Source organism: Comamonas brasiliensis, from assembly GCF_018292285.1.
GTDB classification, from domain to species: domain Bacteria; phylum Pseudomonadota; class Gammaproteobacteria; order Burkholderiales; family Burkholderiaceae_C; genus Comamonas; species Comamonas brasiliensis.
Genome location: NZ_JAANES010000007.1, coordinates 224015 through 281073, shown reverse-complemented (window position 1 = coordinate 281073; position 57059 = coordinate 224015). Strand labels below are relative to the sequence as shown.

General features: G+C 63.0%; 48 protein-coding genes, 1 pseudogene and 1 riboswitch (2 of these 50 running past the window's edge). Of the genes and pseudogenes, 22 read left to right on the top strand and 27 right to left on the bottom strand.

Translation table 11 applies throughout. The features are described 5' to 3' along the window. The 3 genes from DJFAAGMI_RS23795 to DJFAAGMI_RS23785 all read right to left on the bottom strand — a co-directional run. On the bottom strand, nt 1-1081 hold the 5' end (the start) of the coding sequence (locus tag DJFAAGMI_RS23795; protein WP_211459683.1) for a sensor domain-containing protein. It extends 1526 nt beyond the left edge of the window; only the first 1081 of its 2607 coding nucleotides appear in the window; the start codon lies at nt 1079-1081; its stop codon lies off the left edge, out of view. Between the two features lie 168 nt (nt 1082-1249). Then, a complete protein-coding gene (locus DJFAAGMI_RS23790) occupies nt 1250-2134 on the bottom strand; it encodes an EamA family transporter (RefSeq protein WP_419095628.1) in 885 nt (294 codons plus the stop codon). A 153-nt stretch (nt 2135-2287) separates the two neighbouring features. Next, nucleotides 2288-2842, bottom strand: coding sequence for a hypothetical protein (locus DJFAAGMI_RS23785; RefSeq protein WP_043004785.1), 555 nt, complete (start codon nt 2840-2842; stop codon nt 2288-2290). A 94-nt stretch (nt 2843-2936) separates the two neighbouring features. Between DJFAAGMI_RS23785 and DJFAAGMI_RS23780 the strand changes: the two genes are divergently transcribed. After that, on the top strand, nt 2937-3290 hold the full coding sequence (locus tag DJFAAGMI_RS23780) for a hypothetical protein (protein ID WP_043004784.1): 354 nt from the start codon (nt 2937-2939) through the stop codon (nt 3288-3290). A 57-nt stretch (nt 3291-3347) separates the two neighbouring features. Here DJFAAGMI_RS23780 and pmbA read toward each other — a convergent pair whose 3' ends face one another. Continuing rightward, the gene (pmbA, locus tag DJFAAGMI_RS23775) at nt 3348-4769 is read right to left on the bottom strand and encodes a metalloprotease PmbA (RefSeq protein WP_043004783.1); all 1422 of its coding nucleotides are present in this window, start codon (nt 4767-4769) and stop codon (nt 3348-3350) included. A 65-nt stretch (nt 4770-4834) separates the two neighbouring features. Between pmbA and yjgA the strand changes: the two genes are divergently transcribed. From yjgA to DJFAAGMI_RS23740, 7 genes are all read left to right on the top strand, one after another. Further along, on the top strand, nt 4835-5518 hold the full coding sequence (gene yjgA, locus DJFAAGMI_RS23770; protein WP_211459680.1) for a ribosome biogenesis factor YjgA: 684 nt from the start codon (nt 4835-4837) through the stop codon (nt 5516-5518). Beyond that, the gene (gene mog / locus DJFAAGMI_RS23765; RefSeq protein ID WP_211459678.1) at nt 5511-6122 is read left to right on the top strand and encodes a molybdopterin adenylyltransferase; all 612 of its coding nucleotides are present in this window, start codon (nt 5511-5513) and stop codon (nt 6120-6122) included. Before yjgA ends, mog begins: the two co-directional genes overlap by 8 nt. Before the next feature lie 362 nt (nt 6123-6484). Beyond that, on the top strand, nt 6485-7693 hold the full coding sequence (locus DJFAAGMI_RS23760; protein ID WP_003069356.1) for an ABC transporter substrate-binding protein: 1209 nt from the start codon (nt 6485-6487) through the stop codon (nt 7691-7693). A 514-nt stretch (nt 7694-8207) separates the two neighbouring features. Then, a complete protein-coding gene (locus tag DJFAAGMI_RS23755) occupies nt 8208-11072 on the top strand; it encodes an ImpA family metalloprotease (protein WP_249334757.1) in 2865 nt (954 codons plus the stop codon). Between the two features lie 174 nt (nt 11073-11246). After that, on the top strand, nt 11247-11813 hold the full coding sequence (locus DJFAAGMI_RS23750) for a hypothetical protein (RefSeq protein ID WP_211459676.1): 567 nt from the start codon (nt 11247-11249) through the stop codon (nt 11811-11813). 87 nt (nt 11814-11900) lie between these two features. Next, nucleotides 11901-12542: a DKNYY domain-containing protein gene (locus DJFAAGMI_RS23745; RefSeq protein WP_249334755.1), complete on the top strand. Its 642-nt coding sequence runs from the start codon at nt 11901-11903 to the stop codon at nt 12540-12542. Between the two features lie 73 nt (nt 12543-12615). Further along, the gene (locus DJFAAGMI_RS23740) at nt 12616-13065 is read left to right on the top strand and encodes a DUF7832 domain-containing protein (RefSeq protein WP_211459672.1); all 450 of its coding nucleotides are present in this window, start codon (nt 12616-12618) and stop codon (nt 13063-13065) included. A gap of 122 nt (nt 13066-13187) precedes the next feature. Here DJFAAGMI_RS23740 and thiC read toward each other — a convergent pair whose 3' ends face one another. Next, on the bottom strand, nt 13188-15122 hold the full coding sequence (thiC, locus tag DJFAAGMI_RS23735; RefSeq protein WP_211459670.1) for a phosphomethylpyrimidine synthase ThiC: 1935 nt from the start codon (nt 15120-15122) through the stop codon (nt 13188-13190). Between the two features lie 259 nt (nt 15123-15381). Then, nucleotides 15382-15499, bottom strand: a riboswitch (TPP riboswitch). Nucleotides 15500-15568: 69 nt separating this feature from the next. Continuing rightward, nucleotides 15569-16244 (bottom strand): annotated as a pseudogene (locus DJFAAGMI_RS23730) (nitroreductase). A 184-nt stretch (nt 16245-16428) separates the two neighbouring features. Here DJFAAGMI_RS23730 and DJFAAGMI_RS23725 point away from each other — a divergent pair. Further along, nucleotides 16429-17649 (top strand): ABC transporter substrate-binding protein, encoded by a 1221-nt coding sequence (locus DJFAAGMI_RS23725; RefSeq protein ID WP_211459668.1) that lies wholly within the window; start codon nt 16429-16431, stop codon nt 17647-17649. Between the two features lie 137 nt (nt 17650-17786). Here DJFAAGMI_RS23725 and DJFAAGMI_RS23720 read toward each other — a convergent pair whose 3' ends face one another. The 3 genes from DJFAAGMI_RS23720 to DJFAAGMI_RS23710 form a co-directional block, all read right to left on the bottom strand. Next, nucleotides 17787-18446 (bottom strand): nitroreductase, encoded by a 660-nt coding sequence (locus DJFAAGMI_RS23720; RefSeq protein WP_211459666.1) that lies wholly within the window; start codon nt 18444-18446, stop codon nt 17787-17789. 166 nt (nt 18447-18612) lie between these two features. After that, nucleotides 18613-19449, bottom strand: a complete 837-nt coding sequence (gene cysE, locus DJFAAGMI_RS23715) for a serine O-acetyltransferase (protein WP_043004771.1) — start codon at nt 19447-19449, stop codon at nt 18613-18615. A 37-nt stretch (nt 19450-19486) separates the two neighbouring features. After that, nucleotides 19487-20287 (bottom strand): RNA methyltransferase, encoded by an 801-nt coding sequence (locus DJFAAGMI_RS23710; RefSeq protein WP_211459664.1) that lies wholly within the window; start codon nt 20285-20287, stop codon nt 19487-19489. 257 nt (nt 20288-20544) lie between these two features. Between DJFAAGMI_RS23710 and DJFAAGMI_RS23705 the strand changes: the two genes are divergently transcribed. Next, the gene (locus DJFAAGMI_RS23705; RefSeq protein WP_003052937.1) at nt 20545-21465 is read left to right on the top strand and encodes an inositol monophosphatase family protein; all 921 of its coding nucleotides are present in this window, start codon (nt 20545-20547) and stop codon (nt 21463-21465) included. 197 nt (nt 21466-21662) lie between these two features. Further along, on the top strand, nt 21663-22736 hold the full coding sequence (locus DJFAAGMI_RS23700) for a sterol desaturase family protein (protein WP_211459662.1): 1074 nt from the start codon (nt 21663-21665) through the stop codon (nt 22734-22736). A gap of 155 nt (nt 22737-22891) precedes the next feature. Here the strand turns inward: DJFAAGMI_RS23700 and DJFAAGMI_RS23695 are convergent, their stop codons facing one another. The 8 genes from DJFAAGMI_RS23695 to DJFAAGMI_RS23660 form a co-directional block, all read right to left on the bottom strand. After that, the gene (locus DJFAAGMI_RS23695; protein WP_211459660.1) at nt 22892-23983 is read right to left on the bottom strand and encodes a porin; all 1092 of its coding nucleotides are present in this window, start codon (nt 23981-23983) and stop codon (nt 22892-22894) included. 299 nt (nt 23984-24282) lie between these two features. Further along, entirely contained in the window at nt 24283-25524 is a 1242-nt protein-coding gene (locus DJFAAGMI_RS23690) for an acetyl-CoA acetyltransferase (RefSeq protein ID WP_211459651.1), read from the bottom strand. 29 nt (nt 25525-25553) lie between these two features. After that, entirely contained in the window at nt 25554-26963 is a 1410-nt protein-coding gene (locus DJFAAGMI_RS23685; RefSeq protein ID WP_249334753.1) for a carotenoid oxygenase family protein, read from the bottom strand. 117 nt (nt 26964-27080) lie between these two features. Continuing rightward, nucleotides 27081-28091 (bottom strand): NAD(P)H-dependent flavin oxidoreductase, encoded by a 1011-nt coding sequence (locus tag DJFAAGMI_RS23680; RefSeq protein WP_211459647.1) that lies wholly within the window; start codon nt 28089-28091, stop codon nt 27081-27083. Nucleotides 28092-28102: 11 nt separating this feature from the next. Continuing rightward, complete coding sequence (locus DJFAAGMI_RS23675) at nt 28103-29107, bottom strand: Bug family tripartite tricarboxylate transporter substrate binding protein (protein ID WP_211459645.1); 1005 nt, start codon at nt 29105-29107, stop codon at nt 28103-28105. A 19-nt stretch (nt 29108-29126) separates the two neighbouring features. Then, a complete protein-coding gene (locus DJFAAGMI_RS23670) occupies nt 29127-29882 on the bottom strand; it encodes an alpha/beta fold hydrolase (RefSeq protein ID WP_211459643.1) in 756 nt (251 codons plus the stop codon). 67 nt (nt 29883-29949) lie between these two features. Further along, the gene (locus DJFAAGMI_RS23665) at nt 29950-31695 is read right to left on the bottom strand and encodes a class I adenylate-forming enzyme family protein (protein WP_211459641.1); all 1746 of its coding nucleotides are present in this window, start codon (nt 31693-31695) and stop codon (nt 29950-29952) included. A gap of 6 nt (nt 31696-31701) precedes the next feature. Further along, nucleotides 31702-33144: a carotenoid oxygenase family protein gene (locus DJFAAGMI_RS23660; RefSeq protein WP_211459639.1), complete on the bottom strand. Its 1443-nt coding sequence runs from the start codon at nt 33142-33144 to the stop codon at nt 31702-31704. 117 nt (nt 33145-33261) lie between these two features. Between DJFAAGMI_RS23660 and DJFAAGMI_RS23655 the strand changes: the two genes are divergently transcribed. Together DJFAAGMI_RS23655 and mutS are read left to right on the top strand one after the other, a co-directional pair. Further along, entirely contained in the window at nt 33262-34056 is a 795-nt protein-coding gene (locus DJFAAGMI_RS23655; RefSeq protein WP_211459637.1) for an IclR family transcriptional regulator, read from the top strand. 330 nt (nt 34057-34386) lie between these two features. Then, a complete protein-coding gene (mutS, locus tag DJFAAGMI_RS23650) occupies nt 34387-36978 on the top strand; it encodes a DNA mismatch repair protein MutS (RefSeq protein WP_211459756.1) in 2592 nt (863 codons plus the stop codon). Between the two features lie 62 nt (nt 36979-37040). Here mutS and DJFAAGMI_RS23645 read toward each other — a convergent pair whose 3' ends face one another. After that, entirely contained in the window at nt 37041-38966 is a 1926-nt protein-coding gene (locus tag DJFAAGMI_RS23645) for a methyl-accepting chemotaxis protein (RefSeq protein WP_211459635.1), read from the bottom strand. Nucleotides 38967-39238: 272 nt separating this feature from the next. On the opposite strand from DJFAAGMI_RS23645, the gene DJFAAGMI_RS23640 reads away from it, so the two are divergent. Further along, a complete protein-coding gene (locus DJFAAGMI_RS23640; protein WP_043004752.1) occupies nt 39239-40222 on the top strand; it encodes a proteasome-type protease in 984 nt (327 codons plus the stop codon). Between the two features lie 60 nt (nt 40223-40282). After that, complete coding sequence (locus DJFAAGMI_RS23635; protein WP_043004751.1) at nt 40283-41158, top strand: alpha/beta hydrolase; 876 nt, start codon at nt 40283-40285, stop codon at nt 41156-41158. 137 nt (nt 41159-41295) lie between these two features. On the opposite strand, the gene DJFAAGMI_RS23630 is transcribed toward DJFAAGMI_RS23635, so the two are convergent. Next, nucleotides 41296-42120, bottom strand: coding sequence for an undecaprenyl-diphosphate phosphatase (locus tag DJFAAGMI_RS23630; protein WP_211459633.1), 825 nt, complete (start codon nt 42118-42120; stop codon nt 41296-41298). 212 nt (nt 42121-42332) lie between these two features. Here DJFAAGMI_RS23630 and DJFAAGMI_RS23625 point away from each other — a divergent pair, with 212 nt between their 5' ends. Beyond that, complete coding sequence (locus DJFAAGMI_RS23625) at nt 42333-42611, top strand: PsiF family protein (RefSeq protein WP_003052901.1); 279 nt, start codon at nt 42333-42335, stop codon at nt 42609-42611. Nucleotides 42612-42683: 72 nt separating this feature from the next. Here DJFAAGMI_RS23625 and DJFAAGMI_RS23620 read toward each other — a convergent pair whose 3' ends face one another. Next, complete coding sequence (locus tag DJFAAGMI_RS23620; protein ID WP_211459631.1) at nt 42684-43943, bottom strand: PepSY-associated TM helix domain-containing protein; 1260 nt, start codon at nt 43941-43943, stop codon at nt 42684-42686. Further along, nucleotides 43943-46132, bottom strand: coding sequence for a TonB-dependent receptor (locus DJFAAGMI_RS23615; protein WP_211459629.1), 2190 nt, complete (start codon nt 46130-46132; stop codon nt 43943-43945). Before DJFAAGMI_RS23615 ends, DJFAAGMI_RS23620 begins: the two co-directional genes overlap by 1 nt. Before the next feature lie 272 nt (nt 46133-46404). Here DJFAAGMI_RS23615 and DJFAAGMI_RS23610 point away from each other — a divergent pair, with 272 nt between their 5' ends. From DJFAAGMI_RS23610 to DJFAAGMI_RS23595, 4 genes are read left to right on the top strand one after another with little or no spacing between them, the layout of a single operon-like run. Then, nucleotides 46405-46809, top strand: a complete 405-nt coding sequence (locus DJFAAGMI_RS23610) for a DUF2306 domain-containing protein (protein WP_211459627.1) — start codon at nt 46405-46407, stop codon at nt 46807-46809. Between the two features lie 36 nt (nt 46810-46845). Then, nucleotides 46846-47130 (top strand): 2TM domain-containing protein, encoded by a 285-nt coding sequence (locus DJFAAGMI_RS23605; RefSeq protein ID WP_211459625.1) that lies wholly within the window; start codon nt 46846-46848, stop codon nt 47128-47130. A gap of 24 nt (nt 47131-47154) precedes the next feature. Then, complete coding sequence (locus DJFAAGMI_RS23600; RefSeq protein ID WP_211459623.1) at nt 47155-48216, top strand: sensor histidine kinase; 1062 nt, start codon at nt 47155-47157, stop codon at nt 48214-48216. Then, nucleotides 48213-49028, top strand: a complete 816-nt coding sequence (locus tag DJFAAGMI_RS23595) for a LytR/AlgR family response regulator transcription factor (protein ID WP_211459621.1) — start codon at nt 48213-48215, stop codon at nt 49026-49028. The genes DJFAAGMI_RS23600 and DJFAAGMI_RS23595 overlap by 4 nt, the downstream gene beginning before the upstream one ends. On the opposite strand, the gene DJFAAGMI_RS23590 is transcribed toward DJFAAGMI_RS23595, so the two are convergent. Next, nucleotides 49015-49686 carry an ABC transporter ATP-binding protein gene (locus DJFAAGMI_RS23590; RefSeq protein ID WP_211459619.1) on the bottom strand — a complete coding sequence of 224 codons (672 nt, stop codon included), beginning with the start codon at nt 49684-49686 and terminating at the stop codon, nt 49015-49017. The genes DJFAAGMI_RS23595 and DJFAAGMI_RS23590 overlap by 14 nt on opposite strands. A 117-nt stretch (nt 49687-49803) precedes the next feature. On the opposite strand from DJFAAGMI_RS23590, the gene DJFAAGMI_RS23585 reads away from it, so the two are divergent. Continuing rightward, the gene (locus tag DJFAAGMI_RS23585; protein ID WP_211459617.1) at nt 49804-50169 is read left to right on the top strand and encodes a hypothetical protein; all 366 of its coding nucleotides are present in this window, start codon (nt 49804-49806) and stop codon (nt 50167-50169) included. An 85-nt stretch (nt 50170-50254) separates the two neighbouring features. After that, a complete protein-coding gene (locus DJFAAGMI_RS23580) occupies nt 50255-50773 on the top strand; it encodes an SRPBCC family protein (protein WP_211459615.1) in 519 nt (172 codons plus the stop codon). A 78-nt stretch (nt 50774-50851) separates the two neighbouring features. Here the strand turns inward: DJFAAGMI_RS23580 and DJFAAGMI_RS23575 are convergent, their stop codons facing one another. From DJFAAGMI_RS23575 to DJFAAGMI_RS23555, 5 genes are all read right to left on the bottom strand, one after another. After that, complete coding sequence (locus DJFAAGMI_RS23575; protein WP_211459613.1) at nt 50852-51148, bottom strand: hypothetical protein; 297 nt, start codon at nt 51146-51148, stop codon at nt 50852-50854. A 236-nt stretch (nt 51149-51384) separates the two neighbouring features. Further along, a complete protein-coding gene (locus DJFAAGMI_RS23570; RefSeq protein ID WP_003052881.1) occupies nt 51385-51708 on the bottom strand; it encodes a hypothetical protein in 324 nt (107 codons plus the stop codon). A gap of 63 nt (nt 51709-51771) precedes the next feature. Further along, nucleotides 51772-53349, bottom strand: coding sequence for an efflux transporter outer membrane subunit (locus DJFAAGMI_RS23565; RefSeq protein ID WP_211459611.1), 1578 nt, complete (start codon nt 53347-53349; stop codon nt 51772-51774). A 1-nt stretch (nt 53350) separates the two neighbouring features. Next, nucleotides 53351-56524 carry an efflux RND transporter permease subunit gene (locus tag DJFAAGMI_RS23560; RefSeq protein WP_211459609.1) on the bottom strand — a complete coding sequence of 1058 codons (3174 nt, stop codon included), beginning with the start codon at nt 56522-56524 and terminating at the stop codon, nt 53351-53353. Beyond that, nucleotides 56521-57059, bottom strand: partial view of an MdtB/MuxB family multidrug efflux RND transporter permease subunit gene (locus DJFAAGMI_RS23555; protein WP_211459607.1) — the 3' portion only. It continues 2662 nt past the right edge of the window; the window shows 539 of its 3201 coding nt (coding positions 2663-3201); its start codon lies beyond the right edge, outside the window; it ends in the stop codon at nt 56521-56523. The genes DJFAAGMI_RS23560 and DJFAAGMI_RS23555 overlap by 4 nt, the downstream gene beginning before the upstream one ends.

The window sequence follows — 57059 nt, the reverse complement described above, 5'->3', positions numbered from 1 at the left end:
GGTGGCTGAAATCCGCCCACAGCGGATCCTGCGCGATATCGTCCACCAGCACCGGCGCATTGCGCCATGCCGCGGTTCCGCAGGAGCCCACGTTCGGGCCTATGGCCAGTCCGTCTAGCAGCGCCGAATAGGACTGGGGCAGGCTTGGTCCGGCCAGCGGATGAAGCAGACCCTGGGCATCGACCTCGAGAATCGATGCCGTCACCTCGGGCGCGATTCTCTCGACTTCCAGGCACACCATCTCCAGCACCTCCGCCAGTGGCCGCTCGCGCGCCATGGCTTCCAGCACGCGGTGCTGCAAGGCCTCGTGCATCTTGGAGCGAGTGATGTCGGTCAGCATGGACACCGTGTACTGCCAGTGTCCGTCGGCGTCGAGGATGGGGTTGCTGATGACCTTGGCCCAGTAGCGCTGGCCGTGCTTGCCGACCACGATTTCCTCGCGCCCCACGGGCTGGCCGGCGCGCAAATCAGAACGGTAACGATCCACGAAAGTCTCGGACACCTGAGGCGCCAGCAGGGCAATCGGCGTGCGTCCCGCAACCTCCTCGGTGCGCCAGCCGAACATGCGCGTGAAGCCGCCGTTGACATGCACGATGCGCGAGGCTCCGTCGCTGATGACGACTGCCGTATCGGAGGCATCGGCCACCAGGGACAGGCGACGCAGATGCTCCTGCTGCGCCTGCTCCCGGGCACGCCGCTGGGTGACGTCGGTGGCGATCTTCAGGATATGCGTCACCCGCCCCTGGGCATCCATCACCGGTGAATAGGTCGCCTCCAGCCAGCAACTGCTGCCATCGCTGCGCAATCGCTCCACCACGCCGGAATAGGCATTGCCCGCGCACAGATGGGCCCAGATTTCCCGATATCTGGCACTACCTGCCAGATGCGCAGAGCAAAAGCTGCGATGCGCACGACCCAGACACTGCTCCCGCGTCAGGCCCATGAGCTGCAGATAGTTGTCATTGGCGCGGCAAAGCACCCCATCCAGGCCGAACTCGGCCATGGCCATGACCCGATCCAAAGCCTGCAACCGGGCCAGCTGCAGCTCTGGAGGCATCGCGCCAATATCTCCCTCACGCATCATTATTCCTTTGCATGTTCACATTCTGGGCCGGCTCGAATCCGGGATGGAAAGTCATGCTTTTATATGAATGCCAGCAATAATAATGACGAATACGAGATTCAATATTCGTGATTCAAGCCGAGTGATCAAAAAAACCGGGATCGACAACAGTCCCTGACCTGCAGCTCAACGCCGCCACCTGCCGCCAAACTGGTTGACCACCATGCCCAGCAGAACGCCCAGCGTACCCAGCCATTGCAGGCCGTTGGGCGACTCTCCCAGCAGCAGCATGGCCGACAGCAAACCGATCACCGGCACCAGCAGCGACAAAGGGGCCACGGTGCTGGCAGCGTAGCGCTGCAGCAGCCGGGTCCACAGGCCATAGCCCAGCAAGGTGGACAGAAAGGCCAGATAGGCGATCACCCCCAGCTCGCTCCAGCCTATGGAGCCCAGTTGCGAAGCCACAGAATCCGTGCCATCCACCCATACCGACAGCGCCAGCAGCGGCAGCATGGGGAAGACGCTGGTCCAGACGATGAAGGACACGGGCTCATAAGAGCCTTGCCGGGCTGCCACGCGCGTCAGCAGATTCGAGCCCGCCCACATGGCGGCGGCACCTACGGTCAGCACAAAGCCGACCAAGGTCATATCCGATGCCCCCTCACCATGGGCGGCGCCGATCAGCAGCAGCCCTGCGAGAGCGATGAGCAAGCCCAGCCATTGCCAGCGCTGCGGCTTTTCCTGCAGGAACGCAGCCGCCAGCAGCATGGTGATGAAGGCCTGGGTCTGCAGCACCACGGATGCCATGCCGGCAGGCATGCCCAGCTTCATGCCGGTGAATAGCAGGCCGAACTGCCCTACCCCCTGCACCAGCCCGTAGGCAGCCAGCAAGCCCCAGGAAAGATTCTTGGGCGGGCGCACGAACAGCAGAAACGGCAGCGATGCCGCGGCAAAGCGCAGCGCACACAGCAGCAGCGGCGAGAGCTTGGCCAGCCCCCACTTCATGACCACGAAATTAAGACCCCAGACCACGATGACGATGATGGCGCTGAGCCAGTCCGGACGGCTCATGCCGGAGGTGGGCGAGGATGCAGAACTCATGACACTGACGACTATTGTTGGATTTTCCCGATCAAGCCCCCTAGTATGACTTGCCATCCGTCAAGCTGCCGACGCAGAGGGCAAATCGGGCAAGGGGCCGGCTGCCAGCCGCAGGCAACGGCGTTACTTGAGCAGATAGCGATCCATCTTGATCGGCAGCATGAGCAAGGCCTTGAAGGCATACAGCACGATCAGGGTCCCGCTGAAGTCGCCCACAATCATCACCAGAAGCTGGTCCAGCTGGAATCCATCCCCTCTGACGACAGACCAGGCCTGATGCAGCAAGGCATTGCTCAGCCCATAGATCACACTGAGCCACAGCAGGCGCTGCGGCGTAAGGTGGCTGAGGGAGCGGCCGAGCCCCATCCATTTGCGGGCCGCGCAATAGGTGCCATAAGGGGCAAGCGTGGCCATGATGCCGCCCGCAAAAGCGCGCAAGCCATCATCCGGAAAGAAGTAAAAGTTGCAGACCAGCCATGACACGAGAAAAAGCCCGACCACGCCCGCTTCCGCAAAAAGCAGGGTACAAAGTAAACGCGCACCTGCAGGCAGGTAAATCCAGTTGACGCCTCTGACAAACTCCAATTCGGAGAAAATCCACTGATTCAAGGCCAGCATCGCCAAGAACAGCAAAGCCGTGATTACCGCCACCGAAAATTGCGTCCAAATGTTCTTCATGCGCTGCCGCCGACCCTGTTCACTGTCTGCGCAGTATTATGAGTGCCGTTTATTCGCTTTTCATTAGCGGCACGTCGTCTGTTTTTGCCTTCTCATGTCAAAGTCCCTGTCTGCCGATATCTATTTACGCTTTCTGCACCTGGCAGCGACCATCCGCAACCTGCCGATGCTGCCCGCACTGGACCCGCTGGAAGAGCGCCTGCTGGAGCAGATTGCCAATGCAGGCACGCGCCAGGAGCGTCTTTGCGTCCGGGACCTGATGGCTCAGCGTGAACTGGGATCTCCAGCCACGATTCACACCCGCCTGAAGTCCATGCGCCAAAAAGGCTGGATTTTGCTGGCCGACACCGAAGATGCCAGACGCAAGCAGATCGAGCTCAGTGCCGATGCCCACAAGCATTTCGAGAAGCTCTCGCACTGCATTGTTCAGGCCGCCGCCGAGAGCTGATGCAGACCTAAAAAAAGCAGCCACCGGCTGCTTTTTTCATGGAGTGATCTGCGGCGATCAGCTGCCCGCCACCTTCATGCGATTGACAAGGATGGAGCCCACGGTCTTGGCGCCGTAGTTATAGGCATCGGCTCCGATCGCCTCGATGCCCTTGAACATGTCCTTCATATTGCCGGCAATTGTGATTTCGTCCACGGGGAAGGCGATCTCGCCGTTCTCCACCCAGAAACCGCTGGCACCGCGCGAATAGTCGCCGGTCACATAGTTCACGCCCTGGCCCATCAGCTCGACCACGAACAGACCCGTGCCCAGCTTCTTGAGCATGGCGTCCAGATCGTCGCCCGCCTTGGTGCGGCGCGAAGTCATGACCAGATTGTGCGAACCGCCGGCATTGCCCGTGGTCTTCATACCCAGCTTGCGCGCCGAGTAGCTGGACAGGAAATAGCCTTCCACACGGCCGGCATCCACCACCTTGCGGGCCTGCACGCGCACGCCTTCCTCGTCGAAGGGCGAGCTGCCCTTGCCGCCCAGGACGAACGGGTCTTCCTCGATATCGATGTGCTTGGGGAAGATGGGCTTGCCCATGGAGTCCAGCAGGAACGTGCTTTTGCGATACAGCGCGCTGCCGCTGACGGCCTGCACAAAGCTGCCCAGCAGGCCGGCGGCCAGGGGCGACTCGAACAGCACCGGGCATTCGATGGTCGGAATCTTGCGGCTGCCCAGACGGCTCAGCGTGCGCTCTGCGGCATAGCGGCCCACGGCCTCGGGCGAGGCCAGATCGGCCGCATTGCGCATGGAGCTGTACCAGTAGTCGCGCTGCATCTCGCCATTCTTGCCGGGCAGCTTGGCGATGGGCGCCACCGACATGCTGTGGCGCGAGCTGGCGTAGCCGCCGCGAAAACCGTTGGTATGGGCCGTGAAGAAATGGCTTTGCTGGGCCGAAACGCCCGCACCCTCGCTGTTGCTCACACGGCGGTGGGTCTTGAAGGCGGCCTCCTCGCAGCGCAGCGCCATCTCGGCAGCCTGCTCGCTGGTAATGTCCCAGGGGTGGAACAGCTCCAGATCACGGTGCGTGCCGGGCAGCGCGATATCGGCGCTGTCGGGCAGGCGGGCAAACGGGTCTTCGGCCGTGAAGCGCGCGATGTCGTAGGCGGCCTGCACGGTCTGCTTGATGGCGGCTTCGGAGAAGTCCGAGGTGCTGGCATTGCCCCGACGCTGGCCCAGATAGACGGTCACGCCCAGCGACTTGTCGCGGTTGCGCTCCACGGTCTCCAGCTGGCCCTTGCGCACGCTGACCGACAGGCCGCAGCCTTCGGAAGCCTCGGAACCTGCGTCCGTCGCACCCAGCTTCTTGGCGTGGCTCAGAGCCTGGTCCACCAGGCCTTCAAAAAAGGCTTGGCTGAAGCTGAAACCGGCTTGCGGTGCGGATTGGGCCTGTGCACTGGAAGTGCTTGTATTGCTGGAGCGAGGTTTTTTCATAGCGGCGGATATGATAGCCGCCACTGCGGCGCCCTCTGCGCTGCCACCGATATTGCCCCCTTACCATGTCACGCAAACCCACCAAAGGCTATTTTGTTCGCGGAAAGTTCGTTGCCGAAGGCAGCGAGCTGGACCTTGAACTGAAGGCCGAACTCAAAGGCACTTACGACTCCACCAAGACCGACCTCAAGCGCGAAAGTGATGCGCTGCAGGATCTGGGCAAGGAGCTGATGACGCTGCGCAGCGACCTCTTCAAGCGCCTGCAGCTGTCCGACCAGTTGATCGACGCGCTGGCCGAGGCCAAGCGCATCACCAATTTCGAAGGCAAGCGCCGCCAGCTCCAGTATGTGGGCAAGCTCATGCGCAAGCTGACGCCTGAACAGGTCGCCGCCGTCAAGCAGGCGCTGGACGAGCAGCGCAATGGCTCGGCCAGCGAAAAAATGTCGCTGCAGGTGGCCGAGCAATGGCGCGACCGCCTCATCGTCGAGGAAGCGGCCCTGTCCATCTGGCTGGAGCATTTCCCCGGCTCCGATGTGCAGCAGCTACGCTCACTGATCCGCCAGTCGCGCAAGGACATCGAGAAAGCCAAGGAACAAGCCGCCGCAGCGGCCGCTGCCGCCGGCCCCGATGCCGAGCCCAAGGAAGTCAGCAAGGGCCGCGCCTACCGCGACCTGTTCCAGCTGGTGCGCGAGCAGTTGGCCAGCGCCGGCAAGGCCGATGCGGCTGCCGAGGACGAAGGCGATGAGTGATGCGCCCGTATATCTTCACGATGCCGTGAAGATCGGCATTGTCTCCATCAGCGACCGCGCCAGCAGCGGCGTCTATGAAGACAAGGGCCTGCCGGCGCTGCAGGAATGGCTGAGCCGCGCGCTCAAAAACCCGATCCAGTTCGAACCGCGCCTGATTCCCGACGAGCAGGCCGGCATCAGCGCGACCCTGATCGAGCTGGTGGATGCGGGCTGCAGTCTGGTGCTGACCACCGGCGGCACCGGCCCCGCGCTGCGCGATGTGACGCCCGAGGCCACCCTGGCCGTGGCCCACAAGGAAATGCCGGGCTTTGGCGAGCAGATGCGCCAGATCAGCCTGGCCTTTGTGCCCACCGCCATCCTCTCGCGCCAGGTGGCGGTGATACGCGGCAGCAGCCTGATCATCAACCTGCCGGGCCAGCCCAAGGCGATTGCCGAGACGCTGGAAGGTCTCAAGGACGCGGATGGCAAGCAAAAGGTCAACGGCATTTTTGCCGCCGTTCCCTATTGCATCGACCTGATCGGCGGTCCCTATCTCGAGACCCATGACGAGATCTGCAAGGCCTTTCGCCCCAAGACCGCGATTCGCGCTCCCCGCACGGCCTAGCCTGAAGCGCCGGGTGCAATCCCTGCCAAAACATCTACTAAAGCAGCCTACGGGCTGCTTTTTTCATGGCACTGGCGCGGCATCTGCACCGCTGGCATCTCGCTACAACCGCTATCAAAATAAAAGCGCATTGCGCTTTTCATTCATTGATTTCAGCAATAAAACCATCTGAAATCAATTACAGGCATGCGGTAGCAGCTATCAAAGCAGGTATGTCCCTTGGGATTTCCCGCAAGTGCTTGCCCCGATGCCAGACGCATGGGCCGCCCCTAGCATGTTTGCTGCGATGCAGCGACGGCGGCCACCCGCCGACCGGACACTGCACGCTCTCTCCACATTTCTCATAATTTTCAGGAGACTCCATGCATCGCTTGTCCCAGTCTGCGCCCACTGCTTCCCTGCTGGCTCTCGCCCTGACGGCGGCCTTCGCGGCTCCCGCCATGGCACAGGAAAAAGTCAAGATCGGCTTCATCACTGACATGTCCAGCCTTTATGCCGACGTGGAAGGCAAGAACGGTGCCGTTGCCATACAGATGGCAATTGACGACTTTGGCGGCAAGGTGCTGGGCAAGCCCATCGAGCTGCTCACGGCCGACCACCAGAACAAGGCCGATATCGCGGCCAGCAAGGCCCGCGAATGGATAGACACGCAAGGCATCAGCCTGGTGTTCGGCGGCACCAACTCCGCCACCGCGCTGGCCATGGCCAAGGTCGCGCAGGAGAAAAAACGCGTCTTTATCGACAATGGCGCGGGCAGCTCGGCCCTGACCAATGAGCAGTGCAGCCCCTATACCGTGCACTACGCCTTCGATACCGTGGCCCTGGCCAAGGGTACGGGCGGCGCCGTGGTGGACACGGGCGGCAAGAGCTGGTTCTTCGTGACGGCCGACTATGCCTTCGGCCATGCGCTGGAAGCCGACACCAGCAAGATCATCGAAGCGCGCGGCGGCAAGGTGCTGGGCTCGGTCAAGACGCCGCTCAACGCCAGCGACTTCTCCAGCTTCATGCTGCAGGCCCAGAACAGCAAGGCGCAGATTCTGGGCCTGGCCAATGCCGGCGGCGACACCATCAACTCCATCAAGGCTGCCAAGGAGTTCGGCGTCACCAAGAACATGAAGCTGGCCGGCCTGCTCGTCTTCTTCAGCGACATCCACAGCCTGGGCCTGAAGAACACCGAAGGCATGCAGTTCACCGCCCCCTGGTACTGGGACATGAACGACGGCTCGCGCAAGTTTGCCGACGCCTTCATGGCCAAGACCCAGCGTCGCCCCAGCGAGATCCAGGCCGCCGACTACTCGGCCACCATGAACTACCTCAAGGCCGTGGAAAAAGCCGGCACGCTGGATGCCGACAAGGTCATGGCCACCTTGAAGAGCACCAAGATCGACGACTTCTTCGGCCAGGGCTATATCCGCGAAGACGGCCGCTATGTGCACGATATGTACCTGATGCAGGTCAAGTCGCCGGCAGAGTCCAAGGGCACCTGGGACTATTACAAGATCATCAAGAAGCTGCCGGCCGAGCAGATCTGGACTACCAAGGCCGAAAGCAAATGCCAGTACTGGCGATAAAGCGGATTTGCGTGGACAGAAAAACATGGGAGCTCAGGCTCCCATTTTCTTTACTGCCTTGAGCAGTGCGAATAGCAAGCCATGACTGCGCCGCCTGAAAAATCCGCCGCTGAAATCAATGCGCTAAAAATACCAAATCAATGAATAAGTCACACATTTAAAACATAAATTACAAAATAAAACAATCAAAATTTTCACCGAATTATTTTGCTATCAACTTAAAAGCATCAATCCTTTTTCAGTCATACATTTCAATCAATTTTCAACAGAAAAAATCCTGCACCACTCGGGACTTATCAGTTATTAACAAAACACCTGGATGCAGCCTATTTCGCTATTGGCATTTGTGCTGAGTCAATAACTGGTTGCCACGCCATGTTTCGGTTTGGGCAGTCTCGCCGGGCCGTGCTCAATAAAGCTCACGGACAAGGCTACACTGCGCCGCGCCTTATCGGCTTTACGCCTGTTTCACTACCTGAAAATAGGTAGTTTCTTTGACCCGTAGCAACGCAGCATGGCTGCGAGTTACGGCGCCCTGACTTCCAAACTCATGTTTCCACGCTGGACTCTGACTCTCCTGGCAAGCCTTGCCCTGACCGCCTGCGGCGGCGGTGGCTCTGGCGACTCCTCCTCCGCCACGCCTCCTGGCACCGAAACCCCTTCGCAGCCCGGCACTCCCGGCGTCACGCCTCCTGAGGTCGCACCTCCTGAAGTCGATCCGCCTGCGGTGCTGCCGCCGGTCACCGAGCCGCCGACCAGTAGCCGCATAGAACAGGCATTGCTTGCCGGCAACAGCCGCCTGCTGCAGGCCGAAGATCAGACGGAGCTGCTGCAATCGGCAACGCAGCTGATCCAGCAAACCCGGGTGCAGCAGCAAGGACTGCTCGCCCAGTTGCTGGATGACAGCACGGCAGCGGCCCTGGACTTCGGCAACAACAGCCAGCGCGTCAGCCCCTTGCTGTCCACCAGCGCCAGCCCGCTGCTGGTGGCCAACAACGGCAATGTGCTGGCCAGCATGGCAACAGCCCAGAATGGCCGCGCCCTGGCTTATGGCAAAGACCTGATGGGACAGCTCGCCACGGCCTCGGGCGCCAATCAGGCGCAGTTGCCCCTGTTCAAGCGTAGCTTCACCTGGCTTGCCACCGGCAAGGCGCAAGGTCCGCTGCCGGCCACGCTGCGCATGGCGGCGCAGAACTACAGCCAGGCCTCGGTCACGAATCTGGTCGCCCGCCTGGGCAGCAAGGCCGAGATGGTGAGCTGCGCCATCACCGACCCCGCCAACAGCTGCTGGGAAAGCATCGATGTCTTTGTCTTCGGCCAGGACACTCCATTCTCGGCATCGCTGAGCAACCAGGTCAGCCGCTACCTGCAGGCCGGCAAGGGCGTGATCTATCTGCACAGCAACTGGGGCGACTCGGCCGGCGGCCGACAGGTGCTTCAGGCCATGGGCATGGAGCTGGGCGGCTACGCCGGCAATTACTGGGCACCCGCCGATGGCTACCAGATCGGCGGCAGGACCGCTGCCCAGCAGCGCCAGGCGGCCGACAGACTGGGGGCGCATGAGTCCGCGCTCGCAGCCCTGAAAAACGGCAGCAGTGCCGACTTCTCTGCAGACACCAGCCTGATCGGCGCTCTCGACGGCATCCGCAACGATCTGCTCGGCCAGGAAGGCCAGGGCATCAACCTGTTTGCCGACAACTACTATCTCAAGCCCTATATGGCCGCACATCGCCGCCTGGTGCTCTGGGCCGATCTGGCACGCCAGCAGGTGGACTATGCGCAGGTGCGGCGCTCCGATGCCAGCACCTTTTTCCGCACCATGGCGGCCGACACGCTGAGCTATGCCGTGCGCGAGCATGAAAGCACACCGCTGAATTTTGCCGACTGGATGCCCAAGGCCTCGCCCGGTCTGGCCACCAGCGACAGCTGGGAAACCATCGAGGTCACCATTGCCCAGACCGATGGCCGCACGGCCATAGGCCGCGGCGCCGTGCCGGGCAAGACCGTGCAGGTGCAGATCGTGGATGCCGCGGATGCAGCACTGGCGCTGCGGGTGGGCAATATCCGCACGCGCGGCAATCCTCTGGCGCAGGAAAACTACACCCGACCACGCTTTCCGGATGGGCACCAGGCCCGCCTGAGCCCGGGCCAGACGCTGAGCTACAGCACGGCCTGGGGCGGCCCGCTGTTTCTCAACTACTCGGGAGCCAAGGCCGGCAGCGTGGTCAAGCTGCGCGTGCGCGGCAGCGTCAAATACGCGCATTTCGACTTCACGCGCAATCCCGGTGCACAGGAGATCGACGAGGCCGTGCAGGCGCTGCAACGCGGCGACTTTGGCTGGCAGACCTCCAAGATGGTGGGGGGCGAGGTACAGCAGACCATTGGCTATGCCCAAAGCGCCATCGGCAGCCACCATCCGCGCACCTATGTCGTGGAGCGCCTCAAGGGCATGATCTTCGACAGCAACCACCTGGCCAACGGCTACAACAATATGAGTGCCAGCGCCAACGTGAACAACGTCTGCGCCACGCTGGGCTGGGATTGCAGCGGCAGCATCCAGCGCGCCCCCGGCGTGCAGCATTTTGTCGGCTGGCTGGCGGCTTGCGGCTTTCTGTGCTCGGGCAATCCTTCGGACGGCGCCGCAGGCCTTGCCCCCGGATGGGGCTGGTGGCATGAGCTGGGCCACAACACCGTGATGCGCCATATGACGCTGCTGACCGCCGACGGCGGCGGCTGCCCCGTGGAATGCGACAACAACATCCTGGCCAACGCCAGTGCCCTGCGCCAGTACGCCATCACCAACGGTGCCGAGAACAACAGCGGCGAGCGCATCGACCATAAGAAGCTCTACCTGGACATCCAGGCGGCACGCGCCACGGGCAAGACCGGCGATGCCCTGCAAGCCGATATGTTCCAGCGCTTCTGGACCAAGGCCAACAAGTCCGACAACGCCATGCGTGCCGTGCACTTTCAGTTGGCCTTCATCTACACCCGGGAACGCCTGGGTCAGGCCCAGCCACAGCCTGCGGATGTGATCGACTTCCTGGGCCTGCTGGGTCGCGGCGAGCGCCTGATCTATGACAATGCCTACTGGAGCGCCAACAAGAACGCACTGGGCATGAAAGACTATGCCAGCCGGGACATCAGCAACCATGAGCTGCTGTATGTGCTGTCCAGCCGCATCATCGGCCGCGACATGCGCCAGGTCTTTGCCCATTACGGCATTCCTCTGAGCTCGGTCGCTCTGAGTTCGGTCGCCGCTCATGGCATGCCTCAGCTCGCTCCCGAGTTCTACGCCATGGTGCCCGGCAAGGGCAATCAGCTGGAGCTGGGCCGCTGGGTGGATCTGACGGGGGGCGTTCCCAGCTACCCTTTCTAAGCCAAATGCCGCAGACCCTGCGGCATCGCTCGGCAAAAAAGGCAGGCCTTGCGGCTTGCCTTTTTTCATTTCGATAGCCAGTTGGCGCAGACTGGTGCCCGTCGCCTGTCAATCTGCGCTTCCGAGACCGGAAGAGGATTGCGCGCCGGACTCGATAAATTCGCCTGACCCAAGATGCAACTGATCGATCAATACCTTCCCGCCTTCCAGTTCCAGGAGCGCCATACCCTCATCTCGAACCTGCCACCCAAAATATTGCTGGATGCGGTCATGCTCCCCGGCACCACGGAAGACCCATGGGCCAAGGGCTTTATCCGGCTGCGCGAGCTGCCTGATCGTCTGCTTGGCAGGCTGGGTGCAGAAAGCGGACTGAGCCAGCGCCCGGCTTTCGGCCTCGACGACTTCATGCCCCTGGGTCGCGACGCGGATCGAGAGCTGGCCTTCGGTCTCCTGGGACGGTTCTGGCAGCGCGACTACGGCCTGGTCCGGCTGCAGGAACCTGAAGCGCAGTTTGCCCGCTACACCGAGGCCGACCTGGCCAAGCTGGTGCTCAACTTCAGCACGCAGCCGACGCCCGAAGGCCAGACGAGGCTGGTGACGCAAACCCGGGTGCATTGCACCGATGGCAGCGCCCTGCGCAGCTTCACCCCCTACTGGTGGTTGATCCGACCGGTCAGCGGTTTGATCCGGCGGCGCCTGCTCACCCGAATCCACAGGGTCGCAGGATCTCTCAATAAATAAGCACAGGCCGCAACAATGAGCTGGAAAAAACTGGCTGATCTGCCCGGGCAGAAAGTGATTGGCACTTACGGCAGCGAGCTCTGGGCCTTGCGGGATGCCAAGGTCTGGCATCAGGGACGCAAGCTGACGACCGCCGACGCGGCGAGCTTCGAGATTTTTGAAAATCAGCAATTCATTGCCAGAGATGCCTGCAACATCTTCCACGCCTGGAGCCGGCTGCCGAATATCGACCGGAACAGCTTTCGCCAGCTGGGCATGTATTGGCTGGACCGCAGCAGTATCTATTTCGAATATGAAACCTCGCTCAGGCCGCTTGCGGGTAGCGACCCTTTGACTTTTCGCGACCTGGGCGGCGGCTATGGTTCCGATGCCCAGGCAGCGTGGTACTGGGGCAGAAGAATGAAAAACTGTATCCGCAGCCGCCATCTGCAGGTGATGCCGGACAATGATCTCTATGCCAGCGACGGCGAGCAAATCTATTGCGACGGCAAACCTCTGCGTGGTGCCAATCCTTTGCGCTGGCGGATTCTGAACGCCGGATTCTCCGGCGACGACCAGGCCATCTACTACCTGGAGCGCAAGCTGCCTCGTGCGCACCCGCCCTCCTGGCAGCATATTCATGGCGCATGGTCCAGAGACAGAAAACATGTCTTCCATATGCATCTGATCGAGAAGAATGCCGTGCCGCAGTGCCCGGACCCAGCCTGTGCACCAGGCCGCAGCCGATAAGATCCCGCCCAGCGCGAAAGGCAATGTCCCGGATGCAGGGGATTGCCTTGCAGCCCACATACAAGGAGAGATGATGAAGTACGACGACGCGTCCTGGCACTATGGCGGGGATTTTCCGGCCGATCTTCCGCAGTCCGCGGGCGCCACGCATATCGGCATGTTTCTGGCCTGGCTGATCCGCAACGACTACGCCAGCCAGGAGCTGATCGAAGAAGCCGAGGAGGAGATCGAGCTGCTGAAGAGCGAGAAGCTGAGCGGCGCCCAGTTCCTGCTGCGCGTGCTCGACGAGAAGTTCACGGACCAGGAGTTGAACGAAGAAGGCAATGCCTTTGCCGTGGCCTATTACCGAGGCGAGGACCACGACAGCAGGTTTGTGGATGACTATTTCGAAGAGTTCGGTGTCGACGAACAGACAATGTATGGCGTGAGCGACGACTGGGAGCAGTTCCACCGGATTGCGCCGAAGATCGATGCCCGATATCAAGCCTGGGTTGCAGCCGGTCGCCCCGAATACCTGATCTGACCTTCAGGCTCAGCCAAGCCTCACTCGCCCCCAAAAAAAAAGCGCAGCCAGGGACTGCGCTTTTCATTGGATGGCTACCAGCGCTTGATGACCAGGCGCTGCAGCCCCGCTACCAGCTCAGATCAGCGCGCCGTGGTATCCGATGCGATGGGAATATAGAAATCCCCACCCGCCTTGTTGAACTCCTGGGCCTTGGCCTTCATGCCCGCGGCAATGCTGTGCTCGGCGCTCATGCCCTGTTGCTTGGCGAAGTCACGCACTTCCTGGGTGATCTTCATGGAGCAGAACTTGGGTCCGCACATGGAGCAGAAATGGGCCACCTTGGCGCTGTCCTTGGGCAGGGTCTCATCGTGGTAGGCCTGGGCCGTATCGGGATCCAGTCCCAGGTTGAACTGGTCCTGCCAGCGGAAGTCGAAACGCGCCTGTGAAAGTGCATCGTCACGCGAGCGCGCACCCGGATGGCCCTTGGCCACGTCGGCGGCGTGGGCCGCGATCTTGTACGCGATGATGCCCTGCTTGACGTCGTCGCGGTCAGGCAGCCCCAGATGCTCCTTGGGCGTGACATAGCAGAGCATGGCCGTGCCGAACCAGCCGATCATGGCCGCGCCGATGGCCGAAGCAATATGGTCATAGCCGGGAGCGATGTCGATGGTCAGCGGGCCCAGGGTGTAGAACGGTGCCTCGTGGCAGTGCTTGAGCTGCTCGGTCATGTTCTGCTGGATCATGTGCATGGGCACATGGCCGGGGCCTTCGATCATGGTCTGCACATCGTGCTTCCAGGCGATCTGCGTCAGCTCGCCCAGCGTGGCCAGTTCGGCAAACTGGGCATCGTCATTGGCATCGCTGGCGCAGCCGGGGCGCAGGCCGTCGCCCAGCGAGAAGCTCACGTCGTACTGCTTCATGATGTCGCAGATGTCTTCGAAGTGCTCGTAGAGGAAGCTCTCGCGATGATGGGCCATGCACCACTTGGCCATGATGGAGCCTCCGCGCGAGACAATGCCGGTGCGGCGCTGGGCTGTGAGGTGGATATAGGCCAGGCGCACGCCGGCATGGATGGTGAAGTAGTCCACGCCCTGCTCGGCCTGCTCGACCAGGGTGTCGCGGAAGATCTCCCAGGTCAGGTCTTCGGCAATGCCCCCCACCTTCTCCAGCGCCTGGTAGATGGGCACGGTGCCGATGGGCACGGGCGAGTTGCGCACGATCCAGTCACGCGTGGTGTGGATGTTCCTGCCGGTGGACAGATCCATGACATTGTCCGCGCCCCAGCGAATGGCCCATACCAGCTTTTCCACCTCTTCCTCGATGCTGGACGTCACGGCCGAGTTACCGATGTTGGCGTTGATCTTGACCTTGAAATTGCGGCCGATCGCCATGGGCTCGATTTCAGGGTGGTTGATATTGGCCGGAATGATGGCGCGGCCGCGCGCCACCTCTTCGCGCACGAATTCGGGCGTGATGATCTTGGGAATGCTGGCGCCCAGGCTGTTGCCGGCCAGACGCAGCTCGCGCGCCGCGTCCTGCTGGTACTGCGCCATCCATTCGCGGCGGCCGTTTTCGCGCAGGGCCACATACTCCATCTCGGGCGTGATGATGCCGCGCTTGGCATAGTGCATCTGGGTCACGTTCTGGCCGGATTTGGCTCGACGCGGCTGACGCTGCAGCGCGGCGGCCTCGGCACGCAGCTGGGCAACGCGCGCATCTTCCTCGCCGCGCTTGCCGCCATCGTCCAGCGCCACACGCAGGCGACCCACGTAGTACTCGCTATCGCCGCGCGCCTCGATCCAGGCAGCACGCACGCTGGGCAGGCCCTGGCGCACGTCGATCTGCACGGAGGGGTCGGTATAGGGGCCCGAGGTGTCGTAGACGCTGACCTGCTCTCCATTGGTGAGTGCAATGTCGCGCACCGGCACACGCAGCTGGGGGTGCAATGCGCCGCTCAGATAGCTCTTGGTCGATGCCGGAAACGGCTGGCGCGACTGGGCCAGCAACTCGGCAAAACGGGCGGCATCGGGGGCATGGCCTGCAGCAGGCGTAAAGATGGAATCAGGGGCGTTCATCGCAGTCTCCTCAAAGCGGTTGAAATGCATCAAACGCTCCGTGGAGTGCGGCCCCGCTCTGATCTTGCCCGGCACCGGCGCTGCCCGCTATGGGGTATCCGGCCTGTGCCGCCGAAATTCTGCAATTTCGGCCTGGTTCTTCACGCACCGGCTGCCCAGAAAAGACAAAACCCCAGTGCGCGAGGCGCCTGGGGTTTGCTGTGCCCATGGTTTTCAGGGCTGGCACTGGTGCCGGCTGTCCCGTCCATCCATAGGCCCTGCGTCAGGGTCCCGCTCTTCTTCCGCCGGTATGAACCGGATCAAGTTCGTCGGGTTCGCCTGCACTGTTTTCACAGTGACTGGCATCTCAGCGCTTTCGCACACCCCGGAGCTGCACGCAGTATAGGCTGGTTTTGCCGCAAATGCCGCGACATGGACGCGGTTTAACTATGCTGACCTTCGGGTGCCTAATCCGCGGCCTCGTCCAGCCCTTTCAGCGCCAGCCATTCATGGCTGGCCGCACGGCTTGCGCGCCACTGGTTGATGGGAGCGCTGACGTCCTCGTAGCCCAGGGCGATGCCGAAGGCAATCTGGTAGCCCTCTGGCAAGGCCAGTTGCTCGATCAGCATATCGTTGTACATGCGCCAAAAGCCCTTGGCGCAGGTGGCCAGGCCATGCTCCACGGCCAGCAGCATGAAGGACTGCAGGTAAATGCCCAGATCCACCCATTGCGCATAGCCCATGCGCTCTTCCACGGCCACAAAAATGCCCACGGGCGCGCCGAACATCTGGCCGTTCTTGGCCAGCTGGGCCAGGCGTGCGGCCTTCCTTGTCCTCGCGGCCGATATTGAGTGAGCGGTACAGATCCTCGCCATTTTCAAAACGGCGGCTGCGATAGGGCTCCCACAGTCCGGGCGGATAGGACAGGCCGGGACGCGGAACCGCCTCTGTCTCTCTGGCCCGGGCGCATAGATCCTCGAGCGCCTGCCCGCCCACGGCGGTCACACGCCAGGGCTGCATATTGCCGCCGGACGCGGCCTGCGCCGCAGTCTCCAGCAAGTCCCGCACCGTGGCCGCGGCCACGTTCCGGGGCAGAAAAGCGCGTACCGAGCGGCGCTGCTGCAATGCTTGACGAATATCCATCTCTTGTTCTTTCCAAAATTGCTGCACTGCAGTGTAGAAGCTTGCGGCATTTTCCCGAGTCGCGCCGGATACCTTGCCGCAGCCGCCCCGGTGCTTGCCCTGATGGCGCGGCCTGCGCCAGCTGCGACCATGCTGGCTGCCCGTCGCAGTGACCGGGTACTCACCATCTCAGGAGATGACTCTGATGAAGCCTCGCTCTGTTTGCTCCGCTACCGCTTTCTCCCCCAGAACATTGACGCTGGCATTGGGCTGCCTGCTGGCCGCTGCAGGCGCTCAGGCGCAGGACAAGATTCGCATCGGCTTCATCACCGATATGTCGGGCCTCTACTCCGATGTGGACGGCAAGGGCGGTGCTCTGGCCGTGCAGATGGCCGTGGACGACTTCGGCGGCAAGCTGCTGGGCAAGCCCGTCGAGGTGCTGACTGCCGACCACCAGAACAAGGCCGATATCGCGGCCAGCAAGGCGCGCGAGTGGTTCGATACCCAGGGCATGAGCATGCTGATCGGGGGCACCACTTCCAGCGCCGGTCTGGCCATGGGCAAGGTGGCCGATGAAAAGAAAAAGGTCTACATCATCAACGGTGCCGGCACCTCGGCACTGACCAACGAGCAGTGCAGCCCCTATTTTGTGCACTATGCCTATGACACCGTGGCACTGGCCAAGGGCACGGGCAAGGCTGTGGTGGAACTGGGCGGCAAGAACTGGTTCTTTCTGACGGCGGACTATGCCTTTGGCCAGGCCCTGGAAGCCGACACCACGCGCGTCATCAATGCCTCCGGCGGCAAGGTGCTGGGCAATGTAAAGCACCCGCTGAACACGGCTGACTTCTCCTCCTTTCTGCTGCAGGCCCAGAACTCCAAGGCCCAGATCCTGGGTCTCGCCAATGCCGGCGGCGACACCATCAATGCCATCAAGTCGGCCCGCGAATTTGGCCTGACCAAGACCATGAAGCTGGCCGGCCTGCTGCTGTTCAGCTCCGACATCCACAGTCTGGGCCTCAAGGCCACGGAAGGCCTGATGTTCACCGACAGCTGGTATTGGGACCTGAACCCCGAAAGCCGCAAGTTCTCGGATCGCTTCTTTGCCAAGTTCAAGAAGATGCCCACTTCACTGCAGGCCGCCAACTACTCGGCCGCCATGCAGTATCTGAAGCTGGCCGAGAAGCTCGGCACGACGGATGCCGACAAGATCATGGCCGGCTTCAAGGCCACGCCACTGTCGGACTTCTATGCCAAGGGCGTGGTTCGCCCCGATGGCCGCTATGCCCACGATATGTATCTGCTGCAGGTCAAGGCACCAGCCGAATCGAAGAAGGCCTGGGATTACTTCAAGGTGCTCAAGACCCTGCCCGGCGACCAGGTCTTCACCACCAAGGAAGAGAGCAAGTGCGCGCTGTGGAAGTAAACCACCGCCATTGAAGAAGCAGGCGGGCTGCCTGCATGGAGCCCGGCCTCATGCATTGCGCTTCATCGGCGGCCCAGCCTTCTGGCCACATAGGCAGAAGCATCAAGCGCCCGCCTGCACCAGCATCGAGACAAGGCTTATTCGAACCCGCGCAGTTCGCACCAGTCCTCGGGCGCAGCCCTGGTGGAGCGCCACTGGTTGATGGGCGCGGCGCTGTCCTCATAACCCAGTGCCATGCCAAAGGCGATCTGGTAGCCCGGCGGCAGCGCCAGGTGCCGGCTCACAAAAGTGCTGTAACCGCGCCAGAAGCCCTGGGCACAGGTGGCCAGGCCCTTGTCGGCGGCCAGCAGCATCAGCGATTGCAGATAAATCCCCAGATCCACCCACTGCGCATGCAACATGCGTTTCTCGACGGCCACGAATACGCCGACCGGCGCGCCAAACATCTGGGCGTTGCTGGCCAGCTGCCGCAGCCGCCCAACCCTGTCCTCACGCCCCATGCCCAAGGAGCGATAGAGATCCTCGCCATTGTCGAAGCGGCGGCGGCGATAGGGCTCCCAGAGCTGAGCCGGATAGACCAGGGCCGCATCGGAATCAGGGGTCGCCTCGGACATGGCCTGGCGCAATGCCTGCAGACTTGTGCCCGTCAGTGCCATCACGCGCCAGGGCTGGAGATTGCCGCCGGAAGCCGCCAGTCCGGCCTGCACCAGCAACTCCCTGACCTGGGCCGCCCCCACCGCTCTGGACAAAAAGGCACGCACCGAATGGCGCTGTCGCAGGGCCTGTTCCACATTCATCATTGCTCGCCTTGGGTTTGAGTTGACAAGCAGTCTTGGGCGGATGGGCAGGGCTTGCGCCCCTCAAATCGACTACGGGCAAGCACCATGAAAAAAGCCAGCGACAGGCGCTGGCTTAACTATCAAAAAAGAAGCATAAATCGCTTTACAGATAAGCGTTTGAGGCCTACTTTCCTAGAATCTGGTCGATCTTGTCCTTCTGGAAGGCCTCAGGGCGCTCGGACTCGCAAGGCACACAGTCCTTGACATGGCCCTGGATCGAGAGCTTCTCGATGGCAGCCCACAGCAGTGCGATCTGCTTTTCGTGACCGGCCGCGCCTTCGGACAGCGAGCGCATGGCCTGGGCCACGGGGTCGACTTCGGCCGTCACGCCATAGGCGGTGAAGCCGCTCTTGCCGCAATCCTCGTCGACCACGACAGCCGCTTGTGCCTTGGCCTCGACCTTGGGAGCCAGCTCATGCTCGGTCACATCGGCGCTCTGCCCGGTCTTGCTGGGAATGATGCGAGCCGGAATGCCGACGGCCGTGGCACCTGCGGGCACGGGCTTGATGACCACGGCATTGCTGCCGATCTTGGCACCATCGCCCACCTCGAAGCCGCCCAGCACCTTGGCGCCGGCACTGACCACCACGTTCTTGCCCAGGGTCGGGTGGCGCTTGGCGCCCTTGTACAGCGAGGTACCGCCCAGGGTCACACCGTGATAGATGGTGCAGCCATCGCCCACCACGGCGGTTTCGCCGATCACGACACCCATGCCGTGATCAATGAAGACCTCGCGACCGATGACGGCACCGGGGTGGATTTCAATGCCGGTGAACCAGCGCCCCATGTGCGAGATGAAGCGGCCCAGCCATTTGAAGCCATGCGTCCAGCACCAGTGTGCAGGGCGCTGCAGCCAGATGGCGTGCAGCCCCGGATAACAGGTGATGACCTCCCAGGTGCTGCGGGCCGCAGGGTCGCGGTCAAGAATGCACTGGATGTCGGAGCGCAGGCGAGCAAGCATCAAATAACAACGTGAGGAAATGTTTAGCTTGTGAAGTCTAGCGGGTTGGAGGCTGGCTCTGCAGCATGGCTTTGGCAACACCGCGGAGAATATGGATTTCTTCCTGGGTCAGCTGCGCGCGGTTGAAAAGCTGGTTAAGCCGGGGCATGAGCTTCTTGGGCGCTGCCGGGTCCAGAAAACCGATATGGGCCAGGGCCTGCTCCCAATGGCCCAGCATGCCCTGCACCTGGGCCATGTCGGCGCGATGCACCTCAGGCGTGTGCTCCACCACGGGAAAGCCGCCAAGCGCCGCGCGCCAGTCATAGGCAACGACCTGAATCGCCGAGCCCAGATTGAGCGAGCCGAACTGCGGATTGGACGGAATCGACAACGCCACGTCGCAGCGGTATACATCGTCGTTGCTCATGCCAAAGCGCTCGCAGCCGAACAGAAAGGCCACGCCCTTCTGGTTGCAGACCGCAGCGGGCGTGGGCTGGTTATCGGTCAGACCGGCGTCCTCAGCAGGTACGGAGCGCGTATCCAGCTCTCCTTTCAGGAGCAACTCGAAATGCTCACGCGGCGTGCGTGTGGGCGGGCCGAAGTCACGAGGCGTCATCGCCGTGGCGCACATATGGCTGATGCCCTCCAGGGCTTCATCCAGGGTATCGACCACGCGAGCCTTGTCCAGCACGTCCAGTGCGCCGCTGGCGCGCTGGATGGTCTCTTCCTTGCGCAGCACGTTCTTATAGCGCGGGCGCACCAGCACCAGGTCGTCGAAGCCCATGGTCTTGAGCGCTCGGGCAGCCGCGCCCACATTGCCGGCATGGCTGGTTTCAATCAGTACGAATCGGGTTTTCATCAACGCAGAACAATGCAAAAGGCCCCACTTGTGGCCTTGATAAGACAGCAGCCTACGCAGCCCGTTCTCTCTCGTATCCGCAAGCGCCGCAGAGAAGACCCTCGGGTCGCCGGGACGAACAAGCAAAAAAAGCGCAGGCTGGGTAGAATTGCGCCCATTGTCGCCGCCCCGCATCGCCGGTCGCGGCTTTTACGTTCTTACCCGCGTAGTTCAGCCCAGTTTTGCTCCGGGCTGCATCGCCAACGCACTCACAATTTATGTCGAACTCCCTGCACCCCATGCTCAACGTGGCCATCAAGGCTGCTCGCGCCGCTGGCGCCCTCATCAACCGTGCCGCACTGGATGTGGAATCGGTGCGCGTTGCGCAAAAGCAGGTGAACGACTTTGTGACCGAGGTAGACCAGGCTGCCGAGCGCATCATCATTGAGACGCTGCTCAACGCCTACCCCCAGCATTCCATCCTGGCCGAAGAATCGGGCAGCGAGCACGGTGCCAAGAACTCCGACCATGTCTGGATCATCGATCCCCTGGACGGCACCACCAACTTCATCCACGGCTTCCCCGTGTACTGCGTGAGCATCGCCCTGGCCTACAAGGGCAAGATCGAGCACGCCGTGATCTATGACCCCAGCCGCAACGACCTGTTCACGGCCACCAAGGGCCGCGGTGCCTATCTGAACGAACGCCGCATCCGCGTCTCCAAGCGCACCCAGCTGCGCGACTGTCTGATCTCCACAGGCTTCCCCTTCCGCCGCGGCGACAACTTCAAGCAATACATGCTGATGCTGGGCGACGTCATGCAGCGCACCGCCGGCGTGCGTCGCCCCGGTTCGGCCGCCCTGGATCTGGCCTATGTGGCAGCCGGCTTTGCCGACGGTTTCTTTGAGTCCGGCCTGTCCATCTGGGACGTGGCTGCCGGCTCCTTGCTGGTCAGCGAGGCCGGTGGCCTGGTGGGCAACTTCACGGGCGAAGCCGACTTCCTGGAGCAACGCGAAATCCTGGCGGCCAATCCCCGCATCTACGGCTCGCTGATCCCCGTGCTCGGCAAGTACAGCAAATTCGCCAGCGCCGGCGAAAAGGCAGCCGTGCGCCAGGCCGTCAAGAGCGGTGAATTCGAAGCCCCCGCCGAAGAAGGCGCCGAGGCAGCGGCCGAAGAAGGTCAGAAGAACGCTGAATAAAAAAGGCGGTCGCCCCACGACTGCGGAAAGGGCCTGGTCCGGTGGACCAGGCCCTTTTTTTATTGCGACCGCTCCGATCCGGCCCAGCCAATGCCTCTTGACCACACGCAAGGGACAGGCGGCGGAGTCTGCGTCTCTCCACAGAATCCACAAACTCCCGGTCCAGAATCTGCCCGACGACAAATGGGCAGAACAATATGATGGATTTCTTCAGCCAGCACTGGACGCTGGCCATTGACTGGGTATCCGTGCATGCGGTGACTCCCGTGGTCAACGCACTCCATATTGCCGAGGCAGCGGGCGATCCGCGCGAGATTGCCGCCGGCATTCTGATCGCGCTGCTGCAGCTGTTTCTGATCGGCTGTGTGATGCGGCCTCTGGAGAGCCTGCTTCCCGCCGAGCGTTGGGCCGACCGCCGTCACACCACGGTGGATCGCAACTACACCCTGCTCATGCTGCTGGGCCTGTTTCCGCTGTTCAGCTTTCTGATCCTCATGCCGGTCGCCCATATGCTGGGCGGCGGACCGTCCACCTCGGAAGCCAGCGGCCTCAAGGCCTGGGTGCCCTGGTTTGAAGACCACCCCTATGTCTTGTTTGGCGTGTACTACGTGGTCTACGACCTCACGTATTACTGGATGCACCGCGCCCAGCACATCATTCCCTGGTGGTGGGCCATGCACAGCATGCACCACAGTCAGCGCCAGATGAGCTGCTGGAGCAATGATCGCAGCAACTATCTGGACGGCATGCTGCAAAGCTTTGCACTGGCCAGCGTGGGTCTGGCCATGGGCGTGGAGCCATCGGAGTTCGCCATGCTGGGCCTGCTCAGCGAGCTGGTGCAGAACTTTTCCCATGCCAATGTCGCGCTGCGTCTGGGCTGGTTGGGCAAAATGGGCGAACGCCTGCTGGTCGGCCCGCGTTTTCACCGCAACCACCACATGCTGCGCGATGCAGAGCGTCCCGAGCGCCACAACTGCAACTTCGGCCAGGTCCTTCCCTGGTGGGATCAGTTGTTCGGCACCGCTCTCTATCACGATGAAGAGCTGCGCCCCACGGGCGTAAGCGACCCGGAAGTGGATGCCGACAACGAGCGCGGCCTGATCGCCATGCAGTGGTACACCCTGAAGCGCTTCTGGGGCGCGGTGAGCTGCCGCGCCGGCTGGCGGCTGGGCGATGTGTCCTTCGGGCCGGGCTACCGCCCCATCCACGATGCCGATGACACCGTATCGGAGCAGCCTGCCAGCAGTGCCAAGCCGCAAGAAACGGCCTGAGCGCCCCAGCAGACCGTGATACTGCTTTCCCCGACTCCGCCCAGGCAGCCTTTTCCGTTGCCCCCTGGGCATGGCAGCCGTATGGCGCGCGGGAATTTCAGCGCGGCGCGAACAACCGCGTCGTCCATGTCCGACAGTTCCGATCAAGGACTGAATCAGAAAGTGTGCTTCATCCCCGCGTAGATCATGCGCGACTTGCCACCTGCGTCGGACGCTGCCAGCTGCAGGCCACCCATGCCGCCGTTCCAGAAGTTGTAGCGGCCGTTCTTCTGGTTGCGCAGCTCGATCACCGACAGGTCAAGCGCAGTGCGCTTGCTCAGCGAGTACTGGTAGCTCAGCGAGAGCATCTTCGCACCCGAGCTTGCAAGCTTGCTGCCGTTGATGTGCGTTGAAAGCGCCTGCCCCCAGGTTGCAGACAGCAGATGCGGTCCCGTGCCGTAGGTCAGCGGGATTGCATACGCCCAGCGATGCTGCGACGTCCCCGAGGCGCGGTCGGTGACCTTGTTGCGGTCGACCAGCAGACCGAACCGAACACCGCTTTGCAGATAGCTGAAAGCGAAGCGGTCGGCATCCTGGTCGAGGGAGCCCACGGTCTGACCCGGCATGCTGCCCTGGGACCTGCGCGAGAGATGGTAGTAGCCGATGCGCAACTGTCCCTTGGTATAGGTGGGGCTGATGTACCAGGTCTTGTTGCGCTTGGCCTCGGCAGATTCCGCATCGAAGGTATAGGACGCCATGCCCGAGAAGCCTCCGATGCTGGGCGCCTGGTAGCGAATGGTGTTGTTCAGGAAGCCGCCGGCAAAGTAGGCACCGTTGACGGTTCCCAGCACATTCAGCGAGTTGGCCGCATTGGGCGCGGCATCGAATGCGCCGTGGTAATCGCCCTGGAACCAGTGATGGCTGAAATACACCGATTGGCGGCCGAGCTGCAGACGCCCCAGCTGCGCGTCCCCCAGACCCACAAAGAAATTGCGACCGGCCCCGAATGTGCCGGTATCGGCGGCGAAATCCCATTCCAGCCGATAGTAGGCGCTCTTGCCGCCGCCCAGATCCTCCTTGCCATCGAGATACCAGAAGCTGGTGTTGTTGGTGAGCCGCGCGGCGCTGCGCTCTGCGCTACGGCTGTCGAGCGAGATATGGTCCATCCCCAGTTTGATCTGGCCTCCCAAGGTGACGGTGTTTTGCGCGAGAAGTGCAGGAGGTGCGACGAGCAGACCCAGGCCCAGCGCAGTTGAAAGCTTGTTCATAGTGCCTCTGTGTGATTGGAGTGTGTTTTTCATGCAGGAGTCCGCATGGCAGAACGCGTTTCGACGGGCGTACCGACGGCAGCCTTGTTCTCGCCGCCTCTGGGAAATCGTGGCTGGCAGGTTCCGGGCAAGGCCGTAGCTCCGTCGGAAAACTCGCTGTTGTGCAGGCATTGCGCAAACGCAGCCCTCTTTGCGGCCGATTGCGCCGAAAGATGCCTGGTATGGAAGACTGCGCCGGCCAGATCCGCAAGGATCAGACCCGCCGCCAATCCGAGGCGGAAGAGTCCTGCCCACTCATTTCAGCCACGCCGTCCCTGCTCGATCACAAAGCTGACCACGGTGCCGAAGGAGCCGCCGATATTGAGCGTCTGCATGCGACGCGCCTTCGGAATCTGCGTGGCACCGGCCTTGCCTGTGACCTGGCGCGCGCAATCCAGCACCATACGGACGCCGGTCGCGCCCACCGGGTGGCCGCAGCCGATCAAACCTCCACTCATGTTGACTGGGCAACGGCCATCACGGTCTATGGAGCCGTCTTCCACTGCCTGCCAGCTCTGCCCTGGCGGCGTGAGACCGAAATGATCGATCGCCACATACTCGGTGGTGGTGAAGCAGTCATGGGTCTCGATGCCGTCCAAATCTTGCGTCCCCTGTATGCCTGCGCGGCCCCATGCGTCCTCGATTGTCTGGCGCAGATGCGGAAAGACATAGGCCGACTCACGGCTCAGCTCAAACTTGTCCTTCAGGCGCAGGACGGAGTTGCGGTGTCCCCAGCCGGTGATGCGCGCGATATCCTGGAGCTGCAGGCCGTTGCGTTCTGCATAGCTACGCGCAAAGGCCTCGGATGCAAGAATCACGGCTGCCGCGCCATCGGTCACCTGACCGCAATCCTGTCTGCGGGTTCCGGGCTCCACGAGCGGATTGGCCTCTTCATCGTCGGTGAAGCTCAATTCGTTGAACTGCCAATTGCGGGTCTGGGCCAGCGGGTTGTTCCTGGCGTGGCCGTAGTTCAGTTCGGCAATACGGTTGAGGTACTTGCGATCCAGGCCGTAGCGACGCTGATACTCCTGAGCAACCGCGCCGAATGCAGCCGGCCACATGTACTGGCATTCGATGCCTTCATGTCCCTGCCAGGAGGCGGCATTCTGGTTGCGAGAGGCTTCATGTCCGGAGGTGTTCTTGAACTCCTCCACGCCAAGCACCAAAACGCAGTCGTAACGGCCCGACTCGATCTCGGCCATGGCACTGAGCACGCCCAGAGAGGACGAGGCGCAGGCCCCCTCATGGCGCATGGCGGCAACACCGTTGAGTTCGGGCACCATCTGCGCGACCATCGAACCCAGGTGCGCCTGCTGACGCTGCAGCTCGCCGAAGGCATTGCCGACATGAATGCTCTCTATCTCCGAGGCTTTCACCTGAACGGCATCGAGCACGCCGTTCACCGCCTCTGCAACCATGTCGGACAGGTCTTGCCCCTGACGCGACCATGCCCTGGCAAAGTCTGTCTGATAGCCACCCAGAATGTATGTCGCTTGTGTCATTGGTTCATCTCCTCGCTTTTTGTGGGTAGTCAGACAACCTGCTCGCCGCGCAGCTCGGACGCATCGGCCCAGCAGGCGTGCGTTCCGCTACTGATGCGATGCGGCAGGCGGATGCGCGCAACCGGTCCTCGTGCTAGGTCGCTCGCGTCGAGCACCACGCATTCCGAGCTATCGGTGTTCATGTCGGTCACGAAGCTGACCACGTAGCCGTCGTCTTCGGCGCCGGCATCGAGAGCCGGTGCCATGGGAGATTCGCTGCCGAAGCGGCCTTCGCCGAAGCGGTATTCCTGCGTCTCGCCCGTGGTGTGGTCGAAGCGCTGTATCCCGTCGAAAAGAAAGTGATCCGGGTGCGCGATCATGTTGTAGGAATAGCGATAGGGCCGGCCCCAGTGACGCGCATTGATCAGGCCGAACTCAAGATGCCTGTCAAACAGCCTCCGCTCCCCGACCTCGCCGGTGCGCAGGTTCAGACGCCATTCGTAGAGCGTCGGGCCATAGCGGTCAGGGCCCAGTGAGGCACCTGTGTTGTCATAACCCGCCCTGGGCATGGGCTGCTGCTGGTGGTATCCATGCAGCACGATCTCGTCGCCCTCTTCCCAGGCATTGAGCCAATGCAGCACATAGGTGGGACTGGCTTCGAACCATTTCACGCCAGCCTGAGGCGCATGGCGTCGCGGAACGACCGCGAAGCGGCTGGGTTTCTGATCGAAATAGCTCAGCTTGTGTTTGCCTTGCGCCAGCAGCGACTCGTCCCAATGCAATGGGAAGTCATTGAGAATCGCGAAGTTCTCGGTGAACATCATGTCGTGCGGCAGACGCGGCCCCGGCAGGGGCACCTGCACGTAATGCACCAGCTCGTCGCGTGCGTTCACCTCGCCGTAATGCATATACGGCGCCTCTTTGCTGTAGTTGAAGAACAGCAGATCGCCGCTCCTGGGGCAGACTTTGGGATGCGCCGAAATCCCGTTGTCCTCGAGCACCTGCGCTCCCCACGCGGATACGCCGAGCGGCTCCAGCGTGCGCGCATCGAAGCGGTAGGGCTCGCCGCATTGGTAGAACGTGGTCAGCGCAGAGCCCGCGTGCACGATCACATCGGTGGCCGAGGTATCCTTCAGGCCGCCGCGCGCGCCCCAGCCCGGACGCTGCGCTAGCCCCGGGTTGTCTATGAGGCCGGCGTACAGGGAACGACCCGCAGCCTGTTCCTCCTCGAAGCCCTTGGTGCGCAGAAAGCGGTTGCGATATTCCACCTGACCGTTCCTGAAACTCAGCAGATGAAGCATGCCGTCGCCATCGAAGGCATGATGCACGCCCCGGGGCTCGTGCACCGGGTTTTGCGTGTTGCGCAGGTAGACGCCGTTCAGGCGCCTGGGCACTTCACCGATCACCTCCAGCTCTGAGGCTGTGTACTCGACGAAGTTCGGCGTGAACGGGCCGCTCATGAAATTTTTGTCCCAGTTCGTGATTGTGGGTCGTATCCGCCCGACGATTTCCGTATGCATAGGAGTCCTCTTTTCAGTTTCTGGAGTGAATCGACGATGACTGCAGACTTTTGCGCGCTAACTTGAAAAGGACCTGAAGCGCGCCCGGGCTGCATCCCATTCCTGCGCCAGCTGGTCAACCACCTGCGCCACGCTCCGCACCGACTTCACGGCTCCGACACCCTGGCCTGCAGCCCATACGTCCTTCCACTTGCGTGCGCCGATGGCCCGATTGCTGTCATAAGAACGCTCGGGCACGGCGGGCATGTTGTCCGGATCGATGCCGTGGGCGCGCAGCGACGGCTTGAGCCAGCTGGCGTTGCTGCCTGTGATGCCGGCGCTCACCAGCAAGTCTTCCGAGGTGGCGGCCACGAGCATGTCCTTGTAGGCCGGCTCGGCCATGCTCTCCGTCGTGGGGATGAAGCGCGTGCCCATGTAGACGAGGTCGGCACCCGAAGCTATGGCACCCGCAACACCGAAGCCATCGCTGATGCCGCCGCCCACGATCACATGGCCGTCGAAGAACTCGCGTACCGCGCTCACGAAGGCGAATGGCGACAGATGGCCAGTGTGTCCACCCGCGCCCGCACAGATACAGGCCAGCCCGTCGGCACCTGCGGCCGCGGCCTTCTCGGCAAGACGCAGACTGATCACATCGGCAATCACGATGCCGCCGTAGCCGTGCACGGTTTCGATCACAGGCTTCGGACTGCCGAGCGCCGTGACCACCACCGGCGGCTGGTGCTTGGCAATGAGCCTCAGGTCGTCCAGCAAGCGCGTATTGGAGGAATGGGTCACCACATTGGCGCACCACGCCCCGACGGTGGAAGGGTCCTGCTCGTCGCGAGCGCGTTGCAGCTGCTGCGTGATGTTCGTCATCCAGTCGTCGAGCACCTCGATCGGGCGTGCGTTGGGCGTGGGAAACGCGCCCACGATGCCGGCCTTGCAGGCGGCCACCACAAGTTCCGGCCCGGACACCAGGAACATGGGAGCAGAGACTACGGGAATGCGCAGGTTCAGCCGGTGCGCGAGGCTGCTATTTTCGGCGGCCAGGCCGGTCCGGGCATCGGAGGGGAATGTCTGGTACATGCTGTCCCCCGTCACTCTTCGATCTTGAACCCGGAGACCTCGATCACCTTGCGCCAGCGTTGGTTCTCTTCGCGCACGAACTCGGTGAACTCCTTTGGCGACATGGGCATGGGTTCGAAGTCCATGTCGCGCCACCTGGCCCTGAGCTCCGGCGAACGCAGGATCTTGTTGATCTCGTCATTCAGACGATTCACCACCAAATCAGGTGTCGATGCCGGGGCGGCAAAGCCAGACCAGATGTAGAGATTCATCTCGGGCAACCCCTGCTCCGCAAACGTGGCCACGTTGGGTAGCAGCTCGGAGCGCCTGGGGCTGCTCACGCCAAGCACCTTGAGCCGGCCGGCATCCACCTGCTGCTTGACCGCAATCAATGGCAGGAAAGCCGTATTGACCTGTCCGCCAATCAGGTTCTGCACCGCCGAAGGCGTGCCGTTGAAAGGTACGTGGATCAGATTCAGGCCCAGCTTCTCATTGAGGATTACGCCCGCAAAATGCGATGAATTTCCGACCGTGAACGATGCATAGTTGACCGGTGTTTTCTGGCTCTTGGCCCATTGGGTGAACTCCTGAAGATTGTTCGACGGGACGGTCTTGTTGGCGGCCAGCACCAGGGTGGAGCCGACGAATCCCGTGATCTGCCGGTAGCTTTTTTCGGCGTCGTAAGGCAGCTTTTTCTTGAAGGTATAGGGATTGACGGACAACATGCTGGTATTGACCAGAAGCAGGCTGTAGCCATCGGCCGGCGCTCGCGCTGCGGCCTGCGCGGCGAGGATTCCGGCGCCGCCGGGCTTGTTGTCGATGATCATCGGCTGGCCCGTGCTCTTGCGGAATTCCTCGGCCACCTGGCGCAGCGCGTTGTCCAGCGTGTTGCCGGCGGCAAACGGCACATAGACATGCACCGGTCGGGCAGGGAACGCCTCTTCGGCAGCCATGGCCACGGGCGCAATCGCGAAGCCGGCAAACAATGCAGCGGCCAGGCTGCGCTGCATGCGATCATTTTTGAAACTGGGATACATGAGACGACTACTCCGTAAATCAGGCAATGAGACGCGCACACAGGCTTTGAACGATGAACGCCGGCTGCTCGAAGGGCAGCATGTGACCGGACTTCTCCACCCACTGCAGCTGAGCGCCGGGGATGCTTGAAGCCAGTTCCTCAGACAGGCTAGGCGGTGTGATGCGATCCTCTTTGCCACACAGCACATGCACGGGTAGGTTCAACGTCCCCAGTGCCTCGCGCAGATCGCGGCGCTGCATGATGGCGCGCGTCTGGCGGACAGCCACCTCCGCGCCGATCTTGCGCATGGCCTCGATGACCGGCTCGAGTGCATCGACCTCCTTCTCGAAAGTCCCCCAGCGCGCGGTGGCCTGTATGGCTTTCTCGAAGTCCTGTTCGAAACTGGCAATCGCTTTTTCACGCAGGGGCGCACTGGTCGGGCTTTCGGGCAGCCCCGAAGTGGAGATCAGCCATGCTTCGCGAATCGGCCGTACCGGATGGCTGAGCATTTCAAGTGCCACATAGCCTCCCATCGAGAAGCCCGCGACAAAACAAGGCGTTTGGGCCGGTATCTCGGCCAGCAACCGCCACGCGTCGCGAGCCATATCCGCTATCGAAGCCTGGGTGATCACGTCAGCCACCAGAACATGGACCTTGTCGCCCAGTTGCCGGCGCACTCCGGCGATCACGTCGTTCCAGATGCTCCTGTCATTGAGCATGCCCGGGATCAGTACCAGCGCGGCGATGCTCGCAGCACTTTGGTCATCCGGCTGCTTGGGCCTGACTGCGTTCATATCGTTTGTCTCCGTTGTCTCTATCGGTTTTCTGCTCTGCTCGTGCTCACGAACTGCTGCTGACGGATCAGGCCACCGAAGCTGTACCGACCCCGACCTGCATCTGTTCGCGCAGCACGCGCTTGAGCACCTTGCCCACCGGGTTGCGCGGCAGCTCGCCAATCACTTCCATGCGCTCGGGCAGCTTGAAGGCGGCCACCTTGCCCTCGGTCCTGAGGAACGCGACCAGCTCGGGCAGATCGGGAGGATCAGCACTGTCCTTGGGAGCTACCACGGCGCAGACCTTCTCACCCACCACATCGTCGGGCCAGCCGATCACTGCCACTTCACGCACCTTGGGGTGCGACAGCAGCAAGCTCTCGACCTCCTCGCAGGAGATGTTCATTCCGCCGCGCACGACGATGTCCTTGCAACGACCAGCAAAGCGGTAGAACTGCTGCCTGTCGCCGGCAATCTCAAACAGATCGCCGCTGCGGTAGTAGCCCAGTTCATCAAATGCACGGGCGGTAAGCTCGGGGCTGTTGAAGTAGCCCGAAAAAATCATCGGTCCCTTGAAGCGCAGCTCGCCGATCCTGCCGGGCTCACGGATTTCCTCGCCGCTGTCCACATCGACCAGGCGCGTGGCAAGCTTTTGGGAATGCACGGCATTCCAGCCAAAGCCCGGGACCCCCACGCGGGGAAAGTAGCTGGCACGCTGGTGTCGATCGGGAACGTCCTGCGGCGTAGATGACAGCGCGGCCCCTTCATTCGAGCCGAAGTAGTTGATGACCTCGATGCCATAACGCTCGGCAAACTGCTCCATGACCCAGGGCGAGAGCGGGCCGCCGCCGGAGCCTATGCGCTTGAGTCGGCTCAGGTCCAAACCTTCGAGCAGCTCAGGCGCCTTGAGCAACATGCCCAGCACCGCAGGTGCGGCCACGGTGTAGTCGGTCTGGTTGTCCTGCAGCTGCTCAATAAAGACTGTGAGATCGAATGGATGGTGATGGTGCAATCCGCCCGCCGTGAGCAGCCAGGCCATCAGACTGGTCGAAATGCCCGCCATGTTCACAAAGGGAAACGGAATCACCATCTGCACGCCTTGCGGCATCTGGCCTGCGTCGATGACACCCGCACCGACGATCAGCCATTCGTTATGGCTTCTCGGAACCCCCTTGGCGCGTGCTTCGGTGCCGGAAGTCCAGCAGACCGTGAACACGTCATCGGCGCTGAGACCGATCTGCCGCATGTGCTCGCGCATCTGCGCGTCGCCTGCCGGTGTGGTTGCGGCAAGCAATGCGTCAAGATCCGCCACGCCGCCCGGCAGCGGTTCGCCTGATCCGTCGGAGTACGACCAGATCCACTGCACTGTGGGCAGCTGCGCGCGCATCCCGACCAGCTCCTGCGCCGGCAGGTATCTGCCCAGGCGCTGAGTGGTGATGAGGCCACGCGCCGCGCTGCTCTGCACGACATACTCGATCTCATGCGCCCGATACTGCATCGGCACTGGCGAGACGACGACGCCTCCGATCGCGCAGGCCAGATAGATCGCATGCAGCTCGACACAGTTCGGCATCTGGACGACAACGACATCGTCCTTGAGCACGCCCTGGGCCTTGAGCAAGGCGCTCATGCGCCCCACTTGCTCGCGCAGCTCAGCCCAGCTCCAGCGCTGCGGCGCCTTGCCGAACAGCTTTGCACGATTGGGAGCATCGGATACGGCAAACAGTGACGGTTGGCGCGCGGCAGTGTCGAGAAAGATCTCGCCGATGGTTGATTGGCCCCACCAGCCTTTGGCGAGGTATTCATCGATGGTTGTCTGTTCTACCAAAATCATGACCGCTCACTTCCACTTGTCCAGATTGGACTGGCTCACATAGGTTGCATGGAAGCCGTGCGGCACGCGACGCGGCAGCAGGATGCGCGCCACCGGGCCGTCAGCCATGCGGCTGCCCTTGGCGTCGAAGACCTGGACTTCCGACTGCTGGGTGACCGGGTTCCAGACAAACATCACGAGGTAACCGTCGTCCTCGCCGGTGGCGTTGTCGCGTGGAGCGAAGCCACCCTCGTTGTAGAAGTAATGCGGGCCTGCGCTGTAGGCCACATAGCCGCCGGTTTCGAGGTCGTACTTCACCAGCCCTGGAAAGCGCGGCTCCTCACGCCCACCCTGCGGAAAGATCACGTGGTAGGACCAGCGGTTCTTGCGGCCCTGGTAGGCGCTGTTGATGACAGGGAACTCGGTGTTGAGCACATCGTCGATGACACGCTCGCTGGTCTTGCCCGTTTCCAGATTGAAACGCCACTCGTAGAGCAGAAAATCGCGTTGGCGCATATGGATGGTGCGTTCAAGACGCTCCGAGTCCAGGCTGCCGTCGTCTTTCTCGTGCATGCGGTAAGGCGTGCCTATCATCACCACCTCCTGGCCTTCCTCCCAGGCATTCACGACGTGCAGCATGTAGGTCGGCCTGGCTTCAAACCAGCGCACATCCGAGGCATTGCCGTAGCGGGGGATGACGCCAAAGCGCGATGGCTGGTCCGCAAAGAAGCGCACCTTGTAGCGGCCGATCGCCAGCGCTTCGGGGTCGGGGCGAAGCGGAAAGTCATGCAAGATGGAGTAGTTCTCGGTGACTGCCATGTCATGCGGCAAGCCCGGCCGGGACAAGGGCACATCGATCATGTGGCACAGCTTGCGCTGTGCGTCCACCACGCCATAGCGCATATAGGGCGGCTTGGTGTCGTAGTCGAAGAACACCAGCTCGCCGGTGTGCTCGTCAGGCCGCGAGTGCGCTGACAGGCGCTTGATCCGGCCGTCGGCATCGCCGTTGCCGACGGTCTCCAGCGTGACGGGGTCGAGCGAATACGGCAGACCCGAGCGATACCACATGGCCAGCAGACGACCGGCATGGAACTTCACGTCGGTATTGGCCGTGTTCTTGAGTGGCTGCTCGGGAGTATCGGCGCGCGGGGCCTCCTTGAGTCCCTTCCACAGCGCATGTCCTGCAGCCTGCTCTTCCAGCAATCCCTCGGTCCGCACCCACTTGTTGCGGTAGCTTGCCCGACCGCGCTCGAAACGCACTGCGTGCAGCATGCCGTCACCGTCGTAGGCGTGATAGCGCCAATCAGGAGGGTAGAAGGCATTGGGCCCGTTACGCACATACAGACCATTCAGATCGACTGGAAGCTCTCCGATCACCTGGAGATTGTCCCAATGGTCTTCCTGGTGAACCGGTGCATTGTTGCCGTTCAACGCAGGGATATCGTGCACAGGTATATCTGCTACATCCATTTGTCTCGCTCCTGTTTGTCGCCCATCAATCAGGCGTCAAATCAGTGTAGGAGCGGGTCGTTGTGAAGCACCGTAGAATTTCGATATTCCATATTTGATATCAATTTTTCAAAATCTATGGATAACACCTGGAACAGATGCGTACCTGCTGGCCTAGAGGAATACGCCGGAGACAAACAGTTCGCCACCACGCTGGCACGCGGCCTGGAGCTTTTGCATTGCTTTACGCCTGAACGCCCGATTCTTGGCAATGGCGAAATGGCCAGCATGCTGGGCCTGCCCAAGGCCACCATTTCACGGCTCAGCTACACACTGCTGTGCCTCGGTTATCTGGCCACCACCGAGTACTACGGCAAGTACCGTCTCGGCCCTGCAACGCTATCCCTGGGCTATCCGCTTCTGGCCCAGTACACGCTGCGCAGAAGCGCCAGACCACTCATGCACAAGCTGGCCACGGCCTTGGGCTGCAGTGTGTCCATAGGGATTCGCGACCGCTATTCCATGGTCTACATCGAAGTCGTGCGCGCCAGCCGCGGTCTGGTCTATTCCCACGATATCGGCAGCACGCATCCGCTGCTGGGAACTGCCATGGGAAGAGCCTATCTTCTTGGATGCACGCCTGCCGCCCGCGAAGCCTTGATCAATCAGATCAAGATCAAGGATCCACAGCAGTGGCAGCAGCATGAGAAAAAAGTGCTGGAAAACTTCAGCGACTACCCTCAGTTCGGTTGCTGTACGTCGGTCGGCGACCTGATTTACGACGTTCAGGCTGTCGCCGTACCTCTGGGACGGGTTCACGGCATAGACGTCGCCGCGATCAGTTGCACGTTCCAGGGGCGCACCCTCGATCTCAACTGGCTCAGGCACGAGATTGCGCCACAGCTTCAGGCCATTGCCTGCGAGATCTCGTAACGGCTTGCCGGCAGGGCTTCGGCATCCTCATCCGGATTCAACTTGGGTGGCTTGGGCTGAGCCATCGCGCAAGCCAGATCAAGCGAAGATTGTGACTGCCGACCCGCGCCTCGTCGTCATGGCTCGAATGCAGGCCTGTTGCCTACCTCGACAAAAGCGGCACAAGAACCAGCTTTTTCCCTTCACGGATAATGCATGGTTTAGCGCCCGCCCAGCACCGGCGTAGCGCCCCCTGTTTTGCATACCGCTGAAGCGATGACCCAGAAAAGCACAGAATCCCCGTCGCTGGCCAATTTTCCCGATATGACTGACCTGTCGGCACATACGCCGATGTTCCAGCAATATCTCCCAATAAAAGCGCAGTATCCCGACACCCTCGTTTTCTATCGCATGGGTGACTTTTACGAGCTGTTCTTTGGTGATGCCGAGAAGGTCACGCGCCTGCTGGACATCACGCTGACCTCGCGCGGCCAGACAGCCGGTCAACCCATTCCCATGGCGGGCGTGCCTTTCCATGCACTCGAGAACTATCTGGGCCGCCTGATCAAGATGGGCGAGTCGGTGGCGATCTGTGAGCAGGTCGGAGAGATTGGCGCAGGCAAGGGCCCGGTCGAGCGCAAAGTGGTGCGTGTGGTCACGCCCGGCACGCTGACCGATAGCGAACTGCTGTCCGACAAGAGCGAAGCCATTCTGGTCGCCGTGCACACCGCCGGTCGCCAGCGCTGTGGACTGGCCTGGATGGCCGTGACCCAGGGCCGCATCCACATGGCCGAATGCGCGGCCGATGAACTGGGTGCCTGGCTGTCGCGCATTGCGCCCAGCGAGGTGATCTACAGCGCAGGCGTTACCGAGCGCTTCGAGCAGGCATTGTTTGCCGTCAAGCACAGCAGCGCCATCAGTTGCCCTCTGTCTCCTCGCCCCGACTGGCAGTTCGACTCTGGTCTGGGCGAGCGCAAGCTGCTGGAGCTGCTGGGCGCGGCCAGCCTCAAGGCCTGGGAGGCCGAAGGCCTGCCGCTGGCCCATGGCGCCAGTGCCGCACTGCTGTCCTATGCAGAACATACCCAGGGCCGCAACCTGACCCATATCCACGCCATCCAGGTGCAGCGCGACGACGAGCTGATTGCGCTGCCGCTGGCCACGCGCCGCAATCTGGAGCTGGTCAAGACGCTGCGCGGCGAAGATTCGCCCACGCTGTTCTCTTTGCTGGACAGCTGCATGACAGGCATGGGCAGCCGTCTGCTCAAGACCTGGTTGCTGGAGCCCGAGCGCAATCGCAAGTCCGCCATGCAACGCCTGGAAGCGATTGGCGTGCTGCGCGGCACCGGGGCAGGCACGGCCCCCTGGCAAGCCCTGCGTGCCGAGCTCAAGGGCGTGAGCGATGTGGAGCGCATTACCGCCCGCATCGCCCTGCGCCAGGTGCGCCCGCGCGAGCTGGTAGGTCTGTCCAAAACACTGGAAAAATCAAAGCTGCTGGCGCAATCCGGACAAGCTCCATCCGCCTATCTGACGCAGATCTTCAGCGACCTGATTCCGCCTGAAGGCTGCGCCGAGCTGCTGGCCCGCGCCATCATGGAAGAGCCCGCAGCGCTGGTGCGCGACGGCGGCGTGATTGCCACGGGCTTTGATGCCGAACTCGATGAGTTGCGCGCCATCCAGAACAACTGCGACGAGTTTCTGCTGGAGCTGGAGGCCAAGGAAAAGCTGCTCACCGGCATTCCCAATCTGCGCGTGCAGTTCAACAAGGTGCATGGCTTCTATATCGAGGTCACCAACAGCTACAAGGACGCGGTACCCGAGCGTTTTCGCCGCCGCCAGACGCTCAAGAACGCCGAGCGCTACATCACGCCCGAACTCAAGGCCTTCGAGGACAAGGCCTTGTCGGCCCAGGAGCGAGCGCTGCAGCGCGAGAAGTTCCTGTTCGAGCAACTGCTCGACCAGCTTCAGCCCCATGTCCCCCAGCTCACGCGCGTGGCCCAGGCGATTGCCGCACTGGACGTTCTGTGCACGTTGGCCGAGCGCTCTCTGACGCTGAACTGGGCCGAGCCGCAGTTCGTCAGCCAGCCCTGCATAGAGATCGAGGCCGGTCGCCACCCCGTGGTGGAGGCACGCATGGCCGAGACCTCCAGCGGCAGCTTCATTGCCAACCACACGCGCATGAACCTCAACACGCGCATGCAGATCATCACCGGCCCGAACATGGGCGGTAAATCGACCTATATGCGCCAGGTGGCCTTGATCGTGCTGCTGGCCAGCATGGGCAGCTATGTGCCGGCCAGCGCTTGCCGCCTGGGGCCCATCGATGCCATCCACACGCGTATCGGCGCCGCCGACGATCTGGCCAATGCCCAGTCCACCTTCATGATGGAGATGACCGAGGCCGCGCAGATTCTGCATTCGGCCACGCCCCACTCCCTGGTGCTGATGGACGAGATCGGCCGCGGCACCAGCACCTTCGACGGACTGGCCCTGGCCAGCGGCATTGCGAGCCAGCTGCATGACAAGACCAAGGCGTTCACACTGTTTGCCACGCACTACTTCGAGCTGACCGAGCTGCCCGCCAAGGCCAAGGCCGCCGTCAACGTGCATGTCAGTGCCGCAGAATCGGGCAGCGACATCGTGTTTCTGCACGAGATTCAGGCCGGCCCCGCCAGCCGCAGCTACGGTATCCAGGTGGCCAAGCTGGCCGGCATGCCGGCCAGCGTTCTCAACCATGCGCGCCATGCGCTGGAAGCCCTCGAATCCCAAGCCGGCGAGAACGATCTGCAGGTCAATCTGTTCGATGCACCGGAGCTGGTGGACGCCAGCGCCGCGCCCAGCCCGCTGGACCAGGCCATGGCCGCCCTCAACCCCGATGCACTGAGCCCGCGCGAAGCGCTGGAAATGCTCTACCAGCTCAAGAAGCTGAGCACCAGCGCCGCTTAAGAACACGTTCCAAGCCTTGTGCACTCAAGCCCGGGCCCGATCTCTTCGGGCCCGGCTTGCGTTCAGGCCTCCAGCAGTTGCTGTTGTCGCTCCTGCACGGATGGGCGGCTCTGGGGCCTGTCACCCAGCTTGAAGGCAGACACCTCGGCCATCAGACGTGCGGCCTGCTCGCGCAGGCTGACTGCCGCAGCGGCCGACTGCTCGACCAGGGCGGAGTTCTGCTGCGTGGCATCATCCAGCCCGGCCACGGACTGGTTGATCTCGGCAATACCGCGTCCCTGGGTCTGCGAAGCGCCGCTGATCTCCTCGATGATGCCCGTCACCCTGGCCACGGCATTCAGCAGTTCCTGCATGGTGGCGCCCGCATGCTCCACCTGCTGCGATCCGCTGCCCACCTGGGTCACGGAGTCGGTGATGAGCTGGCGCACTTCCTTGGCCGCTTCGGCCGAGCGCTGGGCCAGACTGCGCACCTCGGCCGCCACCACGGCGAAGCCCCGGCCCTGCTCGCCGGCACGCGCGGCCTCCACCGCCGCATTCAGCGCCAGGATATTGGTCTGAAAGGCAATCGAGTCGATCACACCGATGATGTCGGCAATCTTGCGCGAGGCGTGGTTGATGCCTTCCATGGTCACCACCACCCGCTCGAAGGCCGCACCGCCGCGCTCGGCCACGCCGCGCGCCGACTGCGCCAGCTCGCCCGCACTGCGCGTGGCCTCGGTATTGGCCTGCACGCTGTCCGTCAGCACCGACAGCGATGCCGCCGTCTGCTGCAGGGCGCTGGCTGCCTGCTCGGTGCGCAGGCTCAGATCCTGGTTGCCCTGGGCCACCTCTGAGCTGGCCACGGAAATCGAATCGGCGGCCTGGCGCACGGCCCCCACCATGCGCTCCAGCGACGAGACAAAGCGGTTGAAGGCCGAGGCCAGCGCCCCCACCTCGTCATTGCTCTCCACCGGCATGCGACGGCTCAGATCTCCATGGCCATCGGCAATCTCCTCCAGCATTCGCGCCGCGCGTCCCACGGGTGCCGCAATCGCCCGGCTCACCAGCCAGATCACCAGCAGGCCAATGCCGCCGCCCACCAGGCCGGCCACGGCCGAGGTCAGCGCAATGGTGCGGCGCACGCCGCCCAGCACCTGGGCCTCGGGCAGCTCGGCAATCACATACAGGTCCAGCTCGGGCACGTAGGAGGAGGCAATCAGCTGCCGGCCCGAGGGTGCCTCGTACATGGCATGGGCAAAGCGCTCGCGGTTCAGCAGCGCAGCGCTGAGCCCGGCACTGAAGCCGGGCCGGTCCTTGAGCCAGTGCTTGCCGTCCACCAGCGCCGGGTCTCGATGCACGAGAATGCTGCCGTTGCCGCGCACCAGGGAGACCGAGCCGGACTCGCCCACCTGGTAGGCGCGCACGGCCTGCGCCAGCTCATCCACCGACAGGCCCAGGCCCGCAATGCCCTGCCTGCCCTGGCCGGCATCGAAGCGGACATTGATGAACAGCATATAGGCGTTGGAGCTGACGTCCTTGTCGATCTCCAGCACCTGCGACTTGTCGCCGGCCAGCAGCTCGTAGAACCACTGGTCGCCCTGGCCCTTGGGCGCCAGCCTGCGCGTCACCCCCTGCTCGCCAAAGTACTGGCCCGTGGTGCCCGACACCCAGAACACCGATGAGGCACCGGCCTGCTGCTTGACCGCCTGGGCGTATCTGGCCCACGCGGCATTCCCGTCCTCGGGTTCGCCCGCAGCTTCCCAGTCCAGCACATAGCTGTTGCCAGCCAGGGATCTGGCCATGGCCAGCGGCGTGCCGATCTGGCGCAGGATGTCGTTGCGGATCTCCCCCACCACGGCCGGCAGCTCCTGCCCCACTACGCGCTCACGCAGGCTGGCGCCTGTCAGCACAAAGCCCAGCGTCGTGGAAATCGCCACGAACAGCAGCAGGCAGGCCAGCATGCTGGACATGAGCTTGGTCCGTATCGACAGGTTGCGAAATGCGTGCATGGGAGGCCCTCTTCTAACCAGCTGTAAGCAAGTGTTCTTCAAGGGGCGGCATCTTCTCACGCATACAGGCCCTGCATCTCAGGGACTTCCTCAGCCCGGCCCTGCACCGGGGCATGAACGGGGCTCCGGCAACAGTTACAGGGCCGCCACCGACGTTATTAAAACCCTTCTAAAATCACGTGGCAGCCTGCGTTTACAGCTATCTATTTAGAAGCATTCAGCGCTTGCTGCGCCTGACATCCATACGTTTTTCATTATTGTCTCTATCACCCATGACATACTGCGTCGCCCTCAAGCTCAACGCCGGCCTGGTGTTTCTGTCCGACTCCCGCACCAATGCAGGACTCGACCAGATCAGCACCTTCCGCAAGGTCATGCTGTACGAGCAACCGGGTGAGCGCTTCATGGTGCTGCAATCGGCCGGCAATCTGTCCATCACCCAGTCGGTGCGCGAGCTGCTGGAGAGCTTTCAGCTGCACGACACGACCACGGACGAGATGCTGACCATCTGGAATGTGCGCAGCATGTTCGATGCCGCACGCGTGCTGGGCGCTGCCGTGCGCCATGTGCATGAGCGCGAGGCCACGGCCCTGCAGCGCGCCGGGGTGGACTTCAATGTCTCCATGATTTTTGGCGGCCAGATCCAGGGCGAGCGCATGCGCCTGTTCCAGGTCTATTCGGCGGGCAACTTCATCGAGGCCACGGGCGAGACGCCCTACTTCCAGATCGGCGAATCCAAGTACGGCAAGCCCGTGCTGGATCGCGTCATCACCTCCGAAACCCCGCTGGACGAAGCCGCCAAGTGCGCGCTGGTGTCCATGGACAGCACGCTCAAGTCCAACCTCTCGGTGGGCCTGCCGCTGGATCTGATCGTCTACGAGAACAACCGCTTCGCCACGGACCGCATTGTCTGCCTGGACGCCGACAATCCCTATCTGCGCATGCTGCACGACAGCTGGGGCGAGCGCCTGCGCCATGTCTTCGACAGCATCGAGGACCCGGCCTGGGATGGCGGCCAGACCGATACGCCGATTCGCATCCACAGCCCGCGCGCACATCCGTTGGTCAAGGTCGGCGCGCCCGTCGCCTCGCGCTCGGCCCATGGCCTGGGTGCGGGCAACTGCCCGCCCGCCGCGCTGCGCCAGCCCGTGGTGCCGGCTCAAGCCGGCCTGAGCATGGCCGATGAATACCAGCGCCTGCAGAGCGCCGAAGAACAGGCACGCATGCAAAGACAGGCGGCGCTGTCCAGGCGCTAAACTGATCGACGCATCCAACGCCCCCACGGGGCGTTTTTACTGTCCAGCCCGTTCAGCGCCATGTCCCAGCCCACTGCCACCGCCAGCACGACGAACACCCTGCCTGTGGTCTTCGCGCATGCCAACAGCTTTCCCATAGGCACCTATCGCCTGCTGTTTTCGCTGCTGCGCCAGCGGGGCATCGACGCCGGCGGCGTGCAGCGCTTTGGCCATGATCCGCAGCGCCCCGTCACCAACCACTGGCCGCATCTGGTGGACGAGCTGATCGAATACATCGAGCAGCAGGTCGAGCGGCACGGCCGGCCGGTCTATCTCGTGGGCCACTCGCTGGGCGGCATTCTGAGTTTTCAGGCGGCCTCCAAGCGCCCCGATCTGGCGCGCGGCGTGCTGCTGATCGACTCGCCCCTGCTGGGCGGCTGGAAGGCGAACGCCGTGGGCCTGGCCAAGCAGACGCAGATCGTGGCCTCGGTCTCCCCCGGCAAGATCAGCCAGCGCCGGCGCACCACCTGGGCCAGCAACGAGGAGGCGCTGGAATATTTCCGTGGCAAGAAGGCCTTTGCCCAGTGGCACCCGCAGGTGCTGCAGGACTATGTGCAGCACGGCCTGGAGGACGACCAGGGCAAGCGCAGCCTGCTGTTCAGGCGCGAGGTGGAGACCGCCATCTACAACACCCTGCCCAGCAATCTCAACAACCAGCTCAGGCGTCACCCGGTGCGCTGCCCGGTGGCCTTCATCGGCGGTCGCTCGTCGGTGGAGATGCGCCAGGTGGGCATGGAGATGACGCAGCGCATCACCCGCGGGCGCATCACCATGCTGGACGGCGGCCATCTGTTTCCCATGGAGCGGCCCGAGGCCACTGCCGCCGCCATCGAGGCTTCGCTGCTCAATATGGAGCAGACCATTTTGCAGAAATCCACTGGAAGCACTCACAAATAAGTAGCTTCTTGCGCTTTTCAGATAACGATTTCAGCATCAAAACTATCTGAAACTCAATCAAAACAAGCGCTAGCAGCTATGAAAAAAGCCGCTTGCAATCACGCAAGCGGCTTTTTTTGCGAACAGCGCCAAGGCACTCAATGGTGCCAGTCGACGATGCCGGTATAGGCGGTCACCAGCACGATGATGCCGAAAACGATGCGGTACCAGGCAAAGGGCACAAAGCTGTTGGTGGAGATAAAGCGCAGCAGCCAGCGCACGCACAGCCAGGCGCTGATGAACGAGAAGATCAGGCCCACGGCAAACAGCGGCACATCCGCCATGGACAGCAGCGCGCGCTCCTTGTAGAGGCTGTAGACGCCCGCACCGGTCAGCGTGGGCATGGCCAGGAAGAACGAGAAGTCCGTGGCCGCCTTGCGCGACAGGCCCATGAGCATGCCGCCGATGATGGTGGAGCCGCTGCGGCTGGTGCCGGGCACCAGGGCAAAGCATTGCACCAGGCCGACCTTGAGCGCATCGAGCGCCGTCATATCGTCCACCGACTGCACGCGGGTGGCGGCGGCCGGGCGCTTCTCGGCCCAGAGAATCACGAAGCCGCCAAGGATGAAGGTGGTCGCCACGATGACCGGCGTGAACAGATGCTCCTGCACGTATTTGCCGAACAGCAGCGCCAGCACCACGGCAGGCAAAAAGCCGATGAGGACGTTGAGCGCGAACTTCTGCGCCTGGCGGCTGCTGGGCAGCTCCACCAGCGTGTCGCGGATCTTCTGCCAGTACACCAGCATCACGGCAAAGATGGCCCCGGTCTGGATCGCAATCTCAAACACCTTGGCCTTGCCGCCGACGAAGCCCATCAGCGACCCCGCCAGGATCAGGTGGCCGGTTGAGGAAATCGGCAAGAACTCGGTCAGCCCTTCCACAATGCCCATGATGGCGGCCTTGACCAGCAATAAAGTATCCACGCGAATCGTCCTTTGGGTGCAGGGTTGAAGCAAAACCGTTCATTATCCGCTCGCCATTTTCCCGCTCGTGCTCACAAGACCTTTTCCGGCCGCCGATCGACAGACAATCGCAAACTTTTACAAGACATGGCTTCTGGCGATGGGCAAAGTCACGCGCCTGTGCTGCAATAGCTGCGCGCCGGCTGTCGGCGTTTTTCAAAAATCACACCATCATGAAAAAATTTGTGGTCCTGGCTGTCGTGTCCCTGGCCTGCAGCATGAGCATGGCTGCCGGCGACAAACCCAAAACCGCCCAGCAGCAGCTCATGGGCACCTGCAACACCGAAGCCACCGGCAAGAAGGGTGATGAACGCAAGGAGTTCATGAAGTCCTGCCTGTCCGACGGCAAGAAGCGTCAGCAGGAACGCATGAAGAGCTGCAATGCCGACGCCGCCGGCAAAAAGGGCGACGAGCGCAAGGCCTTCATGAGCGAGTGCCTGAAGAAGGACTGAGCCGCCTGAGCGGCTTTGCCGCTTCCGCGCAGCGCGCAATGCACAAAGCCACCGCAAGGTGGCTTTGTGGTTTTAGGCTGAGGCAGCTGCCAGGGCCGTTCGCCGGGCGCGGCGCTTTTTCCACCAGATGACGACGCCGGTGATGGACAGCATGGCCACCATCACGCCGACCACCGATATCAGCACACGCCCGAAGGTGCCCAGGATGCGACCGCTGTGCAGCGGCAGCTGCAGCTGCACGAAGACATCGGCTCCCGTGCCATGCCAGGGACGATAGCTGCCCAGTACCTCGCCGCTTTCCGAGCTCACATAGACATTGGACAGCCCCATGCCCATGGCCCCGGTCTCGTCGTCGGGATCGAAGAAGGACACGTTGTAGAACGGGAAATCCCCGCCATACCAGATACCTCCGGCCTCAGTCTTGATGCCCAGCCGCACCGCCTCCCTGCGCGCGATCTCGATGGCCGTGGCAAAGCCGATCCTCGGCTCGATAAAGCTGCCAAAAGGTGCCGGCTTGAGCGTCTCGTAAGGGCCGGGCGTGGTGGTCGAGACCTTGCTCATCACTGGGTAGAACACCTCGCGGTAGAGATTGATCGAGAACGAGGTAAAGGCCACGATGACGATCACGCCCCAGATCCACAGCCCGCCGGCGCGGTGCAGATCGAAATTGAGCTTGTAGGCACCGGCACCCCAGCGTATACGCCAGGACGGCATCCAGCGCGCCCACCAGGACTTGCCGCCAGCCTTGGCGGGGGCATCCTGCGCCCCGGCCGCAGCCGCCTTCTTCTTCACCGGCAGGGTCAGCACCAGTGCCCAGAAGCTGTCGGCCAGCCACAGCAGCGCGAGACCGCCCATGAACCAGTAGCCCCAGCGGTTGCTGCCCGCAAACGTGGGGCTGAGCAGGCTTTCATGCAGATGGCGCAGCCAGGGCATGAGATTGCGCCAGCTCAGGGCCAGGCTCTTGGAGTCGCGGTGGCCGGTGATGGCTCCCGTCACCGGGTCCACAAACACCGTGTTGTAGCCCAGCACATGGGGCTTGCCCGTGGCCTGGTCCACCAGCGGGCGCACCAGAAAGGAAGCCGCCTCGCCCTCGCGCAGGCCCAGGCTCATATACGAGATCTCGACGCGCGCATCGGCCGCCTGCACGGCCTGGGCCAGTTGCAGCGGCGTCTGCAGCGGGCCGCGTCCCGGCGTGTGCAGCATGTCGGCATTGAGCCAGTCGTCGATTTCATGATCCCACGAGAGCACCGCTCCCGTGAGACCGGTCATGACCAGGAAAGCCGCGAGAAACAGGCCTACCCAGCGATGAACCACGGTCCACAGAGCGCGCATCAGAAGTCCACGCTGGCGGTCAGCGAGAAGGTACGCGGTGCACCCTGGACCAGATAGCCATTGGTGGCATAGCCGCCGACCGAGGCCCAGTAGTTGCGGTTGGCCACGTTGTCCACGCGTGCATTCAGGGTCACCAGCTTGCCGCCGACGTCCATCAGGTAGCGGGCGCCCAGGTCAAAGCGGGTCCAGGCCGGCACGCGCTGAGTATTGCCTGCATTGGCGTACTGCGCGCCGGTATACATCAGTCGTGCATTCAATGCCAGACCGCGCACGCCCGGCACATCCCAGTCAGCGCCGATATTGGCCTGACTGCGGGGCACGCCCACCACGCGCTTGCCGTCATTGGCGCCACTCGCAGTGGTCAGGTATTCGGCGTCCAGCAGGGTCAGGCCGCCGAGCACGCGCAGGCCCTTGACGGGCTCGCCGAACACATTGAACTCCAGACCGCGGTTGCGCTGCTTGCCGAACACGCCGTAGACATTGTTCTCCACATAGGCGCTGGGCATGCTGGTGGTGAAGAAGGAGGCGCTGGCACCGATATTGCCGCCGTCGTATTTGAGGCCCACCTCTTTCTGACGGGAGACATAGGGAGCGAACACCTGGCCTGCATTGCTGACGACCTGACCACCGTTGGTCATGGGCGCGCTGCCGCCCTTGGCCAGCCCTTCGATGTAGTTGGCATAAGCCGACACCTCGGGGGTCAGCTTGAACACCAGGCCCGCCACCGGCGTCACGCGGCTCTTGTCGTAGCTGCCCGAGCTCGCGCCCGTCGTGGCATCGAAGCCATCGACCTTGATGGTCTGGTAGCGCATGCCCACCGTCAGCAGCAGGCGCTCGTCCATGAAGCCCAGGGTATCGGCCAGCGCCAGGCTGCTGGTCTTGATGCGCTCGGTCTCGCGCGGGCTGCCCAGTATGCCGCCCAGTCCGTTATAGGCAGGCGCAGGCAGGGCCACCGGGTTGTAGATGTTGTTGCTCTGGCCGGTTGCATAGTTGTAACCCCAGGCATTGCGCTCGCTGGAATCGAAGGCCGACAGCGAAGCCACCACCGAGTGCTTGACCGCGCCGGTCTCGAACTTGCCACGCAGGCCCAGCTCGCCGGTCTTGACGCGGTTCTTGCGCGTGTTGTCGAAGCGGTTGACCGTGGCATCGCCAGCCGCGCTGGACAGCGTCAGGCCCGAGAGCGCATTGTCCTCGCTGCCCCGGCGCATGCCCACAGCGGCCCAGCCGGTCCATTGGTCGTTGAAGTCGTATTCCCCTCGCACGGTGCCGAACAGGTCGCGGCTGTTGGAGTAGGTCCAGGGCTGGGCGTAGTTGGTCTTGCTGTCAGGAGCTGCCGGAATGGGCAGATTGCCCGAAGGGGTCAGCGAGGGGCGCGGCGCCGTCAGCTTGTGCTCCTGCCAGCCCAGATCGGCCGACAGGCGTGCACGGCTGCTGCGCCAGTCCAGGCCCAGCGAACCGACAGTGGTGTGAACCTTCTCACCGCTCACGCCGGTGCCGCCGCTGCGGCGCGCAAGATTCAGGCGCACACCGGCTGCATCGTCGGGGCCGAAGCGGCGGGCCACATCGGCTGCGGCATAAGCCTGCCCGCCGCTGGCGCCACCCAGGGTGACACGATTGAGCGGCTCGTTGCCGGCGCGCTTGGGCACCACATTGATCAGGCCGCCCAGACCTCCGCCGCTGACGCTGCCCGCACCCGCGCCACTGAGAAAGGCATTCGCTCCGCGAAACACTTCCACGCGCTCCACGAACTCCGACGCCATGTACTGGCGCGGCACCAGACCGTACAGGCCGTTATAGGCCACATCATCGGAATACAGCACAAAGCCGCGCACAAAGTAGGCCTGCTGGAAATTGCCGAAGCCGCGCGCCGAGCGCACGCCCGCATCGTTGAGCAGCACGTCGCCCACGCTCTTGGCCTGCTGATCCTGAATCAGATCACTGGTATAGCTGGTGGCGGAAAACGGAGTCTCCATCATGTCCTGGTTTCCCAGCACGCCGACACGCGCGCCGCGCGCCACCTGCCCGCCCGCAAAAGGCTTGGCCAGACCCTGGGCCGAAGCATCGGCGCTGGCCTCCACGGTCACGGTCTGCAGGGCAGCCTCTGATTCAGTGCTGGAAGTCTGGGCAAAAACAGTCTGCTGGCTGCACAGTGCGAGGGCAGCCAGGGAAATCGGTCGCAGCAGGAACATTTTTTAAATTATTGAGAATGATTTTCAGAATCGTTAATTTTAGTAATCAACCCAGCCAACGATGTCAAACACCCTGGAGCCTCAACGGGAACCACGGCAAACTGCCAAGCCTGAAGCCGCCGCGTGGTATGTGTGCGCGCACAAACCAGGCAACCACACCAGTCACACCCACGGAGTTGCAGCTGGCTCCCGGCTTCTGTCACTTCGTCGCAAAGCGCTGGCCGCCAGCAGGCCCGGCTTGCACAGTCATGTGCAAGCACCAGGAGCCAGCCATGACACTCACACCTCTGATTGCCTTTCACATGGGTTGCGCCATCGCAGCCACCTTGACCGGAGCCATTGCACTCTGGGCCAGGCGCCATGCCGGCCCCCTGCCCTGGGTGCACAGAATTGCAGGCCGCGGCTTTGTGCTGCTCATGTTGGCCACCGCCATCTCCGCGTTGTTCATACGCGACTTCAGTCTGCCCAACTGGGCAGGCTTCACGCCCATCCATCTGCTGATCCCCGTGACGCTGGGTGGCCTGGCACTGTCCTTCTGGCATCTGGCCCATCGACGCATCGGCCAGCACCGCAGCGTCATGCGCAAGCTGTACTTCGGCAGCTGCGTGGTCGCAGGGCTGTTCACGCTGCTTCCCGGCCGCCTGCTCGGCAATCTGCTGTGGCAAGGACTGGCCTGATCCCCGCATTCATCCCAAGCACTACAAGGAAAAGACATGAACCCGATCTCCGAAGACGCTCTGCACCAGCAGGCACGCCGCCGCGCCGGCATGAAGCTGGGCTGGTATATCCATGCTGCGGTCTATGCCGCAGTAAATCTGGGACTGATGACCCTGGCTCTGAGTCAGGGACGGCACTGGGCCGTCTACCCGGCTCTGGGCTGGGGTCTGGGCCTGCTGATACATGGCGCCGTGGTCTGGCTGCTGGCACCCGGCAGCCCGCTCTTTCAGCAGTTGCTGGAGCACGAGCTGAAAACGCTGAAGCGCAGCGAAAAGCGCTAGTTGCCGGATCCCCCATCACCTACCATGCCTGTCATGTCCATGTTTGCGCCCGCCCCCCTGCTTCGTCACGCCGGCATCACCGTGGCGGCCTGCCTGCTGATCGCCGCGGCCCTGACCGCTCTGGGCCAGAGCCTGTGGGATGTCAACCTCGCCTACTCGCTGGCCATAGGCCTGATCAGCTGGCTGAGCATTGATCTGCTCAGGCTGCGCTGGCGCGAGTCCGACCAGATCCCCTGGCCGCGCGGCATGCGCGGCATGGCCGTGGTGCCGCTGGGAATTGCAGCAGGCCTGGTTCTGGGCAATCCGCTGGGTAGCCTCTATGTTCAGCAGTTCCATCCCGAACTGCCCGCCGCAGGCCGGCCCTCGCTATGGCTGCCGTTTGCCATCACCATGGCGACCAGCATTGCCATGTCCTGGGGCTTTTATGTGGTGGGCAAGTCGCGCCATCTGCAAATGCAGGCAGAGCAGGCCCAGCGCCAGGCCGCCGAAGCCAGGCTCAGCCTGCTGCAGGCCCAGCTGGAGCCCCATATGCTGTTCAACACCCTGGCCAATCTGCGTGTGCTGATCGCCAGCGATGCGCCACGCGCCGAGCAGATGCTCGACCATCTGATTGCCTACCTGCGTGCCACGCTGGCCGGTTCACGCAGCGGCACCCACAGTCTTGCCAACGAATTTGCCTTGCTGACCGACTACCTGGCCCTGATGCAGATCCGCATGGGCGACCGGCTCAGCTATGGCCTGCATCTGCCCGCTGAACTGGCCGAACTGTCCGTGCCAACCCTGCTGCTGCAGCCGCTGGTGGAGAACAGCATTCGCCATGGACTGGAGCCCCAGCTGGCCGGCGGCCACATAGCCGTTCAGGCCGGAATGCTGGATGACAGCCATCTCCTGCTCAGCGTGCAAGACAATGGCCTGGGCCTGCCCGTGCTGCCTGGCCAGCCGCCCTCGGGCTCAGGCTTTGGCCTGCAGCAGATTCGCGAACGCCTGGCCAGCCGCTACGGCAGCGCTGCCCGCTTCGACCTGACGGCAGACAGCGCAGGCGGAACCAGGGCCTGCATCGTATTACCCCTGAAGCCCCAGCCATGAACACCAGCCCGCCGCGCGCCCTGATTGCCGAAGACGAACCGCTGCTGGCCCTGGCATTGCAGCAGCTGCTGGGCCAGCTCTGGCCCCAGTTGCATATAGAGGCCAGGGTGGCCGACGGCATCAGCGCCGTGCAGCAGGCGCTGGCCCGGCTGCCCGATCTGCTGTTCCTGGACATCCGCATGCCCGGCCAGACGGGGCTGGAAGCCGCCGCCGAAATCGCCGATGCCTGGCCCGAAGAGCAAGCGCTGCCGGCGATTGTCTTTGTCACCGCCTACGACCAGTACGCCTTGGCAGCCTTCGAGGCCTGCGCCATGGACTATGTGCTCAAGCCGGTGCAGGCGGCGCGCCTCGGCCAGACCGTGCAGCGCCTGCAGCAGTGGTGGCAGCAGCGCCAGCCGATACAGGGCACGGACCTTGCCATGCAGAATCACCGTCAGCTCGAACAGTTGCTCGGGCTGCAGCAGCAACTGCTGGGGCAGGCCCCCGCCTCGCTGCAGATCATTCAGGCCAGCGTCGGCAACCAGATCCATATGGTGAGGGTGCAGGACATCATCTACCTCGAAGCCGCCGACAAATATCTGCGCGTGCTGACGGCCGGTCAGGAGTATCTGATCCGTACCCCGCTGAAGGATTTGCTGCCGCAGCTCGACGCGCGCGAGTTCTGGCAAATCCATCGCGGCACCGTGGTGCGGGCTCAAGCCATTGCCAGCGCCCAGCGTGACGAGTCCGGGCGCGTCAGCCTGCTGCTGCGTGACCGCCCTGAAAAACTGGCCGTCAGCCGTCTCTACGCAACGCGGTTCAAGGCGATGTAGGCAGCACCATCACATCCTCCCAGTCCACACCCTGCATGGCATCCCAATGCGCCACGATGACGCTGCGGGGTCGTGCCGGATTCCTGAGTTCGGCGGCCATGGCCGCCAGCGCATGCTGCACATAACGCTCGGACGGCTTGTCCAGCGCCGCCAGCGGCTCGTCGATCAGTACCAGCTCGGCTGCGCTGGCCCAGCCAGCGGCCATCCACAGCTTGCGCTGCGTGCCCGACGACAGGGCCAGCAGCGGCTTGTGCAAATGCGGCTCCAGCCCGAAGCCCTGCACATGCTGCTCGAACTGCTTCTGCGACCAATGCGGATACAGCGTGCGCTGCAAAGCCACCCAGCTCTCGGCCGGCATCTGGTTGTAGACATCGTTGAGCGGCTGGCGTGGGTCCTGCCAGAAGCAGGAGCTTGGAGCCAGGCGGCCGTTGTCGGCGAACGGATAGTGCAGCAAGCCCATGCGCAGCGGCAATTGCCCGGCCAATACCTTGAGCCAGCTGGTCTTGCCCGTGCCCTCGTCGCCTTGCAGCAGACACAGTCCGGCATGCCAGCAATGCGAGGCCTCATGGGCCACTACCCGGCCCGGGTAGCCGAAGCTCACCTGCAGAGCCTGCACCATGCACAGCGACTCGCAGCCATCGTCGAGTTCAGAATTCATAGCTGACAATGCCTTGTATATATATGTCTACGGCTGATTTTGACCAAAGAACCCACAGTCATGCGCGATGCAAGGCACAGGCACAATGACGTCCCCCTCAACAGCGCGCAATATGCCATGGCTCTGGATTATCTGGAATTCGATTACAGCGAAGATGAAGAAGGCACGGGCACCTGGGACGCCATGGCCAGCGTCAAGGCCGAGCGCGTGCCGGCTTTGGCTGGCGAAATCGAAGCCCTTCTGCGCTGGGCCAGCCAGAAGTTTGCGGGCCGCCAGGGCCCCCTGGAAGACGGCAATGACTGGGACTATGACCTGCAGGCACAGGACGATGACGGCGAGCCCCTGAGCGCCCGCTTCGACAGGGCCGCAGGCAGGCTGGAGCTGCAGGCCTCGGCCACAGGCCGCACCACGGTCAGCCTCTGTCTTTCGGGCTCCACGCAGTTCGGCGATGCGCTGCGCCAGGCCTTTGATCTCGAAACCTGACATGCAAGCCCGAGGCCGCGGCGCTTGAAGTCAGGTGCGCACTGTGCACAATGGATGGCTCCAAGCGATCTGCAAAGGCATGTCCATGACCGAGCGACTCTCTGCCCCGTTTGTCATCGAGCAATTCTTCAAGGCACCGCGCGAGCTGGTCTACGCGGCCTTCACGCAAGGCGAGCACCTGAGCCACTGGATGCGCCCGCCCGGGATGGTGATGACGCAATGCGAAGTGGATGCACGCGAAGGCGGCAGCTTTCATTACGGCATGCGCGCCGAGGCTCTGCCCCAGGCGCCCGCCATGTGGGGAAAATGGAGCTTCAGGGAGTTGAAAGCGCCCGAGCGCATCGTCGTCGTGGTGCAGTTCAGCGATGCCGCTGGCGGCGTCACGCGCCATCCGATGGCGCCGCAATGGCCGCTTTACACCCTGTCGACCACCACGCTCAGCGAGGAAGCCGGCGGCACGCGCCTGCATCTGGAATGGCGCGCTCTCGATGCCGGCCCGGTCGAAGAAGCGCTGTTCGACAGCTCGCATGCCAGCATGAAGATGGGCTGGAGCGGCAGCATGCAGTTGCTGGCCGGCTATCTGGCCAAGATACAAACGGCCTGATGCGCTTTGGCGCCCCTGGCCTCGCGGCTCACAGACCCTGAATCTGCATCTGCTTGCCCCTCTCAGATGCTTCGCGAATCAGGAAGCTTCGCGCTGGAATTTCCACTTGCTGTCCCCTTTGTCAAAGACGAACAGCATGTCGATGGTGCTTCCCAGACTCTGGTTCTGAATGGTGCAGCGATAGCCCGGACCATCCTGTCGGCAGTTTTTCACGCTGACCTCTTTATCCAGCGCCTGATTCAGATCGGCCCTGCCGCCCGCGGTCGCGTAGTAGTCATAGAGCGCTTGCTTGACCTGGGTTTCGCTAGGTGCGCCGTTGTTGCTGCACCCCGCAACGGCAGCGACAGTCCCTAAGAGCAAAGCTTTCTTCAACATCTCGGACTCCTGTTGAAACAGGCGATAGCTGGCAGACAAGGGCAACAGGCTGCACAAGCCGACATGCCCAGCACCGCAGGCCCAACCCTGCCCAGAGATGGCGGCTAGGCAATGGACCAGGTTTTATCACGAAGCTGTCCGGCCTGTCCCTCAAAATCACGACGGGACAGGCGTGCACGGCAGCTACACGCCAGCACGCCATATTCGAGACCATGCGCAGGCCCAGCCGGCCGGGCTCAGCAGTCCATATCCTGGCGCTGTCTGGGCGGCTCGGCCGCATTTCTGCGACTGGCCCCGGCACGCCCGGCCTTGCTCCACTGATAGTCCACTCCATCGGGCGTCTTGCCGTCCTCGACCGCAGACACGCCCACGGGCCCGACCATATCGCGCAACTCCGACGAAATCACCACATGGGCATGGCGCTCGTCCTTGCGCAGCTGCTGGCACAGGGCCAGCGCCTCGCTCATCTGCGCATCGGAGAAGGCCCGGCATTGCGGCTGCCAGACCGGTGTCTGGCCCTCGGGCTCGGAATTGCGCAGGTAGAAAACAGCAATGCTCATGGTTTGATCTTCACAACAACGGAGCCACGGTTGTAACCCAGACCACAAGCCTGCACGGCGCGCTCACTCTTTGCGCGGCCCCGCGTACAGCGGCTCCCAGCGCCCTGCCACATTCTTGAGCAAGGTGTTCACGGCCGTCAGCCTGCGGTTTCTGACGCTGTTGAGGTTGTTCTGGGCACTGAGCACCGTCGTCTGGGCCGAGATCACGTTCAGATAGGCCACGATACCGGCCTGGTACTGGTTGTTGGCCACGGTCAACGATTTCTGCGCTGCGGCCAGGGCCTCGGTCTGCACCTGCTCCTCCTGCGCCAGATTGACGGCAGCGACCAGATTGTCCTCCACCTCCTGCAGCGCAGTCAGCACAGTCTGCTTGTAGGTGGCGGCATTCAGGTCCAACGTGGCACGGGCCGACTCCACGGCCGCCGAACGCGCTCCACCGTCAAACAGACTCATGGCCAGCGCCGGGCCCAGCGACCAGAACAGATTCGGTGCATTGAGCAGATCGGACAGCACGGAGTTGCGATAGCCGGCCGATGCCGACAGGGTCAGCGAAGGGAAATAGGCCGCGCGCGCCACCCCGATCTGCGCATTGGCCATGGCAACGCGGCGCTCGGCAGCAGCAATGTCGGGGCGCCTCTCCAGCAAGGTGGAGGCCAGCATCTCGGGCACTGCAGGCGGCGTCGGCAGGTGGCCGGTGACCGGCAGGCTGAAGTTGGCCGGAGCCTTGCCCAGCAAGGCCGCCAGCGCATGCTCGTACTGGGCGCGCGTGATGCGGGCTTCCAGCAGGCTGGCCTGGGTGCTCTTGTACTGGGACTGGGCCTGGGCCACATCGGCCGAAGACACCACGCCCGCCTGGTAGCGATTCTGCGTGAGCTTCAGGCTTTGCTCGTAGGCCTCGAGGCTCTCCTGCAGATACTTCATCTGCGCCTCGGCGGCACGCAGCGAGAAATAGGTCTGGGCCACCGATGCCTGGGCCGACAGGCGGGCCGCAGCCAGATCGTCGGCACTGGCCTGGGCCGAAGCCCGGCTGGCATCCACCGCGCCCGAGAGCTTGCCCCAGAGATCCAGCTCCCAGCTGGCGCTCAGGCCCAGCGAGAAGTTGTTGTTGATGCTGCCGCTGCGTGCCACGTTCTCGCCGTTGGTATTGCTGTAGGTGCCGCCGCCGGTCAAGGCACGCGAGCCGCTGCCCGTGGTGCTGAGCGTGGGCAATTGCGCGGCGCGGCTGCTGGCGACGGCCGCCTGGGCCGAGCGCAGACGGGCCACGGCCTGCTCCACGCTGGGATTGCCTGCGGCTGCCGCTTGCTGCAGCTGATCCAGCGTGCTGTCGCCATACACCGTCCACCACTGGTCGGGCACTGCGGCGGCCGGGCTGGCCGCCGAGCTCTGCGCCGGTTGCCAGACGCCGAACTGCGCAGCCTCGGGCGTGGCCTCCTTGAACCGGGCCGGCACATCCAACCGTGGCGGCTGATAGGCGGGTTGGGTGGAACAGGCCGCCAGCGCCAGCGCCGCAGCAAGCGGCAGCAGACGCGGCATCCAGCGGGGCAGCGCCCGGGGAGAATTCTTCATAAAAGTGAGCTGCTTACGCTTACCCTGATTGGGATTGACGCCGATTTGATTCAAAAAATGTGCTGGCATATTCATCTCACTTCGCCTCAGCCATGACAGAGGCCTGACCGCCGCGCTTTCTGGCCGGACGGCGCGCCCAGAGGCGCAACACACTGCGGCGCACACGGTCCAGCAGCACATAGACCACGGGCGTGGTGTAGAGCGTGAGCAACTGACTCAGCAGCAGGCCGCCCACAATCGCAATGCCCAGGGGCTGGCGCAGCTCGGCACCGTCGCCCCGGCCCAGAGCCAGGGGCAGCGCACCGAACAGGGCCGCCATGGTGGTCATCAGTATGGGGCGCAGGCGCAGATGGCAGGCCCGATAGATGGCCTGGGCCGCCGTGGCATGACCGCCTTTCTCGCGCTCCAGAGCGAAGTCGATCATCATGATGGCGTTCTTCTTGACCAGTCCGATCAGCAGGATCACGCCGATGAAGGCGATCAGCGAGAACTCGGTCTTGAACCACATCAGCGCCAGCAGCGCCCCCACACCGGCCGAGGGCAAGGTGGACAGAATCGTCAGCGGGTGGACCAAGTTCTCGTAGAGGATGCCCAGCACCAGATAGATGGTGATGATGGCCGCGAGAATCAGCAGAGGCTGACCCGCCAGCGCCTGCTGGAAGGCCCCGGCCGAGCCGCTGAAGCTGCCGCGAATGGATACCGGAACGCCCAGCTCCAGCATGGCATTGCGGATCGCGTCATTGGCCTGCGACAGCGAGACATTGGGCGCCAGGTTGTAGCTCACGGTGCTGGCGGGCGTGCCGCTCTGGTGCTGCACGGACAGCGGCGTGGTCGAGGTGGTGATCTTGGCAAAGGCCGTCAGCGGAATCTGCTGGCCCGCGCTGTTGACGAAGAAGAAGCCGCGCAGCGTCTCCGGGCTCTGCAGATACTGGGACGAGGCCGTCATCACCACACGGTACTGGTTGAGCGGGTTGTAGATCACGCCCACCTGGCGCTGCCCGAAGGCATCGTTGAGCGTGTTGTCGATCTGCGCCACCGTCAGGCCCAGGCGCGTGGCCTGGTCGCGGTCTATGACCAGCTTGGTCTGCATGCCGTTGTCCTGCACATCGCTGTTGACATCGGTCAGCTCCGGCAGGGTGGACAGCACCTGACGGATGCGCGGCTCCCACAGGCGCAGCTCGGCCGTATCGTCGGCCTGCAGCGTGTACTGATAGGAGGACATGCTCTGGCGCCCGCCAATGCGCACATCGCTCTGGGTCATCATGAACAGGCGCGCGCCGGGCTCGTCCTTGAGCTTTTCACGCAGGCGGTTGATGACCTCGTCGCTCGACACCTTGCGCTCGGCCATGGGCTTGAGCGACATGAACATATTGGCCGAATTGGCCTGGCCGCCGCCGGTAAAGCCGGTCACATACTCCACGGCCGGGTCCTGCTGCACCACATCGAGAAAACGCTTGATGCGGCGCTCCATGGCCTGGAAGGAGGTGGACTGGTCGGCACGGATGAAGCCCATGACGCGGCCCGTGTCCTCGCTGGGCATGAAGCCCTTGTCTATGGTCTGGTAGAGATGGATGTTGAGGCCGATGACCGCCACCAGACTGAGCAGCACCACGGGCTGGTGGCGCAGCCCCCAGGCCAGGGTGTGACGGTACAACGCCGTCACACGCGCCTCGAAGCGATCCATGGCCAGCGAGACACGCAGCCAGAAGGCATCCCAGCGGCGCGTGAACGGGCGCCGGGCACGTTCGGCGCGGCGGCGCTCCTCGTCGGCAGGCGTGCGCAGCAGGGCCGCACACATCATGGGCGTGGTGGTCAGCGAGATGATCATGGAGACCAGAATCGCCGCCGACATGACCACGGCAAATTCACGAAAGAACCGCCCCACGATGCCGGCCATGAACAGAATGGGCACGAACACCGCAATCAGCGACAGGCTCATGGAGACCACGGTGAAGCCGATCTCGCGCGCGCCTTCGATGGCCGCCTGCATCGCGGATTTGCCGCGCTCCATGTGGCGCATCACGTTCTCCAGCACCACGATGGCATCGTCCACCACAAAGCCTGCGGCCACCGTCAGCGCCATCAGCGAGAGATTGTCCAGCGTGTAGCCGCACAGGTACATGATGCCGAAGGTACCCATTAGCGAGGCGGGCACGGCCACGGCCGGAATCAGCGTGGCGCGCAGCCGGCGCAGAAAGACGAACACCACCATGATGACCAGCGCTATCGAAATCAGCAGCGCGTTCTGCACCTCCTTGACCGAGGCACGCAACGTGGGCGTGCGATCCGAGATCACCGTGACGTCGATGGCCGGATTGATCGATGCCCTGAGCTGGGGCAGCATGGCGCGCACCTTGTCCACGGACTGCAGGATATTGGCGTCGGGCTGCTTGAACACCTGCAGCAGCACGGCGGGCTTGCCGTTCATGACGCCGTAGTTGCGTATGTCCTGCACGGAGTCGGTGACGTCGGCCACATCGGAAAGGCGTACCGCATTGCCGTTGTTCCAGCGCAGCACCAGGGGCGCGTATTCGGCGGCGGTGCGGGCCTGGTCGTTGGTCGCCACCTGCCAGTAATGGTCTTCGCGCTCCACGGCGCCCAGGGGGCGGTTGGCATTGGTGGCGGTGATGGCCGTGCGCACGGAATCCAGCGATACGCCATTGGCCGCCAGACGCACCGGATCCAGCTCCACGCGCACGGCCGGCAACGCGCCGCCGTTGATTGATGCCTGGCCCACGCCTTCCACCTGGGCCAGCTTCTGTGCCAGCACCGTGGAGGCCGCGTCATACATCTGGCCGCGCGTGAGCGAGTCCGAAGTCAGCGCCAGAATCATGATGGGCGCGTCTGCCGGGTTGACCTTGCGATAGGTCGGGTTGCCCGGCATGCCCGAGGGCAACAACGTGCGCGCCGCATTGATGGCGGCCTGCACGTCATGGGCGGCGCTGTCCACCGTGCGCGTCAGATCGAACTGCAGCGTGATGCGCGTGCTGCCCATGCTGGAGCTGGACGTCATCTCGTTGACGCCGGCAATCGCGCCCAGGGCACGCTCCAGCGGCGTGGCCACGGTGGCCGCCATGGTATCCGGCGCCGCGCCGGGCAGGCTGGCGGTCACCGAAATCGTCGGATAGTCCACCTGCGGCAGCGGCGCCACCGGCAGCAGAAAATAGGCCACGCCGCCCACCAGGGCCATGCCGATGGTCAGCAGCATGGTCGCAATGGGCCGGAAGATGAAGGGCGTGGAGATGCTCATGGACGTGCCCCGTCCCGGCCGCCATCCTCGGCCTCACCCATGACTTCGGCTTCGGAATGCGGCACATGCTTGACGGCCGGCAGGCCGCGCCTGGTGCGCCAGCCCTCGGCCCAGCTCTCAAAGGTCAGATAGATCACCGGCGTGGTGAACAGGGTCAGCAGCTGGCTCAGCAGCAGACCGCCGACCAGAGTCACGCCCAAGGGCTGGCGCAGCTCGCTGCCGACGCCCGTTCCCAGCATCATGGGCAGCGCGCTCAGCAGGGCCGCCAGCGTGGTCATCAGAATCGGGCGGAAGCGCAGCAGACAGGCCTGGTAGATCGCATCGCGCGCATTCATGCCCTCCTCGCGCTGGGCGTCCAGCGCGAAGTCGATCATCATGATGGCGTTCTTCTTGACGATGCCGATCAGCAAGATGATGCCGATGATGGCGATGATGTCCAGATCCAGCCCCGCCACCAGCAAGGCCAGCAGCGCCCCCACGCCCGCCGACGGCAGTGTGGAGAGAATCGTGATCGGGTGAATCGTGCTCTCATACA

Coding starts and splice junctions, on each gene's coding strand:
- DJFAAGMI_RS23740 (WP_211459672.1), top strand. CDS start 12,616: ATGAAGTACGACGACGCGTCCTGGCACTATGGCGGGGATTTTCCGGCC.
- mutS (WP_211459756.1), top strand. CDS start 34,387: ATGTTCCAGCAATATCTCCCAATAAAAGCGCAGTATCCCGACACCCTC.
- DJFAAGMI_RS23615 (WP_211459629.1), bottom strand. CDS start 46,132: ATGTTCCTGCTGCGACCGATTTCCCTGGCTGCCCTCGCACTGTGCAGC.
- DJFAAGMI_RS23560 (WP_211459609.1), bottom strand. CDS start 56,524: ATGAGCATCTCCACGCCCTTCATCTTCCGGCCCATTGCGACCATGCTG.
- DJFAAGMI_RS23780 (WP_043004784.1), top strand. CDS start 2,937: ATGTCAAAGTCCCTGTCTGCCGATATCTATTTACGCTTTCTGCACCTG.
- DJFAAGMI_RS23675 (WP_211459645.1), bottom strand. CDS start 29,107: ATGTATCCCAGTTTCAAAAATGATCGCATGCAGCGCAGCCTGGCCGCT.
- DJFAAGMI_RS23670 (WP_211459643.1), bottom strand. CDS start 29,882: ATGAACGCAGTCAGGCCCAAGCAGCCGGATGACCAAAGTGCTGCGAGC.
- DJFAAGMI_RS23705 (WP_003052937.1), top strand. CDS start 20,545: ATGTCGAACTCCCTGCACCCCATGCTCAACGTGGCCATCAAGGCTGCT.
- DJFAAGMI_RS23585 (WP_211459617.1), top strand. CDS start 49,804: ATGGCTCTGGATTATCTGGAATTCGATTACAGCGAAGATGAAGAAGGC.
- DJFAAGMI_RS23660 (WP_211459639.1), bottom strand. CDS start 33,144: ATGGATGTAGCAGATATACCTGTGCACGATATCCCTGCGTTGAACGGC.
- DJFAAGMI_RS23790 (WP_419095628.1), bottom strand. CDS start 2,134: ATGAGCCGTCCGGACTGGCTCAGCGCCATCATCGTCATCGTGGTCTGG.
- mog (WP_211459678.1), top strand. CDS start 5,511: ATGAGTGATGCGCCCGTATATCTTCACGATGCCGTGAAGATCGGCATT.
- DJFAAGMI_RS23570 (WP_003052881.1), bottom strand. CDS start 51,708: ATGAGCATTGCTGTTTTCTACCTGCGCAATTCCGAGCCCGAGGGCCAG.
- DJFAAGMI_RS23710 (WP_211459664.1), bottom strand. CDS start 20,287: ATGAAAACCCGATTCGTACTGATTGAAACCAGCCATGCCGGCAATGTG.
- DJFAAGMI_RS23760 (WP_003069356.1), top strand. CDS start 6,485: ATGCATCGCTTGTCCCAGTCTGCGCCCACTGCTTCCCTGCTGGCTCTC.
- DJFAAGMI_RS23620 (WP_211459631.1), bottom strand. CDS start 43,943: ATGCGCGCTCTGTGGACCGTGGTTCATCGCTGGGTAGGCCTGTTTCTC.
- DJFAAGMI_RS23750 (WP_211459676.1), top strand. CDS start 11,247: ATGCAACTGATCGATCAATACCTTCCCGCCTTCCAGTTCCAGGAGCGC.
- DJFAAGMI_RS23595 (WP_211459621.1), top strand. CDS start 48,213: ATGAACACCAGCCCGCCGCGCGCCCTGATTGCCGAAGACGAACCGCTG.
- DJFAAGMI_RS23690 (WP_211459651.1), bottom strand. CDS start 25,524: ATGACACAAGCGACATACATTCTGGGTGGCTATCAGACAGACTTTGCC.
- DJFAAGMI_RS23700 (WP_211459662.1), top strand. CDS start 21,663: ATGATGGATTTCTTCAGCCAGCACTGGACGCTGGCCATTGACTGGGTA.
- DJFAAGMI_RS23580 (WP_211459615.1), top strand. CDS start 50,255: ATGACCGAGCGACTCTCTGCCCCGTTTGTCATCGAGCAATTCTTCAAG.
- yjgA (WP_211459680.1), top strand. CDS start 4,835: ATGTCACGCAAACCCACCAAAGGCTATTTTGTTCGCGGAAAGTTCGTT.
- DJFAAGMI_RS23785 (WP_043004785.1), bottom strand. CDS start 2,842: ATGAAGAACATTTGGACGCAATTTTCGGTGGCGGTAATCACGGCTTTG.
- DJFAAGMI_RS23605 (WP_211459625.1), top strand. CDS start 46,846: ATGAACCCGATCTCCGAAGACGCTCTGCACCAGCAGGCACGCCGCCGC.
- DJFAAGMI_RS23590 (WP_211459619.1), bottom strand. CDS start 49,686: ATGAATTCTGAACTCGACGATGGCTGCGAGTCGCTGTGCATGGTGCAG.
- DJFAAGMI_RS23655 (WP_211459637.1), top strand. CDS start 33,262: ATGGATAACACCTGGAACAGATGCGTACCTGCTGGCCTAGAGGAATAC.
- DJFAAGMI_RS23575 (WP_211459613.1), bottom strand. CDS start 51,148: ATGTTGAAGAAAGCTTTGCTCTTAGGGACTGTCGCTGCCGTTGCGGGG.
- thiC (WP_211459670.1), bottom strand. CDS start 15,122: ATGAACGCCCCTGATTCCATCTTTACGCCTGCTGCAGGCCATGCCCCC.
- DJFAAGMI_RS23640 (WP_043004752.1), top strand. CDS start 39,239: ATGACATACTGCGTCGCCCTCAAGCTCAACGCCGGCCTGGTGTTTCTG.
- DJFAAGMI_RS23635 (WP_043004751.1), top strand. CDS start 40,283: ATGTCCCAGCCCACTGCCACCGCCAGCACGACGAACACCCTGCCTGTG.
- DJFAAGMI_RS23600 (WP_211459623.1), top strand. CDS start 47,155: ATGCCTGTCATGTCCATGTTTGCGCCCGCCCCCCTGCTTCGTCACGCC.
- DJFAAGMI_RS23685 (WP_249334753.1), bottom strand. CDS start 26,963: ATGAGCGGCCCGTTCACGCCGAACTTCGTCGAGTACACAGCCTCAGAG.
- DJFAAGMI_RS23625 (WP_003052901.1), top strand. CDS start 42,333: ATGAAAAAATTTGTGGTCCTGGCTGTCGTGTCCCTGGCCTGCAGCATG.
- cysE (WP_043004771.1), bottom strand. CDS start 19,449: ATGCTTGCTCGCCTGCGCTCCGACATCCAGTGCATTCTTGACCGCGAC.
- DJFAAGMI_RS23645 (WP_211459635.1), bottom strand. CDS start 38,966: ATGCACGCATTTCGCAACCTGTCGATACGGACCAAGCTCATGTCCAGC.
- DJFAAGMI_RS23720 (WP_211459666.1), bottom strand. CDS start 18,446: ATGAATGTGGAACAGGCCCTGCGACAGCGCCATTCGGTGCGTGCCTTT.
- DJFAAGMI_RS23755 (WP_249334757.1), top strand. CDS start 8,208: ATGGCTGCGAGTTACGGCGCCCTGACTTCCAAACTCATGTTTCCACGC.
- DJFAAGMI_RS23695 (WP_211459660.1), bottom strand. CDS start 23,983: ATGAACAAGCTTTCAACTGCGCTGGGCCTGGGTCTGCTCGTCGCACCT.
- DJFAAGMI_RS23565 (WP_211459611.1), bottom strand. CDS start 53,349: ATGAATATGCCAGCACATTTTTTGAATCAAATCGGCGTCAATCCCAAT.
- pmbA (WP_043004783.1), bottom strand. CDS start 4,769: ATGAAAAAACCTCGCTCCAGCAATACAAGCACTTCCAGTGCACAGGCC.
- DJFAAGMI_RS23665 (WP_211459641.1), bottom strand. CDS start 31,695: ATGATTTTGGTAGAACAGACAACCATCGATGAATACCTCGCCAAAGGC.
- DJFAAGMI_RS23725 (WP_211459668.1), top strand. CDS start 16,429: ATGAAGCCTCGCTCTGTTTGCTCCGCTACCGCTTTCTCCCCCAGAACA.
- DJFAAGMI_RS23610 (WP_211459627.1), top strand. CDS start 46,405: ATGACACTCACACCTCTGATTGCCTTTCACATGGGTTGCGCCATCGCA.
- DJFAAGMI_RS23680 (WP_211459647.1), bottom strand. CDS start 28,091: ATGTACCAGACATTCCCCTCCGATGCCCGGACCGGCCTGGCCGCCGAA.